Raw genomic sequence first — 57671 nt, forward strand, 5'->3', positions numbered from 1 at the left:
CGCTACTCTTATTTAAGCTTCCGACTCGCCGAGAAGATAGAAAATATCCCCGATGGGTTAAACCTAAACCATCCAAGTATCCCCATAAAAAGAAAAATGCCAGTCAGCTTAACTGACTGGCATTGGGCATTTAAGCCCCATTTATTACTTGTTTAATGAATTAGCTTATTAAGCTTTAAGCTTTCTTCTTGATATGCCTAAAGTAACCAAACCTAAAGCAAGTAAGGTAAAAGGCGTTGGCTCTGGAATATTCACGGAACTAGAGTCGCGATAAACAATTGTTTCAGCCCAATATTGAGAGTCAGCAATATCTGCAAAAGACCACAGCCCTGCAATACCATCATTTACATCAATGTGTGAATAATCATTTGAAAACCAACCAGCGGCTTTGGCGTAATTCTTCCCGTTATAGAACTTTGTATTTGAAGAAGAATAATCCACAATGAATGTCGATGCATTGATGCCTAGAGAAGAAAATAAGCTCGACGTTATTACCTTCCAACCGTAGCCTGATTGCTCAGTTAAGTCTATGTTAGAACATGAGCTTTCTAAAAGGCCATCACTACAAGGAGATGCCCAAGCTAAATCATACCCCCCAACGGTCACAAAAGCATCTTCTGCCACTTCACCTGTCATTAAAGTCGCATTAGCAGTAAGGTTCATTAAGCTACAAAGTAATAGTAATCCAATTTTTTTCATAATTTATTCCATATTTATAATTTTAAACAACATTAAGCAAAAAAAGAACCACAATTTAACATGTTGATTTAAATTGATTTTATTTCATTTTTGAATATAAGTGTAAAATTATCGGACATTATCACAGAAGCTTAATAATTCATTTATAAATATTAAAACGATACACAAAATAGTATTCAGCTGTTTGTACTATATCAACGACAAGTAGTGTCGCACACTATCTGTTTTAATATTAATACCTTATCCGACAATAGTTGTCGGTAGCAACGACATAATATTCTGGTTAACTATAAGAGCAGCATTCATATAATAATTCTGCCATTAAATTAGCTTTGTCGGATTACTTATCGTTAAATAAGCTAAGGCTAATATATCAAAGTGAATGTTAGGTGGACTGATTCTCATTTGTTAACACCATTCCCCTTATTTATGGCACCTTCACACATAAAGGAGCTCTAAATTGGTAAAAACATAACAATTTTAGAGTAAAAACATTAATTAAATATTTACATTTTTTTAGTTTATTTTCCCGCCGGCATATTTTATGGTCAAGGGTAGCTAGTTTTAACCTAACCTATAACCAACAGCGAGCACGTAGAGATGGATTTTAAAACATGAGTAACCGTTTAGCGTCGCTGTTAAACTCATGGTATGAGCATAAAGATAGCTGCCAATGGGTATTGGCTACCATTATTGAGACTCAACGCTCTTCATATAGAAAATCCGGCGCCATGATGCTAATTAATAGCCTAGGCAAAAGCTATGGGTTATTAAGCGGTGGTTGTTTAGAAGCTGATTTAATGCGTCAAGCGCAAAAGTGTTGGTTTAAAAATGAAAGTATAACTATATGTTACGACATGCAGGATGAAAGCGATATTGCATGGCAGCTAGGTATTGGCTGTGGCGGTATGGTCAAAGTACTATTACAGCCTATTAATATCGAGAATAATTACCACGATTTACTCACCTTAAAAACTCATATAGATAATCGCCAGCTTTGCTACTATCAACTCAGTATTGATAACCCCCCTAACCTGAATAAAGTAATAAACAAGCAGCCCGTACAAGTTGAACATCAGAGCTCGCTAATTATTACAGTAAAACCTGCTCCCGCATTGATTATTTTTGGTGGTGGTCTTGATGCTCAACCATTGATTGCAATGGCACACACATTAGGTTGGTATAGCTGCTTAATTGACTGTAGAACTAGCTACGCCCGTCCGGCTTATTTCAAGCAAGCCGATCAAATTATCAATAGTAATTACGCAACGTTAAACACCACCTCAAACAAGCAGAAACTCCCCAAAGCTGATGCAATTGTTATAATGCATCACAACATTGAGTTAGATGCTAAAGCATTGGATTTAATTAAAAGCAATCCACAGTTAAGCTCTGCGCATTACATAGGCTTACTTGGACCACAACATCGCACTAAACGTGTTTTTGACGCCACTCAATTATCAACAAAGCAGTTACCCGTAGCGCTGGCTAATCCTATTGGGTTAGATTTAGGTGGTGAATTACCTGAAAGTATTGCACTTGCTATTCTGGCTCAGGCGCACGCTGCCGTAGAATGTAAAAGCGCACAAGCCTTAGGCGTTTACCAAGATACGTCCACAGCACTGCATCAGCCGATTGAATTAGCAATAAACATCAAAACTCACTTAGCAGGTGATATTGCCAATGCCAGTTAATATTATTTTACTCGCGGCAGGAGCAGGAAAACGTTTTGCTGGCAGCAAAAACTCAAAGGGCGATATAAAACAGTTAGCAAAGTTTCAAGGAGCAACGCTTATTGAGCATACGATAGAGCAACTTAACCCTGCTCTTGCACAACTCAATAAACTTAATCAAACGACTGTGCATAACGATGATAATGCTAATCATACAAGTGACAACAATGAAAAAAGTCAGCTCTATATCAGCTTAGGCGCTCACCAAGATAAAATATCGCCGCTATTACCTAAAAATACCCCTCTATTAACCAGTCGTCATTGGCAAAAAGGGATCGGACACTCTTTAGCTGATGCCGTAAAGCAAGTGGCACCTTTTAGCTCACATTTGTTAATTGCTTTAGTTGATCAACCGTTAGTAACACAGCAGCATTATCAAACACTCGTTAATACGTCTTTACTACACCCTGACAAAATTATTGCCACACGCAGTGATGATTTATTGTTACCGCCTGTTATTTTTCCTAAAGATTTTTTCCCAGAATTAGTACAACTTCAAGGCGATATCGGTGCAGCGAAACTTTTAAAGCGTCATAAAAACCGTGTAATTTCACTGCAGTGTGACATGGCGAAGCTTGATGTTGATACCCCAGAGCAATTAGCTGAAATGAACAATATCGCAACAGAAAAAATAACAGCAACAAGAGAGCACTTAGTTATTAGTACTTAGCTATTAGCTAACAATAACTTAAATAAAACTTAGCATATTTACCATCACTGTCTAAACCTGGAGTCAGTATGATTAACGTAACAATAAACAAAAAAGCCATTGAACTTGATGTCGACCCACAAATGCCGCTGCTATATGCTTTGCGCGATGAATTACAACTTACTGGCACCAAGTTTGGTTGCGGTGCAGGGCAATGTGGCGCTTGTACCGTACACTTAAATGGTCAAGCAATTCGTTCATGTATTACCCCAATATCTGCTGTTGCCAACCAAAAAATTACCACAATTGAAGGGTTAGATGAGCATAATAACAACAAAGTACAGATTGCTTGGCGTGAATACAAAGTCCCTCAGTGTGGTTATTGTCAAAGCGGACAAATAATGAGTGCCAGCGCATTATTGGCGAAAACAGCAAACCCAAGCGATAAACAAATTGATGACTTTATGCAAGGCAATATTTGTCGCTGCGGTACTTATAAGCGCATTAAAGCAGCGATAAAATCTGCGGCAAATAGTGAACCTTCTGCAAATGAGAATTTAGTTAAGGAGAATCGCTAATGACTGCTATTGAAAACGTCAGTCGACGCAACTTTATTAAAGCGGCAGGCATCACCAGTGGTGGTTTTATTTTAGGTATTAACTTACCCTTATCCGCTAAAACACTAGACCCAGCCAAAGCAGCAGCTAGTACCTTGAACTTCTTTGTTAGTATCGCGAACGATGGCATTGTTTCTATTGTTTGTCACCGCAGTGAAATGGGCCAAGGAATTCGCACCAGCGTGCCACAAATTATTGCCGATGAATTAGGTGCCAATTGGGACAAAGTAAATGTAGTGCAAGCAAAGGCCGATGCTAAATATGGCTCTCAAGGCACTGCAGGCTCAGCTTCTATTCGCAGTCATTTCACTACCATTCGTCAAATGGGTGCAATTGCCCGCGATATGTTAGAGCAAGCCGCAGCTTCAATTTGGCAAGTCGATAAATCAGCAGTCAAAGCAGGCAATCATGTCGTTACGCACAGTGCAACAGGCCAGCAAATATCTTTTGCTGAATTAGCGCCCCATGCTGCTAAATTAACGCCACTCGATGCCAAAAACGTAACCTTAAAAAACACCACAGATTTCTCCTTAATTGGTAAAGATGTTAGTTTGACAGATCTTAATGAAATAGTGGCAGGGCAAGCGACATACGCGCAAGATATTCAATTACCAAATATGCTAATAGCCACTATTGTGCGCCCTCCTGTTGTTGGTGGAAAAGTACTGTCGTTTGATGCAAGCCAAGCTAAAAAAATTAAAGGCGTTGTTGATGTTATCGCCTTAAAGCCGCGCTCTATCCCCGTGGCAACCAATCCGTTATCTGGCGTTGCGGTATTAGCAACTAACACTTGGGCAGCGCTTGAAGGTAGAAAAAAACTCACTGTTGAGTGGGACTTAGGTGCTAACAGCACACACAGTAGCGAAAGCCACAAACAGGCGTTAGTTAAAAAAGTTAATCAACAAGGTAGTGTTGCCGCCCATAAAGGTGATATTTACACCCATCAATATCAAAGCGAAAACACTCTAGAAGCCACATATACTGTGCCTTACAATAATCACTCACCCATGGAAACTCCGGCGGCAACGGCAATAGTTACCGATGAAAAATGTACTATTTGGGCGGGTACTCAAAACCCACAATGGGCACAAGGTATTGTCGCTACAGAGCTAGGCTATAGCCAAGAAGAGCATCATAAAATAGAATTAAACATTACTTTAATGGGTGGTGCATTTGGCCGAAAATCAAAAGCCGACTTTATTGTTGAGGCGGTTGAGTTAGCTAAGGCAACTAAACGACCTGTTAAAGTTATTTGGAGTCGCGAAGACGATATTCAACATGGTTACTATCAGTCTATTGCCGCCAATTATCATAAAGCAGAATTAACCGCTAACGGCAGCGCCGATTTTTGGATAAGCCGAGTAGCTTACCCTCCTATTGGCTGGCTATGGAATGCCGACTTAAAAAGCCCACAACCTAATGATTTAGCACTAGGCTTTGGCGATATTCCTTTCGCACTTAATAACCTTAGCCTTGAAACACAAGAGTCAGAATCTTACGTTAGACCTGGCTGGTTACGCTCTGTTGCCTGTATTAATAATGGTTTTGCTTTGGGTTCTTTTGTTGATGAACTTGCTGTCAAAGCTAACTTATCAACACGACAAATGTGGCTTAATTTACTTGGCGATGACCGTCATGTTAACCCCTCTGAAAATAACTATGAGTACAACAATTACAATTTAGCGATGACCGAACACCCGCTTGATACTAAGCGCATGAAAAGCCTTATTAATTTAATTTGTGATAAAGCTGAAGTAGAGAAACCATTACCTAAAAACCAAGGTTGGGGTATTAGCTTTTTACGTAGCTTCGGCTCTTTTGTGGCAGCAGCCACTAAGGTGGAGGTGACTAACAATAAAGTAACAGTATTAGCCATGCATACTGCGATTGACTGCGGCATTGTCGTAACCCCTGATCGCGTTACTGCACAAATGGAAGGTGCCATGATCATGGGCTTATCAATTGCTTTAATGGGAGAAATTTCTGTTAAAGATGGCGTGGTAGAACAAAGTAATTTTCATGATGCTCCTGTTACTCGTATACACCAAGTACCTGAATTATATGTACACATTGTGCAATCTGACGCTCCTCCAGGTGGAGTTGGCGAGCCAGGAGTACCGCCTATTATACCGAGTATTACTAACGCTATTTACCACGCCAGTAATATTCGTATTAGAGACTTACCAGTAAACAAAGTATTGACGGTTTAAACGTCACGTTACTGATTTCCTACCTGAAAGAGCAGCGCTGGCTTGTTGTGTATAACACTAAGCCAGCGCGATCCAGCTAAATATAAACATTGCCACTTATCTCTGAGCATTGTCTAAAGCACTCTTTTCATTTACCCCAAGTCACTTCAACTAAGCTCGCTTACCTTAAACTCTCTGACCTTAAACTAAAAATATTGCAAATGATAATGGTTAGCATTACAATTCGTGACGTTTATTTATATCCACATATCTATTGGCGAATAATTTTAGAACTCCACTCACAAGCTAACGCTTGAAGGTTAGAAATATCATCATGAGAAAGTACATTAGTGAAATAATAAGTGTGTTAATCGCACTTGTGTTGTTTGCATTCCTTGCCAGCAATAACGCATTTGCCACAACCAATAAAGTAAAACAAACCGACAAGCTCATTCAACAATGGCTAGCAATAGAGCAACAACGCAATGCCATACTTAATGATTGGCACCAGCAAAAGCCTTTGTTAGAGCAACGCTTATTACTATTAAAGCAAGAGCAAAAACAACTTGAACAAAACCTCACTTCCGCTAATGAAAGCGATAATGAAGTAGAAAAAAAACGTGCTCAGTTGCTTGAGTCGCAAAACACCATGGAAGCTATGCAGGCTGAATTAGACAAATCTTTAATCAGCTATTATCAAATTGTTGCTCAGGTTCACCCTCAACTACCACCACCGCTTTATCAAGCATGGCATAACAAACTCACCTCAACTGAACTGCTTGAGGCCGATACCACCACAAAACTGAACACTTTATTGGAGTTACTTGAGCAGCTGAATGACTTTGAACAACGTATTAGTCATGCTCAATCCGCTTTAACACTAAGCAATGCCCAAGGCGAAAAAGAAGTAATGGTACACCAACTTTATATTGGCCTATCACAAGCCTGGTATGTGTCGCTAGACGGCTCCTTTGTTGGCCGTGGTGTACCTGAAAAGTCAGGATGGCGCTGGATTGCAGATGACCAGGTAAATGCTGAAACCGTACTTAACGCCATTGCCATGATAGAACGACGCAGTGAAGCTAAATTTTTACAATTACCTATTAGCTTATCAACACAAAATACAACTGCCGCGGTGAGTAACTAATGACTAAAAAAATAATTTTAACCACTATGTTAATGGCACTCTCAATTTCTGCTTTTGCTGCTACTGAAGATAATAGCAAAGTCATCAACGATTTATTAAGCGATATAAAATCAGCACAAAGTAAACTAGAAAGCAGCCAAAAAAAACTTACTAAATCACGAGAAAAACTGGCGGTTCAAGTACGAGAGCAAGAGCAATTGGTTGCCAAACTGCGTGAAAAGTCAGCAGTATCTCAACGTCTGCAAGATGAAAAAACCTTAAGCTTGCAACAATTACAAAACCGTTTAAAAACATGGACAGAGCAAAAACAATATCAGCAAAATATCCTGAGCCGCTTTAACCACAATATGGCACAGCAGCCCTTTAGCACCCAAGCTGCTCCAGAAGAAAAGCTTGCTTGGCTTACTGAGCATTTAAATGGCATTGATAACCGTATTAACCCAACATGGCAAAGTAAAAAAGTGGTGATGCCAAATGGCGAGTTAAATACTGCAAAGGTGCTCGCTTTAGGGCCAGTTAAAGTATTTGCCAATGAAGCAAGCAATACCGCGGGTTTTGTTAGCATGATCGACAGCGACAATGTTAGCGAACCTAACAGCGCACTATTAAAAGCAGAGTTAGTATTAGCAACAGATGAAAGCGCAGGCTTATTCGCCCTAATGAATACCGGCAGTGGCACTATTTCATTTGATCCGACCTTAACCCGCGCTTTTAAAATTAATAGTCAAAAAGAAACCATTATTGACCATATAGGTAAAGGCGGCATATGGATTTTCCCTATTGTAGCCTTTGGTGTTTTCGCCTTAATTATTGCCCTATTAAAAGCCATACAGTTTGTTCGATTACCAAGCTTAATTCCTGCCTTTAATGAACGTTTTGCGCAACTCGAAAAAATTACTAATGCGGAAGATAAAATAGCAGCACAACAAAGTTTATTCGCCCAAGCACAAGGTATGCAAGCAAAGTTGATTGAGATTGCTCTCAACACTGAAATTGGTCAAAAGCGTGATGACCGACTGTTTTCTAATTTACTTGGCAGTAAACACAAACTGGAATATTGGTTAGGTGCCATAGCCATTACCGCTGCGGTTTCACCTTTACTCGGTTTACTCGGTACGGTTAGTGGCATGATTGAAACATTCAAGCTCATGACCCTATTTGGTGCTGGCGATCCGGCGGCAGTATCAGGTGGTATTTCACAAGCACTAGTTACCACCGAGCTTGGTTTAGTGGTTGCTATTCCAGCATTATTATTGCACGCCTTGCTTTCTCGACGCGTTAAAACCTATTACGGCGCACTAGAGTCTTGTGGCGTTAATTTAAGCCAGCTCAATAACGATAAATAAGCGAGAAAAATCATGTCATTTAATTCGTTTGATCACCCAGTAGTATGGAGCATTTTAGCTTTAGGTTTTGTTTGTTATCAGCTCTTAACCTATTACATTATTCGTGTTTATTCTGGTAATTATCAACTGAAAAACGCTTCGTGGATTTCCTCCGCTGAAATTTTTATTGGTGCCTTACCGTTACTAGGTTTGCTAGGCACCATTAGCGGCTTACTTGATACCTTTCATGCCATGTCACAGGGTGAAACTCTTGATCAAGCCGGTGCATTAAGCCAAGGCATCGCCGATGCGTTATGGACCACACAGCTCGGCTTGGTTGTAGCAATACCCGCTTGGTTACTACTAGGGCACATCAAGCATTTAATCGCTAAACAAGGAGTTGCTTATGCGCGCTAATTTGCAACAACGCTTAGAGCAAACACACAACGGTATTGATTTATCACCATTGCTCGATGTGGTTTTTATCTTATTAATATTTTTTATTGTCACCTCAGTTTTTGTGAAAGAAACCGGCGTAGAAGTAGACAAGCCACAAGCGGTATCTGCACAACGTTTAGAAAATACCGTCATTATGTTAGCCATTACCAATAAAGGAGATGTGGTTTATGACAGTACTTCTATTGGCGTGGCAGGTGTGCGTAATACCATTTCTCAATTATTAAAAGTGAGAGAAAGAGCGGTAGTTATTCAAGCCGACAAACAAGTAATGACCGAGTTGTTAGTCGAAGTGATTGATGAAGCGAAACTCGCTGGTGCTAGCACAGTTAACATTGCCACAGCAATTTAAGGCAACATGATGACTTCTGCGCTAAACAGCACAAAAACAGCATTAAAAGCAATAACTCAGCGAAAACCTAATCGTTTTCATATTGTTGCTTTTATTGCCAGCAGTGTCTTAATGATAATGGCATTACTGGGTATTCTAGCCAGTAACTGGTTTGCTAATGAATACGAGCCTAAAGTAATGGTACGCAAAGTTAATCAAGCTTTTACGCCACCACCACCTCCGCCGCCACCTGTTAATAGACAAACCAGTGAAGCCCAGCCCACTATTGATCTAAGTGCCGCAGGTGAAGGGCCGTCGTTGGCCATTGCCGACATTAAAATAAAGCAAAATTTTGATCCTATGTTATCGCCACCTGAGATGAATCACAGTGCTAATGATTTTGAGCTTGATCTAGCCGTTGATTGGCAAGCATTTGGCTTAGGTGAGCTAGACAGCATTCCCGTGCTATTAACCCAAATAAAAACCGCGTTTCCGCGAAGTTTGGCACGCAAAGGTATCAAAAAAGCCAAAGTAGCACTCGATGTTTTTATCGACGAGCAAGGCAGTATCACCTTGGTGGGTATTAAAGAAATGCCTTATGAAGAGTTATCTGACGCTATTAACAAAATTATTCGCGATTCGCGTTTTTCGGTACCAACTAAAAACGGGCAAGCAGTACGTGCTCGCTTTATTTGGCCAGTGGAGTTTAAAAAAACATGAAAACACATTTTTTCCCCTCAATAATTATTTCGGCTTTAGTGTTATGCACTAGCCTTAGCTACAGTAATAGCAGCTTAGCGTTAGTACAACACAGTTCAACGGATAATAAGCCGCTAGTAATCAACAATATTCATATTGAACAACTTGCTCCTGTATGGACCATTCAAACCGGTAATAACCCATTGTTAGAGCGTGATGCCAAGTTGCTTCCAGCTGAACAAAGCCTCGCGTTAACTTTGCGCCCGCTCCTTGATCAAAAAAAATATCAAGCAGCCTTAAATGCCATTGAAACAAGTAGCCATGAAGATTACGAGCCAGAGCCTATTCTTTCGTTAAGCCCTGCACTATTACAGGTTAAAGGACAAATTTACTTATCGTTAAAAGAATATGAACTTGCTAAAAGTACATTTATTGAAGCGGTAACTTTGTTACCTGATTTTATTCGCGCCCATAAAAATCTCGCAGTTATTTATATCAAACAACAAAATTATCAAGCAGCACGTAAGCATTTAATCAAAACGATTGAGTTAGGCGAAGGTGATGCACAGCTCTTTGGCTACTTGGCGTATATTAACTTACAGCTCAATACACCATGGTCTGCCATTGCCGGATATCAACAAGCGCTATTACTTGAGCCAGATAACAGCCAATGGCAGCAAGGGTTGTTATATAGCTTAATTAAAGCAAAAGATAATCACGCTGCCAAAGCAATGCTCAATGAGATGTTACAGGAAACACCAAACGATATGCGTTTGTGGTTACAACGTAGCCGTATATCACTTGATGACAATACACCTCTTGATGCTTTAATGAGTATGGAAATGGCGTTACGTTTAGGTAACACTGACGCGGATAATTTAATTGCCGCAGCACAGCTACATTTGAACCACGGTAGTGTAAGTAGAGCTGCTGAATTAATGTCACAACTACTGCGCCAATGGCAGCAAAAAGGTAGCTATAAAGCCACAGAGAACAGTGAGCACTTTGATGCGATTGAGTCGGTTATTGCCTGGCTAATTTATGAAAAGCATTGGTCTGAGGCTAAACCATTATTAAAACACACAGAGCAATACGCCAATAAAATCACAGGTACACAACAAAGTCAGCTTAAATTGCACCGCGCAAGTATGCCTGGTAATAGTGCAACGCAAACCACGCGTTTATATGAACAAGCGATTAAACTCGACCCAAGCAATGGTCAGGCATTAATTGCCCTAGCAGAACATTATCAGCAGCAAAATGATTACACTCAAGCACAACTACTTTTTGTTAGAGCGGCTAGCATTGAGGGCTTCGCAGAACGTGCTTATATTGGTCATGCTCAAGTATATATTGAACAAAAAAATTACGACCAAGCTGCAGTATTATTACGTAAAGCATTGAAACTCAATCCAACACGCCAAGATTTAGTGCAAAACATTCGTTTACTAGATCGCATGAACACCAACCAAATTTAGGTTGGTAGCTCACCTGAACTCGGTTTAAGAGACTATTAAAATACTGATATATAATAAAAATTATCTTTCTGAATCGCTAGCTTGATAGTTCTTCTTCTTTTCATATGATAAGCAAGGAAAATTTCGCGTCAATCGCTGGCCTATTGCAAGTAAATTTAACGAAGAAGTTAGGGAAAATAGCTGCTAGAGAAACATGTGTTAAGCCGATCTCAGGTTAACTACTGTAGCAAGCCTGTATTACGCAATATAGGCTGGTTATAACGTATATTTATTGACCGTCTAGTTTTTTTACATCTCTTTTACATATTTAGAGTAAAAAAACTAAACAATGCAAAAAATCGTTTTAAAACAAACAAATGAAAATATGGCTTGTTTTGTGCTTAATAGAGCCTGTGTTATATAATTGATTAAATAACACAACCTATTTTACGGTTTGATTGATCACAATGTCACACCGTTTACACTTACAGAATATAATTTAGTTTTAAAGGGAAAATGATGTTAAGAAATTTATTTGCCGCAGTCTTATTACTGACACTAGCCGCAACAGCTAAAGCTACTCCGATTAAATCAGGTATTGACGGTTCATTTGATATTTTCAGTGTTGCAGATATCACATTAAATGCAGATGGTGAAGTTACTCTTATTAATTTTATCTTTGCAAACATTGCTCTTGTTGATCAAGCTGGTGATTATGCACCTTATTTAACTGCAGGTGATGCAGTGGCATTAGATACTAACCCTATCAGCATTAATAACATCATCGGTTTACAGTTATGGAATGTTAACGGCTTTAGCTTCATCGCTACAGCAATTGGTGCAAATGAAACTCTTGGCGCTACTACAGGTTTATACATCATTGGTGATGTAGTACACGATGATTTCGTCACAACATCAACGGAGTTTTTCCTTTCTAGTCAAAACTTAACGGTTGACGGAACAAAACAATCTGCACTTTCAGCATCAATTACTTCTCCTGCTCCAGTAGCAGTATCTGAGCCAGGTTCTTTAGCTATTTTAGCTTTAGGCTTAATTGGTTTCGCTGCTAGTCGCAAGAAAAAATCTGCTTAATTTTCTGATTAAGTCAATTTATTAAGCACGCAAGCGTGCTTAATAATAAAAAAGCACCTTATATAAGGTGCTTTTTTATTGCCTACGGTTTTAACTTAAGCAAGCTTCTCATTCAAAACCGTACCGATATCTGCGTGCCTTGTTCGCTCTTCAAGCTTAACTGCCAACCTTGGTGTTCGCACAAGCGCTTCACTATCGATAAACCAAAACCGTAACCAGTACTCTGACTACCTTTAACCATAAGTTCAGTGACTTTATCCACAATACTTGCCTCTATGCCTGAGCCTGTGTCTGCAATAACAAGCTGATTATTTTCATAACTAATCAGCACTTCACCAGCATTGGTATATTGAAAGGCGTTACTGATCAAATTATCAAGTAACACTTTTAACATGCCTGGTTGCAGTGTTAGATTCACATTAGTATTGTCACTGACTAGCACTTCAACTAAGTTACCATTAGTCTTATTTGCCAGCAAATAGCTGTGATCAATCACCGCCTGCTCGACTAGCGCCAATAAATTCACCGACGATTTAGCAACCGAGGTGTGTTCGTTACGCGCTAGTGATAATAAGGTGGTCACCGTTTGCTCCATTTGTACACTAGCATCACTGATACGTTTTATCAGTGCATCGGTAGCTTGTTGTTTTAGTTGCTGTTGGAGTAATTGTTGCTGCGGTAGTTCAGGGTCTAAGGTATGACTGGTTTGATACACTTCAACGGCATTTTTAATAATTGCGACGGGGGTTCGAAGCTCATGGCTAACATCGCGGGTAAAGTGTTTTTCGCGGATTAACGCTAATTTAATTTGTCCTAGCGTATTTTCAAGGGTTTGTGCCAATAGACCAATTTCATTGTTTGGGAAGCGTTGTGCGAACTTATCCGGAATATTTTCAGGCGCAACGCCATCAACCAAGTCAGCCAGCCGCTGTAAGGGTCTTGCTGTACTGCGCCCTAACAGCCACGCAATAGTACAGGCAATAATAATTAAGACTAAACACACAACCAACATCGCTTTAAGTAAAAAGCCGCTAATAGGCCTAACGAGTAACATTTCACTCACTTCTGCTAATAAATAAGCTTGCTCGGCATCACTTTGTTTTTCAGGCGCTACCTTAGGAAGTGCATATAAATGATAGTGCTTTCCTTGTTCGCCAAAGAACTCACCTGCATTAGACTCAGTTAATAACTGCACTTTAATGAGCTCTGGTAAGCTTTCCTTTGATAGATAGAGCTTCATATAGTGATGGCGAGGTATCGGCCATTGTTGGTGCTGCTGATAGCCTTCCTGCATTAACTGAGCTTCTTGTGCCATGGTTGTGTATATAAAGCTATCTTCTAATGCGTACATAGCTAAAAACACAAAGGCACTATAAAAACATGATAAGACTAAGGTAAATACACAAAACTGCGCGACAATACGTCGGCTCAAACTATGGTATTTATTGGTGCTATTTTCATTAGCTGAACTTTTATTTATTATTTTGCTTTTCATCATTCACTACCCTGCTCACGTTTACCGTTAGCAACTTCTAAGGCAAAGCCAACTCCGTGGCGAGTTTTCAACATCGCATAACTAAATGGCTTATCTAACACACTACGTAATTGATAAATGTGCGATCGTAATGCATCAGACTCGGTTGGCTCATCGCCCCATAGCTTTTGTGCTAATTGAGAACGACTGACCACCTGTGGATACTCCTCAGCTAATAGCGTTAAAATGCGATAACCCATAGTGTGTAAATTAAGTGGTACTCCTTTGCGCTGTACAGTTTTACGTTTACGGTCTATTTGCAACTCACCAAGGGTAACAACATCATCGGTTTGCAATAAATGTCTTCTCGATAATGCCAAACAGCGAACTTCAAGCTCTTGCAATGAAAACGGCTTAGTTAGGTAGTCATCGGCGCCAGCAGTAAAACCGCTGACTTTATCGTCAATAGTGTCGCGAGCGGTTAACATCAAAATAGGAATATGGCGTGATGATTTAAGTCGTAATTGCTCACATACCGTTAACCCATCCATCACAGGTAAATTTAAGTCGAGAATGATAAGGTCATAAGACTCACTTAACGCCAACGCTAGCCCCTGCTGACCTTGCATGGCAAAGTCAAACACATGTCCTTTGGCCTCCATATACTCAGCGACATTGCGCGCAATATTAAGTTGATCTTCCACTAATAATATATGTAATGAGGTATTAGTACTGACCATAAAAAACTCCATTGAAAGCGACTTGGCGCTATTAATTCACTATTTAAGCGTAAACGTTAAAAGCTTAAGGAGGTAATAACAAGTTATTGCCCCCTTAAGCCTGAATTATTTAGTTGTTATAGCCTTACTATAATGTTGCCAATAGCTCTAGCGCTGGTTGATATTCAGGCTTAATCTTTAATAACTGTCGTAGTGTGGTTTTTGCTAGCAAATTCTTACCTAATTTTTGCTGTGCTTTTGCAATGGCGACATCAAGTACAGGGTTGTTTAGCTCTGCTTGAGCTATTGTCATTAAATCTAGTGCTTGTTCAATTTCTGATTCTTTTTCTGCTACTTTAAAAAAATAAAAACCATACATACCAAAGAAACTAAGCTGCTTTGATTTTTCCTCACTCGCCTCACGCTGAGAAACTTGTGCTAAAACCGCACGTTCACCAGCTAAAAAATCAGCGATTAACGCAAGCGTGTGATCATCGTTGTATCGCGCGTTAGTCACCGCATCAATGCCTAAGCTCGTCACTAACGCGGTTGCTACTCCCACCGTAGAACTTGGATTTTGGCCAGTGATCAAACGATCATCAACTGCAACATGACTTAACATAATATCACTACTTTGAAATATAGCGCCGCGCTCTACTAGCTTATCTTCGAGCATAAAATCAAACGTTGGAGACCATTTCTTACCGAACAATTGCTCTTCTTCATTCGTAAAAGCATTTACATGTTTATTGGCAATTAAATAAGTACCATCCGCTAACTTTACGTCTACTAGTGCTGCGGGGCCGTGACAAACTGCTGCCACTGCGCCCTGTTGTTGGTATACGTCACTGATTAGCGTTTGCAGTGCTTTATCTTTTGGTAAGTCAAACATTGCGCCTTTCCCCCCAACAATAAACACGCCGTCATAACTAGCTGCGTTAATATCTGCGGTGGCGAAAGTATTTGCTAACTTGTCCATTACCTTTTTATCCGCGAGAACTTGCGCATTGTAGCGTGTCGCTGGATCATATTTATCGGCGACCACATTACCGCCTTTAGGGCTAGCGACATCAACGTCAATACCATTTGCTTGAAACACTAAATAGGCTTTTGAAAATTCGCCAAACTCATAGCCAGGCGCTTTTTCCCCTTGCTCCTCGCCATGACCACTGACAACCATCAGTACTTTTTTCTTAAGATCTGTTTGAGTAACTTGCTTATCAAGCGTAGCTTTTACCGGCAAAGTAACGACGACTAAACAAATCATTGTAACTATTTTTTGAGTAATGCTTTTCATCATGTCTCTCTTAATCGTTTTTTATATTAGGTGGTTAGGTTAGGTTAGGTTAGATAGTTCGAGTATAAAACTGCTCAGGGGACAGCATCGCAGTGAGTCTGTGAAACTGATGTGAAACCGAGGTAAAACATCTGATATAAAAGCTTCTCACTGCGCGTTTTTTACAAATTTACAAGGTTAGTCCGTCATTAATTGCTTAACAGAACTATTTAAACTGTGCTTATTAGCGAAAATACCTAGGGAAGTAACACTCGCTAAAATAATAAACAAGGTTCCCAATAGCCAAATAAAGTCAGGTTGATAGGGTAGGGAAAACTGTGATTGATAGATGAGTAATCCAGCAAGGTAAGTACCTACTATTGACCCAGTTGCTGCAATCAATGCCGTGATAAGCCACTCAATAATATTAAGCTGAAAACATGTGCGTTTAGAAAAACCAAAGCTCATGATAATGCTGTTCTTTTTCCTTTCCTTCGCTTCTGCTGCATTAATTGACGCGAGAATAACAATAATCGCAAGTAAGATAATCACCACTGAAAATCCTGTGATTACTGTCGTTATCATTGCAAGCGTGGAGTCAAATCGTGCGGTCATCTCTTTTAAAGAGACCATGCGCAATGTCGGATATTTTTGCCATAAGTTACCCAATAAAGACTGTTGTTGATCGCTCACTTCGATACTTGCCATATGGTAATGCGTTGCTTGAATGTGGGCGATCGCAGTGCTAGGCATTTGTATCCAAAACGTGATTGAGCCATTGCCAGACTTAAATGCGTGACTAGCAGCAACGATAAAGTTATAGCGTTTACCTGCAATCATAAAACTCACCTCATCACCTAAGGCCAACCCGATATCCGTCATCACCTCCTCTTCTATTGAGACTTGCTGCCAATTCTCACTTGCGTTTTGCCACCATTGACCAGATACAATACGGTTATTACTTGGTAGCTCGTTAGCCCAGTGCATTCTTATGTCTCTTGAAAAGCGCGCTAAACTGTCACTAGGTTTCCCCGCAAATTCTTTAAGCGGTTGTTGGTTCACTTCTATGAGCTTGGCATGCATATAAGCTTTATTTTGGCGAATGCTAATATCGTTATCCAACGCCCACTGATGAAGGTAATCCATTTGATCCGTAGTCGCTTGCGATACCATTAAATTTCCATCGTGAGTTCGCTGATAAACCGACATTGTTTTGCCCAAGTCGTGCATTAACATGAGGGTAAATAACAGTAGAAATGCTGATAAGCCTACCCCTAATATTTGGGTACTTTTGCTCACTAAGCGCTGCTTCATCATAAAAAACACAAAAGGTAACAACCCTGACAGGTTTTGTGTGAGTTTTTCACCCAAGGTCAATGTCAACCAGCTAAGCGCTAAAATGAGTGCAATAGTAACCCCCATGGCAATAAGCATCATGGTCGTTAATAGGCCATTATCTGAATAAGCAAACACCACAATGATTAAGACCATTAGCGCCGCTATTTTTTGCCCTAATTGTTTCGTTTCACTCGTTGCAGTCGTAAAGAGTGACGCAATAGTGCTATTGGCTAACGAATACCACACGGGTAGATAAAATAAAGCAAACAATAAACTTACAAAGCCTAAGGTGCTAAAGGATAAACCAAGGTGCCATTGCCACGTTAAATTGACAAAGCTTTCTGCTAAATGACTGATGATAAGCCAATGTGTTGCTGCGGCTAAAATAAAGGCAATGGGCAATAGTAGTAGCAATGAATAGCACCATTTAATGATAGACACCACGATACCCGTTTGATGGCTAGCACCTAAACTCATACACACCGCGGCAAAATACTGCTCTTTACTTTTATGCTTGATGGAAAGCTGCTCAATAGCAACAGCTGCCATAAAAAACAATAAGATAGAGGTTAAGCCTAAAAAGTTTTCTGTTCGCTGCCAAAATAATGCTAACGGATGATTGCCTTTTTTATGCATAAATTCGGCGGCAGGTATTTGCTGTTTTTGCCATGCTTGTAGTGTCGTTATGTTGTCTTCATCAAGGGCAAGTAAATAACGATACTGTATTAAATTTTCGCTAAAGTTTAGCTGCTTCATATCAGCAATGTTGATCATTGCACGCATATTGACATTATGTCCTTCCATCAAGCGATCAGGCTCATGAGCTAGCAATTTTGTTACGGTAAAAGTTTGTGAGGCAATATTTACCACATCACCCAGCTTCAGGCTAAATCGCGACAATAAACGACTGTCGAACCATATTTCACCTACTTTCGGGCCAGTCGAGTTCGCGTATGTAACCCCATCAAGGGAGTTAGCAGTTAATAGCTCTCCCTGCAGAGGGTAATTATCATCAACGCCTTTTAGGCTAATATATTGCCAGCTATTATCATGACTAAAATTAATGCTAATTTGCTGAGTTTGCGCGACGTCATCAACCTGTTTAGCTAAGCTTGCTAATTGTGTTGCTGCTAAGGGTTGATGCTGGCTAATAAGAGCATCAGCGCCAAGCAACCCTTGTAGGTTTTTAGTCAAATATTGTTGAACGCTTTCACTTGACTGACTTAACGCCAGCATAAAAATTAAGAGTATTGCTTGCGTCCAACGAAGCAGGCGTTGATGAGGTAAATGATATTCTTGACGATAGCATTGCCATGCCAGTGAAAAATTAAGCCTCGCTTGCATGATAAAGCCCGCAAATGACCTTGGCACTGCGCCACCTTGTGTTTTAGTTAACATATGCCGCCTCCAAAACCTTACTTTCCCTGTTATGACTACTATCCTGTATGAGTCGCCCTTGGTTCAAACGATATATATGGTCAGCACGCTGCGCTAACCTTTCGCTATGGGTTACCATAACCAAACCCGCGTTATTCTCTTTACAGCAAGAAAATAACGTATTCGCGATATCTCCAGCACTCTTTTCATCGAGATTACCAGTCGGCTCATCGGCAAAAATAAATCGCGGTTGGAAAACTAAGGCTCGTGCAATGGCAACTCGTTGTTGCTCGCCACCACTGAGCTCACTGGGACTATGGTTCATGCGATCTGACAAACCGACTTTAGTGAGCATGGCTGTCGCTTTATTCACTGCAGTTTTATCTCCGCGTAGCTTCAACGGCAGGGCAACATTATTTAATGCGCTTAATTCAGGTAACAAATGAAACTGTTGAAAGATAAAACCAATGTCTGTACGCAAGCTTTCGAGGCTAGTTGCTTGGTTGCCCGTTAAATAAAGCCCTTCGCCCGATGTCGGCTTTTCCAAACCTGACATCAACATCAACAAACTTGATTTACCAGCCCCAGATGGACCAGTAATCGCGTAAGACTGCCCTTGTTTAATGGTTAAGTTAAGCTGTTCAAATAAAGTAACTTTCGCTTCATTTAGTGTGAAGGACTGGCTAATATTTTTTAATTGAATTGAGCTGAGTTGGATCGCGTTGGGTTGAATCGAATTAGGTTGAGTAACAATAGACATATCTGACGGCCTTTTAATAACATAATTGCCGATAAGCTTATTCGAGTGAATGTGAAAGGTATGTGAAAGGTATCAGTAAAGTTATGCTGTATTCAGGTAAGAAATCCATCTCGTAAGCTGCTCTTATCTTGCCTGGGCTTATGCCAGCCTGATTATTGCGATGCTATAAGTCAGCTTGGGTGCTTGGCTTGCAAATAGCAATCGCTTTACTAATCGTACGCCAAGCACTGTATCAATGAAACTGCTCAGAAAACGGTGATTAATACACCGCTGTTGAGCCTTCAGAAATCAAATCTAAGCCAACAGAGTTATTTTGCATTAGTTCTACTAGCACTGAAATAGGCTCTAAATATAAGGCATAGGTACTATGGTGAATAGGTAATACTTTAGTAACTTCTAGGGAGTTAACCAATTTTATAACCTCTTTCGCGCCCATACTTATTTGACCTAATGGGCCAGTAGTGCCGACTCTTCCCATGTTCGGTATCAAAATATCTATAGGCCCTAAGGCTCTAACAAAGTTAATTACTCTTTCACTCGGCATTGAATCTCCTGTCCAATAAAGACTACGGCGCCAATCTCCTTGTTGAAACACGATATAAAACCCTAAGCCATGACCCAGTAATGGCTCTAACGCTTTATTCAATGTATGGTCTGCGGGTACCGCTGTAATCGTTACCTTACCTCTAGGGGTTTTAAATTCTCGTGAATCACCCGGGGCCAATGCATCAATATTGGTAAAACCCAACTTAGCTATTTTTTCTTGATCATCTTTAGGCATCATCATCAAAATATCTTTTTGCAATCGTTTATGTGCTTCTTGATCAAAATGATCTTCGTGAGCATGACTTAATAAGATTAAATCAGTTTGTGTTAAATCGATATTTGGTAACTTGGTAACACGTTTGTGATGACGAACATTAGGCCCAAGTTTCAAATCAAACATTTCGTTTGGATCAGCCATTAAAAATGCCTGCTCTCCTTCACCAAACATCGGGTCGGTCATAATACTCAGCCCATCAAAATGCAGCTCCATGCTTGGACCACCAAGCCAACGCACTTCAACTTCTGGTTCTTGTGCATATAATTGAGTACTTAATAAGAGGCTGATACTGAGGGAAATTAATTTACGTAATTGCATTTTTTTATCTCTGTTGACTAAAGTTTCACGAGAATAACAACTTGCTATTGAGTGAACTAGATGTCTAATATTGAACAAACTGAACAATAAATTCATACAATGAGTGATTTAATTCAAATTCAAACGTTTGTCGAGGTCGCAAAAAGCAATAGCTTTACACAAGCGGGTAATAATCTTGCTTTACCCAGATCAACTGTCAGCGCCCGTATTAAAGCGTTAGAAGTGCGATTAAATACTCGCTTATTCAATAGGAATACTCGAAATGTTAGTTTAACTAATGAAGGGGTAGACTATTTGCAAGTATGCCAAAAAGCCCTAGGTATGCTGATTTCTGCTGAAGAATCGTTAATTCAAAATGATGCACTTTCAGGCAGACTAAAAATTTCTGTTCCTGTTGCGATGCCAAAAATGCCCTTAGCTCGACTTATTTCGTCATTTCAACAATGCTATCCTAACTTAAGTGTTGAGATCATGGTTACCGATACACCACAGGATATTGTTGCTGAAAATATAGATGTTGCGATTCGAGGTCGTGATGCTGGCGATTTAGATCTTATCGCGAGAGAGCTTGGAAAAGCTAAGCTAGGTTACTTCGCCTCCCCATCAGTAGTTAAACAGCTAGGAAAAGAAGCATGTAAAGAGAGCTTATCAACTCAACTTATCTTTGCACCATTGAACAAATCACAGCGCTTTAAGTTGGTTACACATGACTTTTCATTGGCACATGATTTAGCTTGCACTCATCAAGGCGTCGTTATATTGCCTATCAATTTATGTCAAGCATCCGTAGAGGCTGGCTTACTTTTACAATTTAGTTGTACACCACAACCAGCTGAATTACCTGTATATTTAGTTTATCCAAACAGGAGTTATTTAGCCAAACGAGTGAGGGTACTCATTGACTTCATAATCGCTAATCATCAAAAATTCACACTCATTTAATGCGTAAACCGTGAGTTAAGCAGCATTATTCTCGCGACTTAATTATAAATAGGCCACCATAATTTTAACAAAGAGAGTTACTTAAGTAGATATAGTCACCTGAGCATCCAAAAAAGCTAAAAAACTGTACATTAACTACACAATCAAGACGAAAAAAGAGTGCTGATGAAAATAAAAAAGCACCTTATATAAGGTGCTTTTGTTTATCTAATCAACCGATAACCAAAGCTAACGGAAAAATTTTATGATAATTAATTTAAAAATATAAAGTTTCTAGTGTTTCACCTGCAACTTTAATATCACATTTGTCACCTGATTGTGAATTTGATGACTGAATAGCACCAGCCACCGCCCCAAACACACCACCTTGACGGTTTAAAACTGAGCTAAAGTAACAATGGCTAGACACTTCAACATCTTGATAGTTGGTTGTTAAGTTTAATGTTGGAGTATACGGAGGAAAACGTCCTTTCATTACAGGATCACCATTTACCGTAAGCTCTACTTCTTTGCGTTTCTCGTCGTACTGACCACCGAAGACATAAACCTTACCTTGATAAGCTATCGTTTTTTCTTGCGCTTGAATTGGTGGCGTTGAGCCACAGCCAGCTAATGTTATTAGTGCAACACTAGCAATTAGTAAAGATTTCTTTAACATAACTAATTCCATATAAAAAAGTGAGTATAAAATATAACCTAATAGCTATTAGCTTTCAATCAGCTAAATCATTAAATTTATGAATATAAACAATAGGTAATAATCACATTAACTAAAAATGGCATAGATAGCTCTATACCGTTTTTATACCTCTCAAATAAGGTCTTACTTTGCTTAAGGAGTAACGGTTGGTGCTTTAATCACTTTCCAAGGATCTCCTGCTCCTGGAATATTGCCTTGGCTGTACCATTTAGCTTCGTAAATCCCTGTTTGGTAAGATACTTGGTCTCCTCGTAAGTAAACTTTGCTATCAACCCATGCAGCAACACCATCGACAGGAGGCTCAACAACCGGTGTATCGAGCTGATCTACGACACGAATTTGCGGCCAACCGGCGTGAGAGTTATGAAAGTTAGTAACACATTTTTCATAATCGCCAGGCACTAACGCTGAGTATGCGGTTTGATAAGCAACTAACTTACATTCAAATGACTGACCTTCTGGGCGATCTGCATAATAGGTCCAGTCACCTTCCCAGTTGGTGTAAAGTACATCCGTAGCACCTTCAAGGTTAATACTGCCAAATGGCGTTTGTTGGTAACAAGTATTTAATTCATCCGACTGAATATCAATATTGTAATAAGCCGATAAACCTTCCCAGTAACGAATACGATTAACGGGTTGACCCTTAGTTTCATTTTGAGCGCCACATTCAATACCACCATTAATGACATTTATTGTGGTACCAAATCCATAACCAATACCCGCATTGGTTTCACGCTGCGATGGCACCCAAGTACGATCGATAACATGTAACATTGCTGGTTTTGGTGCTTGTGGCGTTAAGAAAAACCAAATAGCAGACGCCATATTCAACCATGAGTCAGCAACTAAACCAGGGTTATTTAATAATACCGAGGCATCACCATCAAACATCACTTCAGAAAAAGCACCGTAGTTAAAGTGATAAGATAATTGCTTAGCACCACGGCCAAAGTAACCCTTACCTGCGACACATGGCCAACGTGATGTTTGCCAATTCTGCTCATTACAGCCAACCGTATAGCCTGCATCACCTTCTGACCAGCTCATTTCACGCACGTGTACCAATGCCTGTTGCCACTCTTCAAGCTGTTGAGGGTTATCTGAAATGTTATCCTTACTAATATGACCGCCAGTTTCTTGAGCAAAATGGGCAAACGCCGTCACTATTGATTTTTTACAAATGGCGTCAGCATCTTTTGCGACATCAATATAGTCACCACAAAACGCAGGAAATTTGCCAATGGCACGTAAAAAGCGCGTATAGGTATATTCTGGTGCTGCCATTTTGGTTAAAAAATCCCACTCAGCTTCGGGGAAAATACGCTCGGCGCGCTTAACATTATCAGGATTAGTCGGTAAATTAGGATAAATTGCCTCAACCACTGCATTACTGCTTGTTTCTAAAGCTTTTGCCCAAATAGCGTACATAGGGTCTGCAGTTTTAGCATCACGCGAGGCATTGAGTTCAACACGAGAAACAACATAGCCATTTGGGTTTTCAGGGTCAACTTGTGGATTAATCGCGAGACTGCTGGTGCTTATACCACCGCAAATTAACACAGAAAGTACTTTGAGCTTGTTCATAAACACTTACCTTTTATTGTTTAGCGCTTTTTCATGCGCATTTATTATTTCTCTTGATGAGCTGACTTATCGAAAGATTGTAAACTATGTTGCAACAAAAAATTAACAAAAACATTACGTGTATCAGTTTCTTATGTCAAGGTTAAAAAATAAACAGGTGGTGTTGTTCTTCAGCAGATAAACATTGGGAGCTTTCATAACAAAAAGACTTATTTAGCCCTAAAAACTATCAAGGTCTCAAGTTCGGCGTTGTAAAGGCGCACTTATCTTTTCATACTTAATTTGTTATGCTGCCCAAAACCACGATATATCGTGTATTGATAAAGAGTGAATAGTTTTCATATGAAAGACAACCATAACAAAGATATTAACCACAGTATTAAAGCCTACTTAGCTGATTCAAATTTACTTCTCAATGCCATGGGTGAAGGCATTTATGGTTTTGATATTGAAGGGAATGCGGTATTTATTAACCCAGCCGCAGAACGTATGACTGGTTGGAAGTCTGAAGAATTGCTGGGTAAAAATATTCATCAATATCATCATCATAGCCATGCGAATGGCGATCATTACCCTAGTGAAGAATGTAATATTTATAACTCAATGCGCGATGGTGTCGAACGTAAAATTACCGATGAAGTATTTTGGCGTAAAGACGGCACTTCATTTCCCGTAGAATACACCTCAACCCCTGTATATAAAGACAATGTGATTGTTGGTGCGGTTGCAGTTTTTAGAGATGTTAGTCAACAGCGGCTTGCCGACAATAACCTACGCGACGCGTTAAAAAAAGTACAAGAGCTGACCGAACAGCTACAAGCAGAAAACACTTACCTACAAAGTGAAATTAATGAAGCATGGCAAGGCTCTGGGTTAGAAGGTAATAGCACTAAATTTACCGCCATGCTAGCGCAAATAAAGTTAGTGGCACAAACCGACAGCACGGTTTTAATTTTAGGTGAAAATGGTACGGGTAAAGAAGTCGTAGCGCGCAACTTACACCAGCTAAGTGCCCGTAGCAACAAGCCATTGGTGAAAGTGAATTGTGCTGCATTTACTGCTAATTTACTCGAGTCTGAGCTCTTTGGTCACGAAAAAGGCGCCTTTACCGGTGCCATAGAGCGTCGTAAGGGGCGTTTTGAACTGGCCGATAAAGGCACACTTTTTTTAGATGAAATTGGAGAGTTATCACTCGAGGCACAAAGTCGATTATTACGGGTATTACAAGAGCGCGAATTTGAGCGCGTTGGTGGCAGTAAAACCATTGCCGTTGATCTTCGTATCATAGTCGCGACTAATCGTGATTTATTCGCTATGGTTGAGCAAGGCCAATTTCGCATGGACTTATATTATCGCTTAAATGTTTTCCCTATTAACATTCCAGCGTTAAGAGATCGCATTGAAGATATCCCACTATTATGTAGCAGTATACTCAAACAACTGAATGCCAAACTTAACAAAAGCATTACCCATATTAATAAGCGTAGTTTAGCAAAACTAACCCAGTATCACTGGCCTGGAAACATCCGAGAGCTACAAAACATTCTTGAGCGTGAAGTTATTCTAGCCCAATCAAGCACCCTCAATATTCAGCAAAAATTTACTAAAAGTCATGCGGCAATCCCCTCAATAAATAAGCCACTAGCAGAAATCGAAAAAGCTTATATCACCGAAGTTTTAACGGATTGCCAATGGATTATTGGTGGCAATAGGGGCGCAGCAAAAGTGCTGGGGTTACCTGACAGCACACTAAGATCTCGCATGAAAAAGCTTAACATCTCTCGATAACTGCCAATAGTAATTAACCCTTGCTCACCACAACAGACACAAAATCCACGCTATATCGCGCATGCACGACATATCGTGCCTCAAAGCTCCTGACCACCAAATAAAATCCTTAAAATACAAATAGATAATAAAAATTAGTTTTGGCGTAAATCTTGATATTGATCAGGGTAATTACTCAATTATGACCCTGTAAATAATTATGAAATTTGATATCAAAGAAGAGCACCTCATCATTAAACCTTATAAGTCTAATGAATCTATTTATGTAAGAGAGCAAAAAGGATTTTATCAAAGAATACGACGCTACCTAGGTTGGTTATTAATGCTCACCTTTATCGCCATTCCCTTTATTCAATTTAATGGTGAACAAGCGGTATTACTCGATGTTGCTAAACAAGAATTTCGTTTATTTTCAGTAACATTCTGGCCACAAGATTTTGTACTGTTAGCAGGCATATTTATGGTTGCCGCATTCGCACTATTTTTTATTACCACATGGCTTGGTCGTGTTTGGTGTGGCTATACTTGCCCGCAAACTATATGGACACTTGCTTTTATTTGGGTAGAACATCGTATAGAAGGTAAGCGAAATCAACGTAAAGCGTTAGACAAAGCCCCATGGAGTATTAATAAATTACAAAAAAGAGTCGCTAAACACAGTATATGGCTAGTCATGTCGTTATTTACGGCCACTACCTTTATGTCTTATTTTATTCCAGCCTCTGATCTATACAGTGAAATGATCGCTTTTGAATGGTCAGGCTTAATTACGTTTTGGGTAGTGTTTTTTACTTTCTGTACTTATGGAAATGCCGGTTGGATGAGAGAGCAAGTGTGTATTTACTTATGCCCTTACTCTCGCTTTCAATCAGCCATGTTTGATAAAAACACCTTTTTAGTCGCCTATGACACTAAGCGCGGCGAAAGCAGAGGCCCACGTAAGCGTAAAGCCGATCATAAAAGCTTAGGTTTAGGCGACTGTGTTGACTGTAACTTATGCGTGGAAGTTTGCCCTGTTGGTATTGATATTAGAAACGGCATGCAATATGAGTGCATTAACTGTGGGTTATGTGTTGATGCTTGCGACGAAACAATGAGCCGCTTTAATTACCCTACAGGGTTAATTAGCTACACTAGCGAGCAACGACTGTTAAGTAAAAAGCCACAGCCATTTAACCTTAAATTAGCCGCTTATGGCAGCTTATGTATTATGCTCGTTGCTGCATTAGGTTTATGGATTAATGAACGTATACCGTTAGAAGCCTCAGTATTACGTGATAGAAACGCGTTATATCGAGTTAATTATGAAGGCATGGTAGAAAATACCTACACCTTAAAAATTCTCAATAAAAGCCAGCAAAGTGCCAACTACCGTATTTATGTGGAAGATATTGAACTAGATAAAATAATACAAGGTGAGCCAATAAAAACGGTACAAGTCGCTGCAGGAAAAATGCAAGAAGTACCACTAACTCTAAGTGTTGACAGTTATAACTTACAGCAGAAGATGACCAATATTAGTTTTATTATTCAATCAGTTAATCAACCAACGACGGTTGTCAAAAAAGAAACCGTATTTTTTAGTGATTAAAGAAAGCAGAGCGTAAAAAAAACCTGGGCTCATTAGCCCAGGTTAATTTAACAGTTTTTCAATTTAGCAGTCTTGCTTTTCAGCGCCTGCCAATTCTTTCGCTTTTTCACACGCATCTTCAACGGCGTTTTTGCTGTCGCTAACTACTTCATCTACTTTTTCACCGGCATCTTCTGCTGGTCCATCAGAACAGCCAAACATAGTTAACACAGCAGTAAGTGCAAATACTTTGCTCATCATTAATAACTTATTCATATCATTCTCCAATTAATTTCTATTTAACTTTTATTTAGCTTTTAGGTGTTTTTATCGCAGGAATAACAAATGATAAAACCAGCAACACTACAAAAATCCAAAATAAAAACTTAGCAACTCCTGTTGCTGCTCCTGCAATACCGCCAAATCCTAGGGCGGCTGCAACAAGCGCGAAGAGGAAAAATATAAGAGCCCAACGTAACATAGAACCTCCTAAGACTTAGCAGTTAAATTATGCCGTAACTAATTTCAGTTGCTTCATATGATTATGACAATGCTGCATACGTACTTGAATTTGTAACAATGTACTTTGACATTCTGCTGGTAGTTTTTTCATCAAGGCAGCCTCAATTTTTTCTAATACTTTATCTTCAATTTCTTCTAATTGAGATACATAAGTATGCTCTGCATCAGCGCTAATAACGGCAAGTACTTTAGTGTAAGCTTCACGTAACTCTACAGAAAATGCTGAGTCTTGCTCTATTTTACCTTCATCAATTAAAACGAACGTTTGTAGTTCCGCAATAGTGCGTGCTTTTTCATTAATATTATTTTCAAAAACATGCATAAGATGAGGGTTAGAGACTTTATCCATCGCTGAGCGATAAAACTCAATGCCACCATTTAGCACTCTCACTAACTCTTTAATTGGACCCATTTCATAATTTGAATTAGACATATTAATCTCCTTTTTATATTTACTGTTTTAAATTAAAAAGCGAATTTCGCTGGTAAAGAATTTTTAATTAACAACAACAAGATATGTGCAGGAGTCATACCAAAACATTAAAAATATAAAAAACAATTACTTATAATAAACCAAGAAATAGAAAACCCCTTTTATTGTAATAATTACACGCTCCATGTAATTGCTTCATATAAGATATACAGGTAGAGAAACTGCTTTTGTAACAAAGTCATTGAATAGAGATATCAAAGAAGGGTATGCGGAGCTTTAAAGGTTGATATTTTATAAGTAGATAAGGGGCTATTGATTCAAACCTAGCTCTTTTTGTTTCTTTTTTGTTAAACCAAGAGAGACTAATCGATATGATTCCTTTAAATAGTACAATAAGTCATCATTACTGTCGGCAACATTTTCAAATTGCTGGATCCACTTCATCCCTCTATTAGCAAAATAAGGCGCAGGTTTATACCCTACCGACTCTTTTAGAAAGCCAAAATTGGTATCAGAGGTTTTAAATATAAAAGCGGGCTTTTTATCATCACCCCAACCACCAATAGCAAATACTTTGCCCCCTACCTTCCAAACATGGGAGCCGCCCCATTGCATAACATAGGTAGTACAAGGTAAAGATCTGCAAAAGTCATTAAACTCGTTGTAATTCATTTCAACTCCATAATAAAAAGCATACCACCATTCAAATAGGCAACCTGAACTCAGGTTAAGTAGTACGTATATTTTTCCTGAAAAAGTTACATTGTTAACGTGAAAACCTTACAAAACAATCAACAATCAAGTAATGAGCAAAACAATAAAATACAGTAACACAATGAAATAAAAGGATTTATACAGATTGGTATGTTGTCTGCATTAGTTAGATTGTTACATTAGTTAATTCGTTACAACAACTTGTCGTTACAACTTAAATCTTAAAATGGAGAATGATTATGAAACGCACATTAATTTCACTAGCTATGGTATCTGCTTTAACGATTACATCAGTACAAGCAAAAGATAACTCTTGGGAGAAAGAAGCTAGCGATGCTTGGATAGACGGTAAAGCTGAAGCAACATTATTATTTAATACTAACTTAAATTCTTTTGATATCAATACTGATGTTGATAGTGGCATTGTTTACCTTACAGGTAAAGTTGACCACAGCGTAGATAAAAAGCTCGCTAAAGAGTTAGTGCAAGGAATAGATGGCGTTAAAGGTGTTAAAAACCAAATAACAGTTATTGAAGGTATTGATAACAAAGAATTAGAACAACAACGCGGTATGGACGAGTCGCAATTTGTTGATATGAAAATCGCAACAGTGATTAAAACTCGTCTACTACTCGATACTGATATTAGCGGAACGAGCATTGATGTAGATGTAAAAGGCAATAACGTTACCCTAAGCGGAGAGGTAGACTCTGAAGCAGAAAAAGACTTAGTTATTAACATTGCAAACAATACTGACGATGTTAATAAAGTTACCGAAAACTTACACGTAACTAAATAGTTTTGCCTTTATGGCGCTCATTGAGCGCCTCCTAATACCCTTTCATTACCCTAATATTAACTTATGCAATTTACCAAGGAGCTATTATGCCTAATAAAAACACAGAAAAATCAAATGGTGCTATGAAAAAGCCTGTTCACCCTGTTGCCGATCAATTTGCCGATTCACTGCACTCTACAGTTGACTCAATTCATGGTACGGCGGCAAGTACTGAAGAAACACTTCGAGCTAAAAGTACGCAATCAAGTGAAGCTATGAAAGCACAAACTCGTTTATTGCGCTCGAAATGGAATCAATCGCCAGTGAAAAAATATGCCCATGAAAACCCAGTAAAAACAGCAGGCATAGCGTTTACGGCTGGTATGTTACTAACAATGTTTTTAAGGAAAAAATAGCATGACTTCGCCTCAGGATGCAGAGAAAAATACTCAGCAGTCCATAGATATGGGAGCGCAACTTAATGCGCTCCCTGAGCTAGGCAGCCGTTTACTATTGGGTTATCAACAATCATTTTCAGCATTTTTTTCATTATTACAAGCCAAAGCTAAGGCAAATATAAAAATGTTGATTGCAATTATGGCATTAGTCACTAGTGCTGTATTTCTGCTATGTGCTGTTTGGATAAGCATACAAGCAATGATTGTTTATGGCCTTATCCACCTAGGATTACCAACGTTAATGGCCGCAATTATGGTACTAACACTAAACTTATTCGTTATTTATTATCTATTAACTACCGCAATATCTTTATTTGATATTACCTATGATGAGTTTATTCACGGCTTTTTTACTGATAAGTAGAGGGGGTTTCATGACACGCCTTAGCACAGCTATTTACCGAAAAATAAACCAAGACGTCATGGTTAAAAAGGCAAAATACCAAGCAATTACTTATAACAATAACCAACAAAAATCAGCATTAATTGCTCATTGTAAAGCCATAGCCGAGTCACCTGCTTTTTTAGGTATTACCGCGCTAACTTCTCTACTTGCTTTACGTTATGGAAAATTTGCCACATTGCGACGCTTAGTAATGTTGAAACGAGTGACTGATAGCTTGATGACAAGCAGCCTCAACAATAGCAACAATAACGCACCATTTAGTTAGTTAACGGATGCTACTAAAGAATAAGGCCGCTAAAAGCACTAAATATAGAGCGCCTTTTATTCCAAAACAATTATTCGATTAGCTTCTGCAAATCAGGTAACGATACAGGCTTCAATAATACATGGTTAATACCTAATGCAACTAATGATTCAGGCTCAGGCTCCGAACCACTAATAATTGCAAGCTGCTGTGTAGCATTAATGTTCTTTATCGCTTGCGCTGCATCAAAGCCAGAGCCATCAGGTAGGTTCAAATCTAAAATAACCAAATCAAACCGCTGTTCTTGCTGATAAACTCTTAAACTTTCTTGAATGTTTTGTGCACTAAAAACTTCTATTCCTAAAGATTTTAATAATAACCCCATAAGCTCTCTAGCGTCTTTGTCATCTTCAAGCAATAAAACTTTCTTTGTTTGAGTAGTAATGGGTTGTTCACTCTCTAACGCATCTCTCTCATTGGAGGCGGCACTTAAATGATGTGTTAAGCATTCGTGTAATTGTTGAGTATCAATAGGCTTGGTTAATACTTGGTCAAAGCCCAATGCTTGTAAAGTTTCCTCGCTCCCCTTTAACGCTGCTGCTGTTAACGCCACTATTGGCGTAGTTATTTGTTGACTTCTCGCAGCAACCACAACTTCTCGCCCACCCATAATAGGCATATGTAAATCGAGAAAAACTAAATCAAAATGTTGCTGTTCGTCGCTCAGTAACGTTAACGCTTTCTGACCATTATCAACACTTGTGACTTTAGCGCCGGTAGCAGAAATGATATTAGTTAATAACAAACGAATATTGCTAACATCTTCAACAATAAGTACATTTCCCTGTAAAGTATCGTTTGTGGTTAGCGCTTTATGCTGCAGTGCTACCGGTTGTTGTAAGTTGAGGTTAACTAAGTTTTCTGATGAGACACCAGTATCAATTAAAAAAGTGAATGTACTCCCTTGACCCAACACAGAATCAACTTGGAAGTTACCCCCTAACAATTTAATCAGTGATGCACTAATTGCCAACCCTAATCCTGCCCCTTCTTCTGTTCTAGTAGTTGTGTCTTGCACCTGCTCAAATGGGTTAAATATTCGTTTCAATTTTTCTTGAGGAATGCCTATCCCCGTATCCCTAATAGAGAAATTCAAAACCGATTGATTATGCTTTTGCTCAAAGGTTAGTAATACGCGTATTTCACCAGACTGAGTGAACTTAATCGCATTATAAATAATATTTATTAACACTTGCTTAAGGCGAGTCGCGTCAGAACAAATAAACTCAGGAACAGGCGTATCAGCCTCAATGGTAAATAACAGGCCTTTTTTCTGTGCTGCGATTCCAAATAAGTTTTGTAAGTCAGCAAGAAAAGGTGACAATGCAAAATTACTTTTATTAAGGGATAAAGTATTTTCTCGGATTTTAGATAAATCGAGCACATCATTTAACAGAGCAAGTAAGTGCTGACTATTACTATGCACTATAGATAATTCGGGTTTAATACTGTCTAACTCAGCGCGGCTAAGTAGTAGGTCAGTGTAACCAATAATTGACGTTAAAGGGGTCCGTAATTCGTGACTTAAATGTGCAAGAAAGCGGTCTTTAGCGCGACTGTCTGATTCAATTTTCAAACGCTCTAAGCGCTCGATGGCTATATCTTTTCGAGCCAACGCATAGCGAATTGCTCGAATAAACTGCACACTATTGATTTCAGACTTAACTAAAAAATCTTCTGCGCCCAGCGTTAACGCCTGCGCGTCTAATACCCCATCAGATTGCCCTGTCAGCATTATAAAAGGGGTAGCACAGCCCATATTTTTGGCAGCTTCTAATACAGAAAGCCCTGTATGAGCTCCTAGCTGATAATCGAGCAAACATAAATCAAACGGTTCATCTTGTAACGCCTGCATAATTAAGTCGTAATCGCTAAGCCATTTAACATTAAACTCAAAGTCAGGTATTTCTTGTAAATAGTCTAATGCCAGAATGTAATCGTCTTCGTCATCTTCAACGAGTAACAAATTAATTAAGCGCTTATCCATTATATGTCCTTGGCTCATACAAGCTGCTAAAGCTGCCAATAAAGCACCTTAAGGTAGCTCTACTATTTCAATCCAATATTTCCCTAGGTTTTTCATTAGCTCAACTAACCCTTCAAAGTTAACCGGCTTGGCAATATAAGAGGCGGCGCCAGAGTCGTAACCACGTAATTTATCCTCTTCCTCTTTTGATGTGGTTAGTATTACAACAGGAATAGAGCGTAACTTAGCATCAGCTTTAATAATTTTAAGTGCTTCACGACCGTCCATTCTAGGCATATTAAGGTCGAGCAATATTAAATTAGGTCTTTGATAACGCTCTTTGTCACTATAGCCACCTTCGTTACGCAAATATTCAATCAATTCAACACCGTCATTCACGAAATTAATCGTGTTCAACACTCTACTTTCATCAAGAGCATCCTGTGTTAATAATCTGTCATCTTCATCATCATCCGCCATTAAGATATTAATGGCTTGGGGTTTTGAGTAATTCAACTTTTCCATCCTCAACTGTAAAAAGGTTAGCGTCAATCGGGAGTAACAGGGTAAAAATGGCACCTTCTCCTTCAGGGCTGTCCGCCGAAATATAACCACTATGCCGCTCAACAATTCGTCGACATACTGCTAGGCCAATTCCCGTACCTGCATAGTCTTTTTGACTGTGCAAACGTTGAAAAGGCGTAAATATTTTCTCATTGTACTGTTCAGAAAACCCAATGCCATTATCGAGTATTTCTATTTTAATCCACTGCGTATCCGTTGCTACTACGCAGTATTCTGGGGAGCTAACAAGTTCGCCACGAATAACTATATGAGGCTGTTGCCCTGGTTTACGGAACTTTATTGCATTAGAAATTAAATTCAAAAATAGCTGACCGAGTTGACTACCATCGGCTTGAATTTTAGGTAGATCTGACAACTCTATGTTAGCGCCACTTTCTTGCGTAGCAATTTCTAAATCATCTAATACTCTTAGTAATAACTCATTTAAGTCAACCTCTTGGAAAGGCTTGCCCTTGGTGGTTACCCGTGACAGTTCTAATAAGTCACTAATGAGTACCGACATCCGTTTCGCTGCTGCATTCATCCTAGCTAAATAATCAGCACCCTTATCACCTAATTCAGCTGAGAAGTTACTGGTGAGCCTATCGCCAAAAGCTCTGATTTTTCTTAACGGCTCCTGTAAGTCATGAGAGGCAACAAATGCAAAGTCCTCAAGCTCCCTATTACTACGGTTTAATTCCTCGGTATACACCTCAAGTGCATGAGTCCGTTCTATAACACGAGCTTCTAAGGTGGCATTGTATTGTTCTAACTTCTCTTTAGTGCTGCGAATACTATGAATGTGCTTCATCAGCAAAATCATCATAGTCGCGCACATAAATACACTTAACGCGGTAAACCAGATCACATTACTACCAGCTTTGGTTCTTGTTTCGTCTAATCGCTTAAGTAAGTTTTCTCTTGTTTGAGTTTCAGCCTGAATAATAGTGCTGTACAAATGACGAAAATTAATTTGTTCTTCGTCAATTTCTTTAAGTTGCTGCTGGGCAATATTAGCCCCAAAACCGACAGCAACATCAATGCTCGCTTTGAGTTTTTTTAACTTGGCTTGTGCTAATAGCGTAAACGCATCTATTCGGCCTTGCTGAGCCTCACTTTGTGAGCGTGACTGTTGAACATTTTCTAAACTCAAAGCAAACTTATCTAATGCTTTAACATAAGGTGCTAAATGGCTTTCATCTCGAAATAACAAATAGCCTCGCTGCCCGGTTTCAGCATTAAGTATGTCGATATGCAAACTGTCAATAACCAGCATAACCTCGCCAGTATTTTGCAAGTTACTTTGTATTTCAGCTAGTTTTTTAATGTTTTTCAGCCCTATTGAGGCATTTACAACAATAGCTAACACTAACAGCATTGCCCCTAACCAGGCTAAGCGAGTAATGTTTAAGTTATTTAAATAACCTGAAATAACGATAATTAATTTTTTCATTGATGTAGCCATTTACTTCACTAAGGTTTGCATAATGGCGCTACATTCTTTTGAAGCACTAATTATTTGGTCGGCTAATTGCTTAATATCTGCAGGACTTGCAGATTGCTCAACCATTAGCTTTAACAACTCTGCTTGCATAGAAATGTGATTAAGAGGTTTACGTGCGTCATGAATCACCATTTCTAATTGCTGTTGTTCAGGCATATTCGTTACTCCTTTTAATAATCAATATTCACTTAGTATTCACGATTAATCACACTAACTATAAGCATTAAGGCGGTTATAAAGTGTTTTAGTACTAATACCTAAAATTTTAGCGGCGGTTGTTTTATTACCATCAACCGACTCAAGTGTTTTAAAGATCAGCTCTTTTTCTAAATTCTCTATAGTTTGACCGACAATAACAGGCTGATTCACATTAGTAGCAGGTGCTATTAATGACGTATCAGTTTGCTCATTCATTTGTTCACTAATCGTTTGGCTTTGAATAGAGTTTTGCAGCTTAGCCTGAGAAAAAGGTGATTCAAATGTTGATGGAAAAACCAAATAACCTGACGTCATATCCGCCATGATAAATGCACGATAAATAGCGTGCTTCAACTCACGAATATTACCTCGCCACTCGTAATTAACGAGTCGAGTTAAATCGTCATCACTGAGCTTAAAATCACTTTCGTGCTCTTTATTAAGTTGATTGAGAAAGTGCTCAGCAAGTAATGGTATATCTTCTTTACGCTCTCTTAACGGCGGAATGTTAATTGGAAAAACCGCTAAACGAAAATAAATATCTTCACGTAAAACATTATTTTGCGCGATATCTTCAACAGAGCGATTAGTTGCTGAGACAACTCGACAATTAACCGGGATACTCTTACTTCCGCCGACACGAGTCACTGTTTGCGTTTCAAGTACGCGCAGTAAATTAGGCTGCATATCAATAGGCATTTCGGTCAATTCATCTAAAAACAAAGTGCCATCTTTTGCTAATTCAAATACGCCAGATTTTTGTGCATTAGCACCAGTAAAAGCTCCCTTTTCATGACCAAAAAGTTCACTACCAATAAGATCTTTGGGAATAGCACCACAGTTAACCGATATCCGCTCACCCTGACATTGACTAGCGCTATGAATAGCTTGAGCTACCATCTCTTTACCTACGCCGCTCTCGCCCATTAACATAACATTGGCTTGTGTTTTTACTACTCGCTCAATCATAGCGTACATCGCTTTCATCGGTGCGGATTCACCAATTAAGCAGCCAAAGTACAAAGCGTTTTTATTTTTTCGTTTTTTGGTCTTTGATGCTGCCTGGCTAGAAAACAACACACCTTTAAGATCATCGGCTTCTATCGGCTTAGTTAAATAGCCAATATCATCATGGCACATCGCAGATATCGCGGTTTTAACCGAGGGATGACCCGTAATCATAGTTATTTTTGCGCTAATATTGTTAGCTTTAGCGTAATCAATTAAGTGCAAACCACTGCCATCTGGCAACATAAAATCCAGTAGGATATGATCAAATTTTTGCTCACTTAGCCATTGCTGTGCTTCTGCTAATGTAGATGCAGAATAAACTTCACAATCAAGATACTCAATAATACGACAAGCGATATTTGTAAACTCAAGATCATCGTCAACTAATAAAACTGTTTTCACACATGTAATCCCTTTATCAAGTAATTACACTAGCTTACTCTATTCTGTAATTAATTTATATTAAGTGCTTGCAAACTTTATTGTTAATTAACAAATAATTGTTAAGCTTGCAGGCATAATCTCTACCATTAGTTGCTCGGCTGACTCTGTTTCACCATCAATGCTGTACTCAAAGCCCTCACTGCTTTGTAATAAGATCTTTTTGGCATGGTAATGAGAGACACTTGAGTTTGAGCTATTATCACCAGAGATAGTATTACTTACTAATTCAGCTAAACTTAATAGCCGATGAGCCGAGCTTGAATCATGCTCAATAAGGGTTACATCTAATAAACCGTCTCGCCAATTTGGCTCCCCAGCACCTTGAGCGAGTAATGTGGTAATTGGTGCTGCGTTAGCAATAGTTAAGCTACTATTAGATAACTGTTGCACGGGTTCATCATCTATCGTTAACTTTATTTGCTGTGATTTATTTTCAATAAAAGCGTTAATAAACCCCTGAATATAAGCGAGTTGACCTAGCTCATTTTTTTGAAGACGGTTGGCCTGATTTATCATTTGCTCACCAAAACCAATAGCGATCACTAACAATACCGTTTTTTTATTACATACCATGGTATCCATTTGTTTTGTTTCTGCACGGAACAATATTTCGCATGCTTGGTTAATAGGCGATATTTTACTTTCTACTCCAAACATTACATGCGCTAGTGCGTTGGCAGTACCTAAGGGAAGTACACCTAATTGATGTGATGTATTTTTCACCGCCGCAGCTACTTCAGCGACAGTACCATCACCACCACACGCGACAAAAACCATACTTTCATCGTGGGTCTGTAACGACTTAGTAAGTTGATAAACATCAGTATCTTTTTTAGTAAAATGAAAGTTAAGCACATATTGTCGTGTTAACATGCCAACAATGTCATTGGTATATAACAGCCACTTTCCCGCTCCAGATACCGGGTTAATAATCATATTAAGCTCAGGTTGCGGCTTCTTAGCAAAGTTTTGACTCAACTCCACTAACACCTTGAGCTGTTTAGTGTTTAACCTTGCCGTAGATCTAACACTTTGTACTGTGCTAATGGCGTCGCGTACGCTTAAGTCTGGCTCAGACATTAATAGATAAGCACAAGTCATAAAGAAAGATCTGCCTCGGCCTAACGCACAATGAACAACAACCTTTTGATTTAAGTCGTGCATTGCCGTGATCCATCTTAAAGCATGTTCTAATTGAGCTTCTGTTGGAGAAAAGTGGTCTAATATCGGTATATTTAAATAATAGAATCCTTCCTGTTGAGCTGACCAATTGAAGCCATCAAACTCAGCAGTAACATCTAATATTGCGGTAACTTTTTGCGACTTTAGCGTTTCTACGTCACTGGGGAAAAGCCGACAAGCAAGAAATAAATTAGGAGTAATTTCTTGGATTGCAGGTACAGAATCATTGTTGCGCATTATGCCATTATATAATTGCACGCAAACAAGGTAAGGCAACAAAAGTATTTTAATCCACCAGGGTATTTCGCCTGCTGCAGACTTTCTAAATAAGCTAGGTCGATTAGTACTATAAGCAAAAAGAACACAACTTAGTGAAATAGTAAGCCATAAGCTAGGTACTAGCATGTAGCTATTATTGAAGCTAAGCCATACAAAGAAAACAGAAACAGTTAGTAACAACACATAGTATTTGATCATTTTCATTAAAAAACCCTCATAGTTAACTTATTTAGTTCAACTTTTATGCCAAACCAACAAAAAATAACACACTGTTTTTTAAGGTGTTTCCATTTAAAGTTTTTATATGTAAGCGTACTAGTCTGTAATATTTACAAAATAATGAGCGATACAGTAATACTTACCTACCTTGAACTCGCATTATTTTAACTGGTTAAATATTTGGCTAGCATCGCAAAACACATTACCACCACCAAGTAGCGTAAATACTTAACCGGAATTTTAAACAAGCAATGCGAGCCTAACCATGCACCAATGAACTGCCCTGCCATCATAATTATACCCACCAACCACACAACATGGCCTGCAAAAATAAAAACAATCAATGAGGCTAAATTAGTTGAGAAATTCAAGGTTTTAGCAACCGCTGTCGCCTGTAAAAAGGGTTGTGCGCGTAATGAGCGACCAGCTAAAGCAAAAAAGGAGCCGGTACCAGGGCCAAATAGTCCGTCATAACAGCCAATAGTCGGCGTTACCACATACTTATAAACGTTAGGTGAAACACGAGGTTTTTTAGTATTGTCATCAATTACAGGGGTTACTAAAAAATAAATACCGATCGCTGCAATAACGATAGGTATTACAATCGTCAATGCTTCGGTATTCATAATTTGTACGATTAGCGTGCCCAAAGCAGAGCCAATGAATGCCGCGAGCATTAGGTACTTAACATCTCGCCAACGAACGCGCTTATTTCTTAGCATCATTACCGTTGCGGTTGCTACCCCAGCTGTAGACTGTAATTTATTGGTCGCTAACGCTGCTAATGGCGGCATGCCACTCATCATTAAAGCAGGTAACGTTAATAAACCACCACCGCCAGCTAGGGTATCTAAAAACCCAGCGACGATAGCAATAACGAATAAAAAGGCCAGAATTTCAAACGACAGATTAATTAATTCCACTCAAGTACTCTATTTAAAATAATTCACTAAAAAAGCATGAGGATTGCAATTAATCGCTCAGCTTTGCTTACTCACGCGTTTTCTTCGAATGCGACTATACCAAAGGTAAAAGCCACTTGCCCCTAAAATAAGCGGACTCAACCCCATTACACACCAGATTATTTTGCTCCACAAACCAGCAAAGTTACCGTAATGTAATGTTCTAAAACTATCAAAAACCTGGGTGCTAGTGTTACTGGTTCTAATGTCGTAATGACTGAGATATTTCCCTGTCATGGCATTAAAGCTAACGGTAGAGCCATAAGCACTGGCAAATGGGTTGTTAGTGTCAATAGAGCCAAATACTGTCCACGCCATCTTAGGTTCAAACGGAAATAGTAAATACTGAGGTGTAAAACTTGTTATTTTTTCTGTACTGGTTGTTAAGAGTTGCTGAAAATCAAGCTCGGCATTATATAAGCGATCCGTCATAATATGATGCGCTTCTTCGCCATGCTCAAAAGTTTCATGCCAGTACTCAATAAAGTTAAAGTAGCCACCCGTAATACCTAAAATAAGAATAATAGGTGAACACCAAATACCCACTAATTTATGTAAATCACTCATCATCGCCGCCAGTTTTGCATCCCAGCGAAACTTGAAAAATCGACGCCAAAATTTTCGGTAAATAATTAAGCCCGAAATACCCAAGAAAGTCATAATAATACTAGCGATTAAGCCAATAATAGTGCCTAGTTGCGGACTAATAAACCCAAGATCATTTAATAAAAAAGTAAAGTGCAATTGCACTAGCCAATCGGTTAAATCATGATGAATAGGCACTGGTGTCGAAAGTACTTCACCGCTGTAAGGATTAAGATGAATTTTAAACCAGCTTTCACTGTAGCGTTTAAGTAAGTAAACACGATCAGCTTGGTACTTATCATCAAAAAGCTCCCAGCTACCAATCTCATAGTCACTAAACTGCTGATTTATTTGGGTGACTAACTCGTTAATATTAAGCCTTGTTAACGTCGTATTTTCCTGTTGCTCAACAGGTAGACTAATGCTGGCCACCTCAGGTAATAATAAAGTATCAAGTTCAAACTTGAATACTAATAAACTGCCAGTTACGGCAATAATAATTAAGGGGATCAAACTAGCAAGCGCAAAGTACGCGTGTAATTTATGGAGTTTTTTTCGCATTATTTCAGGACCGTATTTTTTGACATTAAGCAAAAAAGCTAAGATATTGAACATATCTTAGCTGTATTTATTCACTCTATTTATAATAATTACGCGTTAAAACGAGAATTTAACACCTGCTTCCATGGTGCGCTCTGCTCCCATCCAGCAACCATTGGCATCATAACAAGCGCCCACATAACGCTCATCGGTTAGGTTATTTACACTAATGGTTAACTGCGTTAAGTCATTAATTTCGTAACGAGCGGCGATATCATAAAGAGTGTAACTGGGTAACGTATCTGAATTCGCAGCATCAAGGTAACTTTCACCGGTATAACGCACGCCAGCACTTAACATAAGTCCTGAGATTGTTGCGTTATCAATATGATAATTTGCCCATAATGATGCGGTTTGATCTGCAACCCACACAGGACGATTACCAATTAAGCTGACATTTAATGGGTTTTTCGTTATTTCCATGTCTAAATATGTGTAATTAGCGGTAATGTCGAGTTGTGTTGTGGGTTGAGCATTTAGCTCGACTTCAATGCCTCGTGAAACAATTTCACCGGTTTGCGTCTTTTTAGCAAAATCTGCGGTATTAACGACAACATTTTCTTTAGCTAAATCAAAATAAGCCGCGGTAATCATCATATTTTGATGCGTATTTTGATATTTAACACCCACTTCTATTTGCTCAGCAGTTGTTGGCTTAAATGCTTCATTAGTTTCGCTATCAAAACCAGGCGTTGGTTCAAACGATGTTGAGTAGTTAAGGTAAGGCGCTAAACCAAAATCAAAACTATATATTGCGGCTAACCTGCCAGTAAAGGCGTCTTCATCAATGGTAGTAGTGTCGCCATACTCTGTTCCCGCATAACTCTTATCAGCAATATCTTGTGTATAAAAGTTATCGTAACGACCACCCACAATGAATGTGAGCTGGTCGATTTCTATTTCATCTTGTAAATAAAAGCCGCGATTATATTGAGCAATGTCATGCTGCTCGGTGTAAAAATCAACGGGTAATGTCTCTGGATTAAGTAACTGGTAATCCGGTGCTGCTAAATTTAAGGCTGGGGTGTCGTTACCTAAAGTGTCGCCATAAGAAACATCTGACGATAGCGTTTGAAAATCAAAACCGAATAAAATATTGTGCTGCGTTTGACCTAACATTAACGAAGCGGCAAGTTGGTTATCAACCACAAAGCCTTGCTGAGATTCATTGGTAAAATACGCGCTACGTAATAAATGACTATTGTCGGCCATTAAACCTTGGTTATAGGTATTATGCTGTAAAGCTTTGGCGTCGGTATATCTGAAATTTTGTAAAAACGATAAATTTTCATTAAATTCATGGTTTATTTTATAACCAAGCATAGTAACCGTGCGATCAAATCGAGCCCAGTTTTCATCCCCCGCGTAACCGTCTGAGTCGAGTTTACCGTATGGCGCAGTATATAAAGTGCCCATTGCTGGTAAAGGAGTAGAGGGTGTGATCTCTGGATCATCTTGATAGTAAGCAGAAAACGTTAAGTGTGTTTTTGCTGCAACTTGCCAAGTAATAGTAGGTGCTATGGTATAACGCTCTTCTTCTGTGGTTTGCTGCTGACCATCTTTTTGGCGTGCTAAGGCAATGAAACGGTAATCAATTTCACCATTACCGCCAGAAGTATCTAACGACAATTCGCGCAAGCTCTGATTACCTAACCGTAAACCAATCGTTGTTTGTTCGCCTTGAGGTGATTTAGCTATTTGATTAACCATACCTCCTGGAGGCGCCGAGCCGTATAAAACAGACGTTGGTCCTTTTAACACCTCAATACTTTCTGTCGCAAAAGCATCAACCTGTGGATAAAGATTCCATAAGTTGTTAGTTTGCAATGGTAAACCGTCGTAATAGTTACGATAAGATTCAAAACCACGAATTGTATATTGGTCAAAAATAGTCACAGTGCTGCGACTTTCTGGGGTAATACCCGAGACATAACGCAGTGCACGGTTTACTGAGTCTGCCTGCCTTAACTGCAAAGTACCTTGGTCTATTGAAGTAAAACTCATTGGCGATTCAATGGGTAATAACGTTGATTTAGTTCCGGTACTGCGATACGCCGGACTATGAACACTGATGCGCTCTAATGCTTCTTTTTCTGCTTCGCTGATGTCTTCTGTCGCCGAAATAGCACAACTAACACTGACAGCTAAAGTCGCAAGAAAAAATTTAGGGGTAGCATACATAAAATTAGTTAACCTATATGATGTTAAGTGATGTGGTAATAATGTTAAAAACCTAATTGATAATAATTCCTATTATATATTAGGGTATTTAATCTTTTTGTCTGTGCGTGCACTTTGGTGTGAAAAGTAACAACAATGTAAACGAGTATTTAACCTAAAATCAGACTAAGAGCTTTACTAATACATTACATTCAACAGAGTCATAGGAGTTGCGCGTCAATAGTTAACCTATTGCAAGTAAATTCAACGCAGTGAGCATGTGTTTGAGATACTTTGATTATCTCAAAGTCAGATTATTTACAATCGAGACAATAAGGCACTAGGCGTTAAGGCAAATGTTCGCTTAAATAGTCGAGAGAAATGTGCCTGGCTCTTAAAGCCAGAGTGAATGGCAATATCGAGAATTGATAAGTGTTGGTTATTTTGTGTAACCATCAACTGAAAACCATGAATCAAGCGTGTTTGATAGATAAAATCATTAGCGTGATAAGGCGTCATCGCAAAAAGTTTATGTAAATAGCGTTTTGATATTTGAGCGTTATCGCACAATGCTTCAATGGTAAAGTTATCATCTGCACTGGCATTAAAAATAAGCTGCTGAATACTGCATAGCTTTTTATAGCTCACACTGGCCTCTCGCTTTTGCTGATAAACACTAACACAATCAATAAGAGGAGCTAATAGAGCTTGTTCTAAAAAGCGAGCAGTCAATTCTTCTGAATGAACACCAGCTCTCACTTGTGCTAAAACGGATGTTAATGCCAAGCGCAACACCTGACTTTCCTCATGGATCAGGTCAAAAGCAAAGCCTTGCGTTGGTAAACGTGGTAATAAATATTCAGGAAAATTAAAGCTTACTACTTGATAGCGGCTCGAAAAATGAAAGGTAAACTCACTCGCAGCATTAAAAAAAAGTAACTGCCCTGGCGCTAAATGCTGAAAGCCCTTTGAATTAAACCAAGTACCATTACCTGAAATAATATAGACAACTGACATATAGGCATTAGGGATTTTTTTAGCAATAGCGGAAGTTCGTACTGATGTTAATGGCGCAAGCTCCGCATAAGTTAAGCTACATTGATGCAACGGGTATTCTATATACGTTGCATCACTAGGTAGCGTTAAATGGTACTGCTGCTCTTGTAATGATTGGTATATTTGAATAACTTCGCTTTCAGGACGAGTAAACATCATTAGCTAGCCTAAATTAACCCAAACCACTCAGCCTACTCACTTAGCCAAAATAAAACTTGTTATTGCTACCACAGGTAAAATAACAGCAAATATCGGTATCAATCGAGCCTGATAGGTTAACAATAAAATAAGTGGTAATAATGCCGCCGTTAACGCGCCAAAAAATAGTGCTGGACCAATAGACCACCCATATAACACCACGCTAGTATAAGCCGTCAATGTGAGTAGCAGCCAAGCCATTGGTCTAAAAAAACGTGGTAACAGCCCTGACATTTCAATAGAAAATACTTGTTCGCGATGCTTTTCCATCGCTAAACAAAATAACACCATGGTAGTAAAGCTTAAACAAACCAACAATAACATTACACAGTATCTCCGCCAGTTTTAGTTAATACCAAATCTGGCTGGGGCGTATTTTCAAGAGGACTTTTTCGGTTAGTTGATCGTTCAATGCTACTTTTAGTCGGCTTTCTTCGCGCGTTATTACTTTGCTGTATCACTTTCATCTTATAACGTGCAAAAGCAAAGCTAATACCCACTGCAATTAGCGTTAAATCAAAACCGGCTAAGTTCCAATCACCATGAGGCAAAGTAACACCTAAGTGTTTGTCGGTGGTCAAAGCATTTACCACCGGCAATAAAATAAACACAATACTGGCAAGCTGCAGCTGCTCTAACCATGCTTTTCCTGCTGGGCGTATTGCAGGATAGAGTAATAATAATGCCCAAGTAATAAACATAATATGCACTTCCCACTCGCCGCGATTTTCCATCGTAACAGGCAACAACCTATTCGCGTAAAAATAAGCGGCAATGGCAATAGGTAAACCGACAATGGTACCAATATTTAATTGCTCAACTAAACGATAACCAAAGTCTGGCCCGTTTAATTTTTTCATTTGCTGAGGTTTACGTTTAGTTGTCCATAACACTAACCCAGAAGCGATCATCGCCGTACCAATTAACCCCGTGATAAAGTAAACCCAACGCGCCAAAGTGCCTGCAAATTGCCCCTCATGTAACGAATAAAAACCATTATGTATCATACCACTAACGGTATAGTCTTTGTGATTACCCGAAATAAGCTCACCGCTAATTCCGTTAACAACCACTTCATCACCTTGGTTGTAAGTAATATCAGTTTCATTACGCACAAAAGCTATTTGCGCATTAATATCGTTTGGTGCATGTACCGTTACATAGCGTAAATTATCGGTTTGCCATTGCTGTTGGGCGATATCATATAATGAGGAGAATGAGCGCATTTCTGCCGGTATTCCTGCGGGCTCAACATGAGCACTACGTGGGAATATTTCTTTGCGCATTTCTTTAAATTCATCGTCATTAGTTTGAAAGTTACTACTAACGCCCATGTACATAAATAAGAAAAAGAGTAAGCCGCTGTAGGTGATCATAAAATGAAATGGCAACGCAATAACGCTTAAGGCGTTATGACTATCAAGCCAACCGGGCAAGCCTTTTTTAGCTCTAAAAGTAAAGAAGTCTGAGAATATTTTTTTATGAATGACAACACCAGTAATCACCGCTAGCAACATTAACATCGTACAAAATCCTACTAGCCAATAACTAATACTAGTATCCATATAGTGTAGGCGATAATGCATGCGATAAAGTGTTCTTCCTCCACCGGTTTCACGCGTGGCAACGTTTTCAGCGCTTTCAATGTCAACAACAGTTTGCTTATATCTACCGCGTTTTTTGCCGGGTTCAGGCGCATGTCGCCAGCCCAGCCTTAAATTTTGGTCACGGCTACTTGGCAAGAGAATATCGTATTCATCAACACCTTTGGCGTGAATTTCGGCAAACTGCTGAGCACGATCAAGTAATGCCTCGGTAGAAACTTCATGCACTATCAATGGTCGCTCAGGTTGCATCCAACGTGTTATTTCTTGATAAAAATAACCTAGAGTGCCAGTTAAAAACATAAAAAATAATACCCAACCGACCACAAGGCCAACCCAAGTATGAAGCCACTTCATTGATTGACGAAAAGTATCTTTCATTAGCTATTTACCTGCATCAACGCCCATGTAAGCAGCAAGAAAATAACATTTAGTTTAACTAGCCCTAGCCAAGCTCGTGTTGCAGTAGTCACCGAAAAAGCCCACATAACTGCCCCCGTATAAACCAAGAAGCCCAACATTAAGCCAATATGAATACCTTGATACTTTCCAACCAGACTCATTAATAATTGCGTGATCAATAGTGAGCTTGATGTAGCTAAAGCATAACCACCTAAAGCAGCCGCCAGTATACGTGAGAATACAGACCAGCGAGGGTTCGCTAGTTGTAATTTATTTAGCAGATATGACACGTTTTTTTCCAAGTACCTAAGACGTTTTAATGAGTTGAAGAGTAATGTTATACACCGACCCATCTTAATGAAAATAATTTGTATTTACAATTATTTTATACCTCACGGGAAATAAATAGCGTATTGTTAACTCAATTGATCTGAGGTTCGTTTTACCCGTATTGACATTGGTAACAAACTAACCGTTATGTATTATTACTTAGCGAAAAATCGCAAAGAGGGAGTTTATGGCTAAGCATTTGTATGGTGATTACTCAACACCAGAGAAGTTTCTCGAAAGTTTCATGGCTGGTTTAGAAAAGCGTAATCCAGGTGAGCTAGAGTTCCATCAAGCCGTTAAAGAAGTAGCGGAAAGTGTAGTGCCTTATATGTTTAATCATAAGAAATATTTTGACGCACTAATACTTGAGCGCATGACTGAACCTGATAGAACCATAACTTTTAGGGTATGTTGGGAAGATGATCTTGGTAATGTTCACGTTAATCGTGGCTATCGCGTACAATTTAATAATGCCATTGGCCCTTATAAAGGTGGGCTAAGGTTTGATCCAAGTGTGAACTTAAGTATTTTAAAATTTTTAGGCTTTGAGCAACAATTCAAAAATAGCCTAACAACATTACCAATGGGCGCGGGCAAAGGCGGTAGTGATTTCAACCCTAAAGGCAAATCCGATAGAGAAATTATGCGCTTTTGCCAAGCATATATGACCGAGCTATCAAAACATATTGGTGAAAACCTAGATGTACCTGCTGGCGATATTGGCGTAGGTGCGCGTGAAATTAGCTATATGTTTGGCCAGTATAAACGCCTTAATGATAACTTTGTTGGCGTGTTAACAGGTAAGGGCATTTCATTTGGCGGTAGCTTAATAAGAACTGAAGCTACAGGCTATGGCGTGGTTTATTTTACTGAAAATATGCTAAATCATATTGGCGATAGCGTTAAAGGTAAGCGTTGCGTTATTTCTGGCTCAGGTAATGTTGCTTTATATGCCGCTAAAAAAATTATTGAATTAGGCGGACAAGTGCTCGCGATGAGTGATTCTGGCGGCTATATCTACGATGAAGCCGGTATAGATAACCAAAAACTTGAATACTTAATTGATCTAAAAACCACACGTCGCGGTAGAATTGAAGAATATTGTGCCGAATATGACGCCAAGTTTGTTGCCAATAAACGCCCATGGGCAGTGCCTTGTGATTTAGCCTTTCCATGTGCAACACAAAACGAATTATCATTCGATGATGCAACTGACTTAGTCAATAATGGTGTTATGCTCGTAGCCGAGGGCGCCAATATGCCTTCAACCATTGAGGCGGTACACCATTTTAAAGCGAACAATATTTTATTTGCCCCCGCAAAAGCGGCTAACGCTGGTGGCGTCGCTATTTCAGGGTTAGAAATGACGCAAAATAGTATGCGTATATCGTGGACAAGTGAAGAAGTTGATCAAAAACTTCAAGATATTATGCGTTCTATTCATGCACAATGCGTAAAACATGGCCAAAATGGCAAAAACATTGATTACCTTAAAGGTGCCAATATTGCCGGCTTTATTAAAGTTGCCGACGCCATGCTTGCTTACGGAGTCATATAAGCCTTAAGAATAACACGCGGCAACAGCAACATATTAGCGAAAAATATTAGCGAAGAAAAACAAATAAAAGGGCTCACTAATCAACGTTGAGTTAGCCCTTTTATCTTCATTTAGCTTTTGTTGTTACCTTTGCTTTTATCGCTAATTTCTTGATCACTTTCATCATGATGACCAGTAAGTGCGATTGTATGTTTAGCAACAGATACTTTAGCCGCTAAATAATGGTTATTGTGTTGATTAGCAAAAATCCCCGTAGGTACCGTTTTTTGAATTTTAATACCCGCTTGAGTGAGCGCTGATACTTTTTCAGGGTTATTGGTTAATAAATCAATTTCACTAATATTCAGTGCGTTTAGCATTTGGGTAGCTACCGTGAAATCCCGCAAGTCGTGATCAAAGCCTAAGGCTTTATTTGCCTCAAAAGTATTCATACCGGTATCTTGTAAACTATAGGCATCTAGCTTGTTGTATAAGCCAATACCACGACCTTCTTGACGTAAGTACAGAATAATACCGCCGCTTTTCGCCATGGTTTCTACGGCTTCATCAAGCTGCTGGCCACAATCACAACGTGCCGAATGAAAAATATCACCGGTTAAACATTCTGAGTGCACCCTCACTAGCGGAACCTTGGCAGTGTCTGCGCCTTTAAATACTAACGCAACATGCTCTTTATCATCTTTCAAATGACTAAAGCTAACAAACTCAGCCTTATGTGCATTGTGCTTACCAATGGGGATAATTACTTTATTACGAACTTCAGCCATGTTGGCTCCTGCAGGGTAACTCAATGGGTTGCCAAATCCATTTAACCTAAATAATAGATTTAATAGGGTATTCTAAAGCTTGTCAGTAACCCAGTAAACAGCGGAAATGCGCTTTCCATGGGTGATTAGCATATTTTATTACGATTAATTTAATTATGCCTCATTAGTTTTTTGTTTAGATTTAAGGGCATTAACATTGTAAACGCAAATGATAATCTATATCATTAAACTTATATGAAATTTAATAGCACCTAAAGCAAATGTTTTAGTACATGCGGTCAATAAGTACTGCTTCTATTACCTGCTTTTTGCGTACATCATTAGAAATATCACGAGGAAAATAATGAAAAAATTTATTTGTTTAGCTGCGGTCTTAACATTAACTGCCTGCAATGAAAGTTCTGAAAATACCGACGTTTCAGTACAAAACTCTACTAATAAAGTCCAACCTAGCGCACATGCTTCTACAGAGCTCTTCATTCAATACAAGCAAAGTGCTCAAGAGTTAGTAACACTTATTGATCAACAAGCATCTAATGAAGATCTTGAGAACTCTTCCAAAGCATTAGTAGCTTTATCGCAGCCTATTATTCAAGCCTTTAAAGTGAAATTCCCGCAGTGTAATGACTATTTAAATGCGGTCAGTGCTGCCGCTGATATTATTCCGTCACTGCCTTTAACCGAAATAGAGTCGGGTTATCATGCCGACGGTAAACTTCCTGCCATTACGGATGTAAATTGCTACCATGCGAAGGATTTATTAGTACACCCTGCAACGGTACAGGCAATGGCAGCAATTGGTATTGAAAATGATAGCCAACGCCAACAGGCTAAAGATGAAGTGGTTGAAGTTATTGAACATTTCGCACAAGTAGAAAGCGCATACCAAGGCTAAAATAACGTTTTTTTTGAATGAAGAGCTAACCTTATATAAAGTTAGCTCCTTACTAAGCTCAGTAATGAGTGGCAGTGATAAAAGCGTCGCTATAAAATAATTTTGAGCTTTTGCTCAAGCTTTAAAAAGCCATCACTCGGCAAATTATTCCAACGTACAATATCATGCACTTTCACTTTATATTTACGGCTAATATCCCATAAAGTATCACCACGTTTCACCTTATGGGTGACTTGTGAGCCATTTAATTTAGCTAGCGCTAATGGATACGCTTTATAGTCGGTGACTGGAACCGCTAACTCTTGCCCAATGCGAATCATATCTGACGATAAGTCATTAAGCTTTTTAAGTGCTGCGACATCAATATTATGTAAAGCACCTATTTTACCTAAACTGTCACCCGCCTTAACCTGATAACGCTGCCAACGTAACCAATCCTTCTTATCAGTACGAGACAAGTTTTCTTTAAAGGTATTAGTAGCAGCAACAGGTAGCAACAACTGATAATTACTATCAGGCGCAGTGGCCCAACGATTTAAGCCAGGGTTAAGTTGATAAATCTCAGCCAATTCTACGTTAGCCCATTCAGCTGCTAATGATAAATCTAATTGCTCTTCAAGCTCAAAAATAGCCAACGCGGGCTTATTTTCAATCGGGGTAAAACTATAATTTAATGCTTCAGCATTTTTTAAAATGTCAGCAATAGCCAATAACTTGGGAACAAAGTGTGTGGTTTCTTCCGGTAAATTCAAAGACCAAAAGTCCGTTGCTAAGTTGGCGCGTTCATTTTTTCTAATGGCGCGACCAACACGGCCTTCTCCGGAGTTAAATGCGGCCACAGCATTTAGCCAATCTTCATCAAAGGTATCATGAAAAAACTCAAAGTAGTCAAGTGCTCCGCGAGTTGACTCAACAATATCGCGTCGGCCGTCATACCACCAGTTTTGCTCAATATTAAAGCGCTTAGCTGACACTGGCATAAATTGCCATAAACCCGCAGCACTCATACTTGAAACGCCATACGGCAAATAAGCACTTTCAACAATTGGTAACAAAGCTAGCTCCAGCGGCATATTACGCTTTTCTATTTCTTCCACAATGTAGTAAAGAAAAGGCTCTGCTCGCTGCGAGATTGTCACCATAAAATTAGGGTGACTTAAATAGTATTCACGCCACTTAGCTACCGCTTCATTGTCTGGCACTTCAATAGTTAACTGACTACGAATGCGCTGCCATACATCAGCATAATCTTCTGGTCGCTTTATGCTTTCAGGAATGTTTACTTCTGGCTCTACGTGTGGCTTTGTTAAAGCGGCATTTACTGCTTGTGCTTGATTAGTTGTTTCAGTGTTAGCGGTGGTATTAGGTGTTTGCTGACAGGCAGTTAACAAAAGTATAAAGGATAGCGATAATATTTTTTTCATCAAAAAGTCTTCTGTGAGCAGTAGGTTACGGCGGCTAAATTGATAAAGCGTTAACAAAAAAACAGCATAAGCGGCACATTGTGCGAGATTGCCCTGATACATTCAAGCACTAAGCTAACTTTCTTGTAACAAAAAAAGGCCACATTTTCATGTGGCCAAAAGAGAAAAACAATAATATAAAATAATAAACACTAATTAATGGTCGTGCTCTTCCTCTGCGGCAACGCCTAACCAAGCAGCTTTACTTGGAGTAAAGTCTAAATCAAAGTGACCAACAACTTCACCATCATGTAAGTCAATGGTTGTTACTTCTTGACCATTAATGACATAAATTAATTCATGGGCTTTTGAGGCAATAATAAATGGTGCAGCATCTTCAGCTAAATTTTCAAATACAGGAATACGTTTTTCAAGAGTCCAGTTATTTTCAGCAGCAAACAAGTTAAGTTGGCCAGTGTTATCTAAAATAAGCATATGTTCATTGTGGCCATCAAAACCATAAGTAACCGAAGTAAGCGTTTCCTCACCTTGCCAGTTAAACGGTGTGATTTGCTCAGCTGTTAAATCAACTAAGAAGAAACCTGCACGTGAACCACCAATCATTACATTACTTTCTGCACTACCCATTAATGAACCAATGCGTACGCCTTCAGGCATATCAACTGGGTTAGCAAGTTTATGTGTTGTAAATACTTCACCTTGTTGTTCAATAGCTAATACACCATCGCCACAAGCAAATGCTGTGTATGTTTCATTTTGAAAACTGCCGTGTAACGCTGGACATTTTGTTTCAAAAACTTGTTCTTCATGAAAATGGTCACCGTGCACTTCAAGTAAAACGATATCTTCTGGTAAACTGCTTTCTAAGTTAACGTCACGTAATGTCGTTAAAACAAACTCACCACGAATTTCAGCAGTACCGTGCATGTAAGTATCAAAATGATGTTCGGCAATAATTTTTTCTTCGGCGATACTTTCGTCACTTAATAGGCTCAAGCTCGCGTTAGCACCAGTTTCTTTATTACCATCAAAAAATACCGCCGCTTTATCACCGCGTGGCACATAGTGAGTTGGTTTAACATCATGCAAAGTAAAGTGAGTTAATGATGGAGCATCTGCATGTTGATCATAATGATCACCGTGTAGCTCTTGCCAAACACCGCCATCAATAAATTCAACATGGTCAACCGAGCGCTGAACTGCAACAGCATAGCGATTCTCAGGACTGGCATATAAATACTCTGCTTTATGCTCTAAGCTAATTGAGTCAACCAAGCTGTTATCTTCTAAATCAAAAATATGAACGAGTGCGTGTTCCGCATCAGCAATTGCTAAACGCCCTTTACCTAGTTCATCATCATGTCCATGACCATTATCAATGGGTGGCTGTGTTGGTTCTAATTCAGTGATATTGGTTTCACTATCGCCACAACCAACTAATGCTGTTGCTGCGCATGCTAGTAGTAAGCTTTTTAAAGAGATAATTTTCATGTTTTTCCTTAAAATAAATGGTTCTGCCTATGTTTTACAGGCGAAGTTTTAGATTGAACTCAATGAAAATGAGTTCAATACCTTGAATTTAATTATTAAATTTATTTTTTATATTTACTTTTAACGTTACGTACTTACGTTAGAATTCTCCGCGAATTCCTATCGCAAGAGAGCGCCCTGCCAATGGCGTTAACTCTTTTAAGAATGAAGTATGCACTTGAGCATATTCATCGGTTAAATTAATACCTTTTAGGTAAAGCGATAAGTCATGCTGCCCTAGTGAAAAATGGTAATTCACATTGGCATCAACCATGACGTAGCTACCTGTTGAGCTTTCCAATGGTGCAGTATGTGTTTGCTCAAAGTAGTGACTCACAAGTAGGTCAGCTGAGATAGTGTCACCTTGGTAACTAAACTCGGTAGAAACACGCGCAGGTGGTGTACGTGGTAACTCAGTACCCTCACCCTCTAAGCGAGCACGAATAATGTCACCTTGAACGCGCCATGCAAATTCGTCTGTCACTTGCCATACGGCTTGGGCTTCAAAACCATGTAACGTGACATCTTGCGCGGTAAAAACATAAAGCGGTAAGTTGCTTTCATCTTCGTGTTCATCATGAGCACCGTGATCGTGATCGCCATGATCATGGTCATGTCCGTCACTTGCAGCTAAGCCAGTAGCACGTTCATAGTAATAGTCATCAATTTGGTTATAAAAGGCATTAAAGATAAAACCAAAATCGCCTTTAAATTTACGTAAACTTAAATCAATATTGCTTGATGTTTCCATCACAATATCGCTCTCAGTTAAACCGAAATGAGGCGCTTCACCGTGATCGTCATGTAGTTCAAATAATGCACCAACTTCATAAGATCCTGTACCAATATGTGGCCCAAAAGATAATAACTCAGCCGATGATGGAGCGCGTTGTGAGTGTGACAATGACAAACCTAAGTTATAACCGTCCATGAAATCCCAAACAATACCAGCAGAAAGACTAACGGGTGTAAATACATGCTCTACAGCAAAATTACGTGTTGCTCCATCTACGTGCTCATTATGGTGAGCATGGTCTGAGTGGTCATCGTGATGATCATCATGCTCTTGCTCTACAAGCTCAATATCAGGTAAGCGTACGTTATCTGCAGTAATTTCAGTACGTTCAATACGGGCACCAAGTTGCACTAAAAAATCACCAAAATGACGTTCTTCTATCCAAGCTAGTGCAATAGAGTTTGTTTCAGATGGCGGAGTAAAAGCTTCAGCGCCTACGGCAGTAAAGTCACTTTGTTTATAATGAACACTTAAACCACCGCGCCATTCAAAAAAGTCTTGATGTAGTAATTCAAAGCGCGCCTCTAACGATTCATTATCAAAGGTTGTACCAACCACGCCAAGTTCGATTTCACTGTGGCGATAATCGGTGTAAGCCACTTTAGTGTTAAGTGATTTTATCACGCTGTTATCAAAGTTTAATTCACTGAGTAATTGATAACGGTTTTGGGTTAAGTCAGCAAAAACTTCGATATTCTCATCGCCATGACTATGACCTGGAATTCCATATTCTTGCTCAAGATTTTGATAAGAAACACCAACAAAGCCATTATCGAGTATATAACTACTACCTAAAGTGAAACCACTTGACTCAGCAGCTGAGTTTTCAACTTCATCAACACCATTTCTTTCGGGTATGGTGTAATTTTCACTGTCACGATAAAAACCATCAACATGTACAGCCACATTACCAACACCGCTGGTAAATGAACCCGAGACAAGTTCTTGATCATTATTAGTATTATGCTCTGCTAACCACTCACCTTTAGTATCAGTACTGCTAGGAATGCGCTCATCAACAACATTAACCACGCCGCCAATAGCACCACTACCGTAAAATAAAGTTGCTGGACCACGTAATACTTCGATGCTTTCACTGGTTGAGGTTTCAGATGAAACTGCATGGTCTGGGCCAACACGTGACGCATCACCAGCATCTAGACCATTTTGAGTAACTAAAACACGTGGGCCATCTAAGCCTCGAATAATAGGGGTACTTGCAACACCACCATGAAAGTTACTGTGTACACCCACTTCATTTTTTAAGGTATCGCCTAAGGTATTTGCTTGACGCATACGTAATTTTTCACCGTGTAATACGGTGATAGGTAACGCCGATTCAATATTAGAGCTATGAAAAGGGGTGGCGTTAACATCAATAATTTCAATTGCAGACTTATCAAGTGATACTTGCAGTTGTGCATTAATATTTGCTTGTACATTGACTTCAACATTTTCATGAACAAAGTTTTTTGCGACAACATGTAATTCATAACGGCCTGGGTTTACTTCTAATGTAAATACGCCTTGTTCGTTAGTTTTTGCTACTTTATTTGTACCCGCAATTTCCACTGTTGCACCAACAACCGCCTTACCGTCATGATTCGTAACGGTGCCCTGTACTTGCTCTGCGTACAGTTGACCACTTGCGGTTACCGCAAGTAATGCGCTCATAATTCGAGATAATTTTTTCATGGTGCCTCTTAACAACGGAAGAATAGAAAAGGTTATAATATAACAACGGCCGCAGATGTTATGTTATAACATTACCATTTGCAAGTTATCGCAACAATTTTTTTACAAGAAAATGAAACTTTACGTAAATAAAGTTATCTTAGCGCGCTAATTTTAAGGGTTAGATTTTAGAGGGGGGTTAGCAAGAGTTATTTATTGCTTTCTTTCAGGTACTGCTCAATACAGGTATTACAAATACAGCTTTTATTTTTAACTGGTGCTGGCACGCGGTCAATTAGCGCTTGAGGAACCTTAACCTGCATACACCAGCAACCAGCCATAGCAGCAACATTACAGCTGTTTTGTTGTTGGCATAACGGGCAAATTTTGTCATCTACATTCATTATTCGGTCATCATTATTAGCCACTATTCAAGCTCAGTAGCCTGAATTTATGTAAGTATACGCGCTTCATTATAAAAGAGTAAACAAACCGCAACCTTAGCAAAACATGACGAGCACCGTTAAAAATGCTACATTATCGCCACTTAATATAGTCTTACTGCAGTAGAGAATATTCGTGACTTTAAAAGATAAAAGCGTTTTATTATTTGATTTGGATGGCACTTTAGTTGATAGCGTTCCCGATCTAGCATTAGCCGTTAATCAAACCTTACAGCAATTAGAGCGCGACACTTTTGATGAAGCCACCATTCGAAACTGGGTTGGCAATGGCGCTTTATGCTTAATTTCTCGAGCGTTAAGCGCCAGCAAAAACATTGATAACACCTTACCTGAAGCCCTAGTAACTAAAGCATTGTCATTATTTCTGAGCTTTTACCAAGACTGTGTTTGTGTTGATTCGGCCTTATATAGTGGTGTTAAAGAGACCTTAACCGCACTAAAAGAAAGAGGCTATCGGTTAGCGATTATTACTAATAAGCCTGAAACCTTTATTGAGCCTATACTACAAGGTTTAGCATTAACCAATTTATTTGAATTACAACTTGGCGGCGACTCATTACCCGAGCGTAAACCACATCCACTGCCACTATTTACGGCTTGTCAGCAACTTAAAGTGAGTACTGAGCAATGTGTAATGATAGGCGACTCTAAAAACGATATATTGGCCGCGAAAGCAGCAAATATAGATAGCATAGGATTATCCTACGGCTATAATTATGACGAAGATTTAGCGGTTCACCAGCCTAATTATTTATTTGATAACTTTAATGAATTACTCACAGTATTAGACGGTGTTGGTGAGCTTGCATAACATGCATAACTGCTACCGTTAACAGCCAATAGGAAATTATTATGCCGCATTGTATTATTGAATATTCAGCGCCACTGCATGCTGTACTTAAACCATCACAATTAATTTCTGCGGTTTATAATGGGGCATTTAATTCCGAGCTGTTTGAAAATAGTGAAATTAAAACCCGCGTAATTCCTTTTGATAACTACCAGTCAGGCTCTGTAAAAGTAAACTTTATTCATGTGGTAACTAAAATTCTCTCGGGAAGAACGTTAGCGCAACGTAAATTGTTATCTCAAACGATATTAGCTGAATTAAAAATGCTCAATCTTTCAAAAACATCATTAACGGTTGAGATAGTAGAAATGGAACGTGACTCCTACGCTAAAGTCATCACTTAACGGTGACTAAAATTGAGCTATTGTTAATAACCCCTTTAAAGCAAGCTTAAAAGATATTGGCCAAGGCTATTGGGTAATTTCGCTCTTGTGCTAATTGCTCCGCACGCGCTGTAACTTCATCCGCTTGGCATTGCAGGCTTACAGGAAAATAATGTTCATTCAGATAACGCTTACTTAACGCTGACGTCACTAAGCCGCTCTCAAGTAAATCTTCTAAAATAGCATCTGCTGCTGCTAACGCTGATGACGCTTTCACTATTTCAGCGCGAGCATAGCCACTTTCATGAAATGATACATCAGCAGCTCGTAAATCGGGATCATCGCCGGGTATTTGCTGTGCACCAAACAACGGCTTTGCTGCAGTAATCGCTTGCGTAAAATCAGGAATAAATTGAGCAATATGAGCAATATTACCAATAGTACGATCATTAACTAATTGCTCAGGCCAATGATGATCTATTTTTTTAATAAAACGCGCAGGTAATTTAGGTTGGGCGCTTTGCTCACAACTAGCAACTAAGCCATCTTCAAATAATGTGATAGCTTGCGTCATGCCGTGCAGTTGAAAATAACCATCTGGATAAGGGGTTAATTGCGCCATACCTTGAGGTGTGCCTCGGTCGCCATAAAAAACCACCTCAGGCCATAAACCTTGGCATTGCGGCCAATGAGCAACATACGCGGCTTTAAACTCAACCATACGCTGACGCTTAGCTTTTAGCATGTCGTCTAGCTCACCACTTTTAAAACCACAGGCGTTAATCACATAATCATAATGTGCGGTATTTACTCGGTCATCATTATTAACCGCAGTAGTAACTTGCCATCCTGCACCATTTTCTTTAGCACTAATGTCAATTACACGGCTATTGGTTTGCAAAGTACAGGCAGGTAAACGCTCAATCGCTAAGCTAACAATGGCAGCAAAGCGAAAGGCCGATAGGCCATATTCTTGCACCAACACTAACGGAAATTTTAATTTATCAAAGTTTACTTGTTTGGCGAATGCCACTAACCAGTCTTCATCGCATAACGCTTTTTTAGGTAATTCCCTTTGCGCAATTCGCTCAAGATCTGCGCGTTCAAACAAACGAAAATAATGTTGAGGGTCACCTAACACTTCATTGCTAGGATTTTGTTGTACAAGCGCTTTATATTTGTCTCGTAACATTTCTAAACGCGGCAATAAGTCTTGTGGCTCGCCTTTATCAGTTAATGGTAAAGCCACCACGGTAGGGCGTACATTGACACACTGCGGGTAAACTTTCACTGTATCAATGGATTGTTGCAGCAACGTTAGGCATTGCTGGTCAGAAATTTCACGATACAAATTGCCACCTGCATGCAAATGGCAAATAGGCGGCCCGTTAACTAAGCTAGGTCCTTTTTCAATTAACGTAGTGTTAATACCAAGCTCAGCAAA

54 protein-coding genes (1 of these 54 running past the window's edge) are annotated in these 57671 nt (G+C 39.2%); 22 read left to right on the forward strand and 32 right to left on the reverse strand.

The window, feature by feature from the left end:
• Nucleotides 1-168 precede the first annotated feature (168 nt).
• Nucleotides 169-699 (reverse strand): PEP-CTERM sorting domain-containing protein, encoded by a 531-nt coding sequence (locus ABD005_RS09370; RefSeq protein ID WP_343817195.1) that lies wholly within the window; start codon nt 697-699, stop codon nt 169-171.
• A gap of 614 nt (nt 700-1313) precedes the next feature.
• On the opposite strand from ABD005_RS09370, the gene ABD005_RS09375 reads away from it, so the two are divergent.
• The 11 genes from ABD005_RS09375 to ABD005_RS09425 all read left to right on the forward strand — a co-directional run bounded on the left by ABD005_RS09375 (nt 1314) and on the right by ABD005_RS09425 (nt 12394).
• Nucleotides 1314-2393, forward strand: coding sequence for an XdhC family protein (locus ABD005_RS09375; protein ID WP_343817197.1), 1080 nt, complete (start codon nt 1314-1316; stop codon nt 2391-2393).
• Nucleotides 2383-3102: a nucleotidyltransferase family protein gene (locus ABD005_RS09380; RefSeq protein ID WP_343817198.1), complete on the forward strand. Its 720-nt coding sequence runs from the start codon at nt 2383-2385 to the stop codon at nt 3100-3102. Before ABD005_RS09375 ends, ABD005_RS09380 begins: the two co-directional genes overlap by 11 nt.
• A gap of 68 nt (nt 3103-3170) precedes the next feature.
• Nucleotides 3171-3659, forward strand: coding sequence for a (2Fe-2S)-binding protein (locus ABD005_RS09385; RefSeq protein ID WP_343817200.1), 489 nt, complete (start codon nt 3171-3173; stop codon nt 3657-3659).
• The gene (locus tag ABD005_RS09390) at nt 3659-5908 is read left to right on the forward strand and encodes a xanthine dehydrogenase family protein molybdopterin-binding subunit (protein WP_343817202.1); all 2250 of its coding nucleotides are present in this window, start codon (nt 3659-3661) and stop codon (nt 5906-5908) included. The genes ABD005_RS09385 and ABD005_RS09390 overlap by 1 nt, the downstream gene beginning before the upstream one ends.
• A gap of 313 nt (nt 5909-6221) precedes the next feature.
• Nucleotides 6222-7034 (forward strand): DUF3450 family protein, encoded by an 813-nt coding sequence (locus ABD005_RS09395; RefSeq protein ID WP_343817204.1) that lies wholly within the window; start codon nt 6222-6224, stop codon nt 7032-7034.
• On the forward strand, nt 7034-8380 hold the full coding sequence (locus tag ABD005_RS09400; RefSeq protein WP_343817206.1) for a MotA/TolQ/ExbB proton channel family protein: 1347 nt from the start codon (nt 7034-7036) through the stop codon (nt 8378-8380). Before ABD005_RS09395 ends, ABD005_RS09400 begins: the two co-directional genes overlap by 1 nt.
• 12 nt (nt 8381-8392) lie before the next feature.
• The gene (locus ABD005_RS09405) at nt 8393-8776 is read left to right on the forward strand and encodes a MotA/TolQ/ExbB proton channel family protein (protein ID WP_343817208.1); all 384 of its coding nucleotides are present in this window, start codon (nt 8393-8395) and stop codon (nt 8774-8776) included.
• Nucleotides 8766-9167 carry an ExbD/TolR family protein gene (locus tag ABD005_RS09410; RefSeq protein ID WP_215981642.1) on the forward strand — a complete coding sequence of 134 codons (402 nt, stop codon included), beginning with the start codon at nt 8766-8768 and terminating at the stop codon, nt 9165-9167. Before ABD005_RS09405 ends, ABD005_RS09410 begins: the two co-directional genes overlap by 11 nt.
• A gap of 6 nt (nt 9168-9173) precedes the next feature.
• A complete protein-coding gene (locus tag ABD005_RS09415) occupies nt 9174-9866 on the forward strand; it encodes an energy transducer TonB (protein WP_343817209.1) in 693 nt (230 codons plus the stop codon).
• Nucleotides 9863-11323 (forward strand): tetratricopeptide repeat protein, encoded by a 1461-nt coding sequence (locus tag ABD005_RS09420; protein ID WP_343817210.1) that lies wholly within the window; start codon nt 9863-9865, stop codon nt 11321-11323. The genes ABD005_RS09415 and ABD005_RS09420 overlap by 4 nt, the downstream gene beginning before the upstream one ends.
• A gap of 495 nt (nt 11324-11818) precedes the next feature.
• Nucleotides 11819-12394, forward strand: coding sequence for a PEP-CTERM sorting domain-containing protein (locus ABD005_RS09425; RefSeq protein ID WP_343817211.1), 576 nt, complete (start codon nt 11819-11821; stop codon nt 12392-12394).
• A 112-nt stretch (nt 12395-12506) separates the two neighbouring features.
• Here ABD005_RS09425 and ABD005_RS09430 read toward each other — a convergent pair whose 3' ends face one another.
• The 6 genes from ABD005_RS09430 to ABD005_RS09455 form a co-directional block, all read right to left on the reverse strand.
• Nucleotides 12507-13892 carry an ATP-binding protein gene (locus tag ABD005_RS09430; RefSeq protein ID WP_343817212.1) on the reverse strand — a complete coding sequence of 462 codons (1386 nt, stop codon included), beginning with the start codon at nt 13890-13892 and terminating at the stop codon, nt 12507-12509.
• Nucleotides 13889-14608, reverse strand: a complete 720-nt coding sequence (locus tag ABD005_RS09435) for a response regulator transcription factor (RefSeq protein ID WP_343817213.1) — start codon at nt 14606-14608, stop codon at nt 13889-13891. Before ABD005_RS09435 ends, ABD005_RS09430 begins: the two co-directional genes overlap by 4 nt.
• Nucleotides 14609-14735: 127 nt before the next feature.
• Complete coding sequence (locus ABD005_RS09440) at nt 14736-15887, reverse strand: type 1 glutamine amidotransferase domain-containing protein (protein ID WP_343817214.1); 1152 nt, start codon at nt 15885-15887, stop codon at nt 14736-14738.
• A 174-nt stretch (nt 15888-16061) separates the two neighbouring features.
• Nucleotides 16062-18599, reverse strand: coding sequence for an ABC transporter permease (locus tag ABD005_RS09445; RefSeq protein WP_343817215.1), 2538 nt, complete (start codon nt 18597-18599; stop codon nt 16062-16064).
• The gene (locus tag ABD005_RS09450; RefSeq protein WP_343817216.1) at nt 18589-19338 is read right to left on the reverse strand and encodes an ABC transporter ATP-binding protein; all 750 of its coding nucleotides are present in this window, start codon (nt 19336-19338) and stop codon (nt 18589-18591) included. Before ABD005_RS09450 ends, ABD005_RS09445 begins: the two co-directional genes overlap by 11 nt.
• A gap of 259 nt (nt 19339-19597) precedes the next feature.
• Nucleotides 19598-20479: an MBL fold metallo-hydrolase gene (locus ABD005_RS09455; protein ID WP_343817217.1), complete on the reverse strand. Its 882-nt coding sequence runs from the start codon at nt 20477-20479 to the stop codon at nt 19598-19600.
• Between the two features lie 99 nt (nt 20480-20578).
• On the opposite strand from ABD005_RS09455, the gene ABD005_RS09460 reads away from it, so the two are divergent.
• Nucleotides 20579-21421 carry a LysR family transcriptional regulator gene (locus ABD005_RS09460; protein ID WP_343817218.1) on the forward strand — a complete coding sequence of 281 codons (843 nt, stop codon included), beginning with the start codon at nt 20579-20581 and terminating at the stop codon, nt 21419-21421.
• Between the two features lie 256 nt (nt 21422-21677).
• Here the strand turns inward: ABD005_RS09460 and ABD005_RS09465 are convergent, their stop codons facing one another.
• Nucleotides 21678-22079, reverse strand: a complete 402-nt coding sequence (locus ABD005_RS09465; RefSeq protein WP_343817219.1) for a hypothetical protein — start codon at nt 22077-22079, stop codon at nt 21678-21680.
• Between the two features lie 174 nt (nt 22080-22253).
• On the reverse strand, nt 22254-23708 hold the full coding sequence (locus ABD005_RS09470) for a chitinase (protein ID WP_215981650.1): 1455 nt from the start codon (nt 23706-23708) through the stop codon (nt 22254-22256).
• A gap of 342 nt (nt 23709-24050) precedes the next feature.
• Between ABD005_RS09470 and ABD005_RS09475 the strand changes: the two genes are divergently transcribed.
• Both ABD005_RS09475 and ccoG read left to right on the forward strand, forming a co-directional pair.
• Nucleotides 24051-25496: a sigma-54 interaction domain-containing protein gene (locus ABD005_RS09475; RefSeq protein WP_343817220.1), complete on the forward strand. Its 1446-nt coding sequence runs from the start codon at nt 24051-24053 to the stop codon at nt 25494-25496.
• A 199-nt stretch (nt 25497-25695) separates the two neighbouring features.
• Nucleotides 25696-27087 (forward strand): cytochrome c oxidase accessory protein CcoG, encoded by a 1392-nt coding sequence (gene ccoG / locus ABD005_RS09480; RefSeq protein WP_215981652.1) that lies wholly within the window; start codon nt 25696-25698, stop codon nt 27085-27087.
• 63 nt (nt 27088-27150) lie between these two features.
• Here ccoG and ABD005_RS09485 read toward each other — a convergent pair whose 3' ends face one another.
• The 4 genes from ABD005_RS09485 to ABD005_RS09500 all read right to left on the reverse strand — a co-directional run bounded on the left by ABD005_RS09485 (nt 27151) and on the right by ABD005_RS09500 (nt 28693).
• Complete coding sequence (locus ABD005_RS09485; RefSeq protein WP_215978910.1) at nt 27151-27342, reverse strand: hypothetical protein; 192 nt, start codon at nt 27340-27342, stop codon at nt 27151-27153.
• 34 nt (nt 27343-27376) lie between these two features.
• The gene (locus ABD005_RS09490; RefSeq protein WP_215978911.1) at nt 27377-27547 is read right to left on the reverse strand and encodes a DUF1328 domain-containing protein; all 171 of its coding nucleotides are present in this window, start codon (nt 27545-27547) and stop codon (nt 27377-27379) included.
• Between the two features lie 27 nt (nt 27548-27574).
• Nucleotides 27575-28021 (reverse strand): PA2169 family four-helix-bundle protein, encoded by a 447-nt coding sequence (locus tag ABD005_RS09495; RefSeq protein WP_215978912.1) that lies wholly within the window; start codon nt 28019-28021, stop codon nt 27575-27577.
• Nucleotides 28022-28330: 309 nt separating this feature from the next.
• Complete coding sequence (locus tag ABD005_RS09500; protein ID WP_215978913.1) at nt 28331-28693, reverse strand: MmcQ/YjbR family DNA-binding protein; 363 nt, start codon at nt 28691-28693, stop codon at nt 28331-28333.
• 281 nt (nt 28694-28974) lie between these two features.
• On the opposite strand from ABD005_RS09500, the gene ABD005_RS09505 reads away from it, so the two are divergent.
• The 4 genes from ABD005_RS09505 (at nt 28975) to ABD005_RS09520 (ending at nt 30643) form a co-directional block, all read left to right on the forward strand.
• On the forward strand, nt 28975-29535 hold the full coding sequence (locus ABD005_RS09505; RefSeq protein WP_215978914.1) for a BON domain-containing protein: 561 nt from the start codon (nt 28975-28977) through the stop codon (nt 29533-29535).
• 86 nt (nt 29536-29621) lie between these two features.
• Complete coding sequence (locus tag ABD005_RS09510; RefSeq protein WP_215978915.1) at nt 29622-29930, forward strand: DUF883 C-terminal domain-containing protein; 309 nt, start codon at nt 29622-29624, stop codon at nt 29928-29930.
• A 1-nt stretch (nt 29931) separates the two neighbouring features.
• Nucleotides 29932-30336, forward strand: a complete 405-nt coding sequence (locus ABD005_RS09515; protein WP_343817221.1) for a hypothetical protein — start codon at nt 29932-29934, stop codon at nt 30334-30336.
• A gap of 10 nt (nt 30337-30346) precedes the next feature.
• The gene (locus tag ABD005_RS09520; RefSeq protein WP_215978917.1) at nt 30347-30643 is read left to right on the forward strand and encodes a hypothetical protein; all 297 of its coding nucleotides are present in this window, start codon (nt 30347-30349) and stop codon (nt 30641-30643) included.
• 70 nt (nt 30644-30713) lie between these two features.
• Here the strand turns inward: ABD005_RS09520 and ABD005_RS09525 are convergent, their stop codons facing one another.
• The 13 genes from ABD005_RS09525 to ABD005_RS09585 form a co-directional block, all read right to left on the reverse strand.
• On the reverse strand, nt 30714-32708 hold the full coding sequence (locus tag ABD005_RS09525; protein ID WP_343817222.1) for a response regulator: 1995 nt from the start codon (nt 32706-32708) through the stop codon (nt 30714-30716).
• Between the two features lie 9 nt (nt 32709-32717).
• Entirely contained in the window at nt 32718-33164 is a 447-nt protein-coding gene (locus tag ABD005_RS09530; protein WP_215978918.1) for a response regulator, read from the reverse strand.
• Nucleotides 33136-34665 (reverse strand): sensor histidine kinase, encoded by a 1530-nt coding sequence (locus ABD005_RS09535; RefSeq protein ID WP_343817223.1) that lies wholly within the window; start codon nt 34663-34665, stop codon nt 33136-33138. Before ABD005_RS09535 ends, ABD005_RS09530 begins: the two co-directional genes overlap by 29 nt.
• A 12-nt stretch (nt 34666-34677) precedes the next feature.
• The gene (locus tag ABD005_RS09540; protein ID WP_215978920.1) at nt 34678-34872 is read right to left on the reverse strand and encodes a histidine kinase; all 195 of its coding nucleotides are present in this window, start codon (nt 34870-34872) and stop codon (nt 34678-34680) included.
• Nucleotides 34873-34926: 54 nt separating this feature from the next.
• Nucleotides 34927-36327 carry a sigma-54-dependent transcriptional regulator gene (locus ABD005_RS09545; RefSeq protein WP_343817224.1) on the reverse strand — a complete coding sequence of 467 codons (1401 nt, stop codon included), beginning with the start codon at nt 36325-36327 and terminating at the stop codon, nt 34927-34929.
• Between the two features lie 87 nt (nt 36328-36414).
• Nucleotides 36415-38034 (reverse strand): diacylglycerol kinase family protein, encoded by a 1620-nt coding sequence (locus ABD005_RS09550; RefSeq protein WP_343817225.1) that lies wholly within the window; start codon nt 38032-38034, stop codon nt 36415-36417.
• 179 nt (nt 38035-38213) lie between these two features.
• Nucleotides 38214-38972, reverse strand: a complete 759-nt coding sequence (locus tag ABD005_RS09555) for a TSUP family transporter (protein ID WP_343817226.1) — start codon at nt 38970-38972, stop codon at nt 38214-38216.
• Between the two features lie 57 nt (nt 38973-39029).
• Nucleotides 39030-40157, reverse strand: a complete 1128-nt coding sequence (locus ABD005_RS09560; RefSeq protein ID WP_343817227.1) for a PepSY-associated TM helix domain-containing protein — start codon at nt 40155-40157, stop codon at nt 39030-39032.
• Between the two features lie 96 nt (nt 40158-40253).
• The gene (locus ABD005_RS09565) at nt 40254-42377 is read right to left on the reverse strand and encodes a TonB-dependent siderophore receptor (protein WP_343817228.1); all 2124 of its coding nucleotides are present in this window, start codon (nt 42375-42377) and stop codon (nt 40254-40256) included.
• Nucleotides 42378-42674: 297 nt separating this feature from the next.
• The gene (locus ABD005_RS09570) at nt 42675-43571 is read right to left on the reverse strand and encodes a helix-turn-helix transcriptional regulator (protein ID WP_343817229.1); all 897 of its coding nucleotides are present in this window, start codon (nt 43569-43571) and stop codon (nt 42675-42677) included.
• Nucleotides 43572-43607: 36 nt separating this feature from the next.
• Complete coding sequence (locus ABD005_RS09575) at nt 43608-43934, reverse strand: DUF3325 domain-containing protein (RefSeq protein WP_343817230.1); 327 nt, start codon at nt 43932-43934, stop codon at nt 43608-43610.
• Nucleotides 43934-45595, reverse strand: a complete 1662-nt coding sequence (locus ABD005_RS09580; protein ID WP_343817231.1) for a PepSY-associated TM helix domain-containing protein — start codon at nt 45593-45595, stop codon at nt 43934-43936. Before ABD005_RS09580 ends, ABD005_RS09575 begins: the two co-directional genes overlap by 1 nt.
• Nucleotides 45595-45906: a DUF3649 domain-containing protein gene (locus ABD005_RS09585; RefSeq protein ID WP_215978928.1), complete on the reverse strand. Its 312-nt coding sequence runs from the start codon at nt 45904-45906 to the stop codon at nt 45595-45597. Before ABD005_RS09585 ends, ABD005_RS09580 begins: the two co-directional genes overlap by 1 nt.
• A 227-nt stretch (nt 45907-46133) precedes the next feature.
• On the opposite strand from ABD005_RS09585, the gene gdhA reads away from it, so the two are divergent.
• Complete coding sequence (gene gdhA, locus ABD005_RS09590; RefSeq protein WP_343817232.1) at nt 46134-47504, forward strand: NADP-specific glutamate dehydrogenase; 1371 nt, start codon at nt 46134-46136, stop codon at nt 47502-47504.
• Nucleotides 47505-47614: 110 nt separating this feature from the next.
• On the opposite strand, the gene ribA is transcribed toward gdhA, so the two are convergent.
• Nucleotides 47615-48271, reverse strand: coding sequence for a GTP cyclohydrolase II (gene ribA / locus ABD005_RS09595; protein ID WP_215978930.1), 657 nt, complete (start codon nt 48269-48271; stop codon nt 47615-47617).
• A gap of 343 nt (nt 48272-48614) precedes the next feature.
• Here ribA and ABD005_RS09600 point away from each other — a divergent pair, with 343 nt between their 5' ends.
• Nucleotides 48615-49166 (forward strand): hypothetical protein, encoded by a 552-nt coding sequence (locus ABD005_RS09600; RefSeq protein WP_343817233.1) that lies wholly within the window; start codon nt 48615-48617, stop codon nt 49164-49166.
• 89 nt (nt 49167-49255) lie between these two features.
• Here the strand turns inward: ABD005_RS09600 and ABD005_RS09605 are convergent, their stop codons facing one another.
• The 4 genes from ABD005_RS09605 to ABD005_RS09620 all read right to left on the reverse strand — a co-directional run bounded on the left by ABD005_RS09605 (nt 49256) and on the right by ABD005_RS09620 (nt 55018).
• Nucleotides 49256-50692, reverse strand: coding sequence for a LysM peptidoglycan-binding domain-containing protein (locus ABD005_RS09605; RefSeq protein WP_215978931.1), 1437 nt, complete (start codon nt 50690-50692; stop codon nt 49256-49258).
• Nucleotides 50693-50785: 93 nt separating this feature from the next.
• Complete coding sequence (locus ABD005_RS09610; RefSeq protein ID WP_343817234.1) at nt 50786-52081, reverse strand: hypothetical protein; 1296 nt, start codon at nt 52079-52081, stop codon at nt 50786-50788.
• Nucleotides 52082-52220: 139 nt separating this feature from the next.
• The gene (locus ABD005_RS09615) at nt 52221-54611 is read right to left on the reverse strand and encodes a TonB-dependent receptor (protein WP_343817235.1); all 2391 of its coding nucleotides are present in this window, start codon (nt 54609-54611) and stop codon (nt 52221-52223) included.
• A 188-nt stretch (nt 54612-54799) separates the two neighbouring features.
• Nucleotides 54800-55018: a cysteine-rich CWC family protein gene (locus ABD005_RS09620; RefSeq protein WP_343817236.1), complete on the reverse strand. Its 219-nt coding sequence runs from the start codon at nt 55016-55018 to the stop codon at nt 54800-54802.
• Nucleotides 55019-55169: 151 nt separating this feature from the next.
• Here ABD005_RS09620 and ABD005_RS09625 point away from each other — a divergent pair, with 151 nt between their 5' ends.
• Nucleotides 55170-55865, forward strand: coding sequence for a phosphoglycolate phosphatase (locus ABD005_RS09625; protein WP_215978934.1), 696 nt, complete (start codon nt 55170-55172; stop codon nt 55863-55865).
• Nucleotides 55866-55906: 41 nt separating this feature from the next.
• Complete coding sequence (locus ABD005_RS09630) at nt 55907-56248, forward strand: 5-carboxymethyl-2-hydroxymuconate Delta-isomerase (protein ID WP_215978935.1); 342 nt, start codon at nt 55907-55909, stop codon at nt 56246-56248.
• 46 nt (nt 56249-56294) lie between these two features.
• Here the strand turns inward: ABD005_RS09630 and ABD005_RS09635 are convergent, their stop codons facing one another.
• Nucleotides 56295-57671 carry the 3' portion of an FAD-dependent oxidoreductase gene (locus tag ABD005_RS09635; protein ID WP_343817237.1) on the reverse strand. The gene runs 99 nt beyond the window's last position, so only the last 1377 of its 1476 coding nucleotides appear in the window; its start codon lies beyond the right edge, outside the window; it ends in the stop codon at nt 56295-56297.

The sequence above is a fragment of the Colwellia asteriadis genome (assembly GCF_039523295.1).
GTDB classification, from domain to species: Bacteria; Pseudomonadota; Gammaproteobacteria; order Enterobacterales; family Alteromonadaceae; genus Colwellia; species Colwellia asteriadis.

Excerpts from the sequence above, each read along its gene's own strand:
- ABD005_RS09390 (WP_343817202.1), top strand. The coding sequence starts at position 3,659 with ATGACTGCTATTGAAAACGTCAGTCGACGCAACTTTATTAAAGCGGCA.
- ABD005_RS09495 (WP_215978912.1), bottom strand. The coding sequence starts at position 28,021 with ATGTCTAATTCAAATTATGAAATGGGTCCAATTAAAGAGTTAGTGAGA.
- ABD005_RS09510 (WP_215978915.1), top strand. The coding sequence starts at position 29,622 with ATGCCTAATAAAAACACAGAAAAATCAAATGGTGCTATGAAAAAGCCT.
- ABD005_RS09410 (WP_215981642.1), top strand. The coding sequence starts at position 8,766 with ATGCGCGCTAATTTGCAACAACGCTTAGAGCAAACACACAACGGTATT.
- ABD005_RS09415 (WP_343817209.1), top strand. The coding sequence starts at position 9,174 with ATGATGACTTCTGCGCTAAACAGCACAAAAACAGCATTAAAAGCAATA.
- ABD005_RS09380 (WP_343817198.1), top strand. The coding sequence starts at position 2,383 with ATGCCAGTTAATATTATTTTACTCGCGGCAGGAGCAGGAAAACGTTTT.
- ABD005_RS09455 (WP_343817217.1), bottom strand. The coding sequence starts at position 20,479 with ATGCAATTACGTAAATTAATTTCCCTCAGTATCAGCCTCTTATTAAGT.
- ABD005_RS09435 (WP_343817213.1), bottom strand. The coding sequence starts at position 14,608 with ATGGTCAGTACTAATACCTCATTACATATATTATTAGTGGAAGATCAA.
- ABD005_RS09470 (WP_215981650.1), bottom strand. The coding sequence starts at position 23,708 with ATGAACAAGCTCAAAGTACTTTCTGTGTTAATTTGCGGTGGTATAAGC.
- ABD005_RS09475 (WP_343817220.1), top strand. The coding sequence starts at position 24,051 with ATGAAAGACAACCATAACAAAGATATTAACCACAGTATTAAAGCCTAC.
- ABD005_RS09485 (WP_215978910.1), bottom strand. The coding sequence starts at position 27,342 with ATGAATAAGTTATTAATGATGAGCAAAGTATTTGCACTTACTGCTGTG.
- ABD005_RS09440 (WP_343817214.1), bottom strand. The coding sequence starts at position 15,887 with ATGATGAAAAGCATTACTCAAAAAATAGTTACAATGATTTGTTTAGTC.
- ABD005_RS09550 (WP_343817225.1), bottom strand. The coding sequence starts at position 38,034 with ATGAAAATGATCAAATACTATGTGTTGTTACTAACTGTTTCTGTTTTC.
- ABD005_RS09385 (WP_343817200.1), top strand. The coding sequence starts at position 3,171 with ATGATTAACGTAACAATAAACAAAAAAGCCATTGAACTTGATGTCGAC.
- ABD005_RS09600 (WP_343817233.1), top strand. The coding sequence starts at position 48,615 with ATGAAAAAATTTATTTGTTTAGCTGCGGTCTTAACATTAACTGCCTGC.
- ribA (WP_215978930.1), bottom strand. The coding sequence starts at position 48,271 with ATGGCTGAAGTTCGTAATAAAGTAATTATCCCCATTGGTAAGCACAAT.
- ABD005_RS09565 (WP_343817228.1), bottom strand. The coding sequence starts at position 42,377 with ATGTATGCTACCCCTAAATTTTTTCTTGCGACTTTAGCTGTCAGTGTT.
- ABD005_RS09425 (WP_343817211.1), top strand. The coding sequence starts at position 11,819 with ATGATGTTAAGAAATTTATTTGCCGCAGTCTTATTACTGACACTAGCC.
- ABD005_RS09420 (WP_343817210.1), top strand. The coding sequence starts at position 9,863 with ATGAAAACACATTTTTTCCCCTCAATAATTATTTCGGCTTTAGTGTTA.
- ABD005_RS09445 (WP_343817215.1), bottom strand. The coding sequence starts at position 18,599 with ATGTTAACTAAAACACAAGGTGGCGCAGTGCCAAGGTCATTTGCGGGC.
- ABD005_RS09500 (WP_215978913.1), bottom strand. The coding sequence starts at position 28,693 with ATGAATTACAACGAGTTTAATGACTTTTGCAGATCTTTACCTTGTACT.
- ABD005_RS09580 (WP_343817231.1), bottom strand. The coding sequence starts at position 45,595 with ATGAAAGATACTTTTCGTCAATCAATGAAGTGGCTTCATACTTGGGTT.
- ABD005_RS09450 (WP_343817216.1), bottom strand. The coding sequence starts at position 19,338 with ATGTCTATTGTTACTCAACCTAATTCGATTCAACCCAACGCGATCCAA.
- ABD005_RS09605 (WP_215978931.1), bottom strand. The coding sequence starts at position 50,692 with ATGTATCAGGGCAATCTCGCACAATGTGCCGCTTATGCTGTTTTTTTG.
- ABD005_RS09610 (WP_343817234.1), bottom strand. The coding sequence starts at position 52,081 with ATGAAAATTATCTCTTTAAAAAGCTTACTACTAGCATGCGCAGCAACA.
- ABD005_RS09630 (WP_215978935.1), top strand. The coding sequence starts at position 55,907 with ATGCCGCATTGTATTATTGAATATTCAGCGCCACTGCATGCTGTACTT.
- ABD005_RS09575 (WP_343817230.1), bottom strand. The coding sequence starts at position 43,934 with ATGTTATTGTTGGTTTGTTTAAGCTTTACTACCATGGTGTTATTTTGT.
- gdhA (WP_343817232.1), top strand. The coding sequence starts at position 46,134 with ATGGCTAAGCATTTGTATGGTGATTACTCAACACCAGAGAAGTTTCTC.
- ABD005_RS09370 (WP_343817195.1), bottom strand. The coding sequence starts at position 699 with ATGAAAAAAATTGGATTACTATTACTTTGTAGCTTAATGAACCTTACT.
- ccoG (WP_215981652.1), top strand. The coding sequence starts at position 25,696 with ATGAAATTTGATATCAAAGAAGAGCACCTCATCATTAAACCTTATAAG.
- ABD005_RS09515 (WP_343817221.1), top strand. The coding sequence starts at position 29,932 with ATGACTTCGCCTCAGGATGCAGAGAAAAATACTCAGCAGTCCATAGAT.
- ABD005_RS09615 (WP_343817235.1), bottom strand. The coding sequence starts at position 54,611 with ATGAAAAAATTATCTCGAATTATGAGCGCATTACTTGCGGTAACCGCA.
- ABD005_RS09460 (WP_343817218.1), top strand. The coding sequence starts at position 20,579 with ATGAGTGATTTAATTCAAATTCAAACGTTTGTCGAGGTCGCAAAAAGC.
- ABD005_RS09375 (WP_343817197.1), top strand. The coding sequence starts at position 1,314 with ATGAGTAACCGTTTAGCGTCGCTGTTAAACTCATGGTATGAGCATAAA.
- ABD005_RS09430 (WP_343817212.1), bottom strand. The coding sequence starts at position 13,892 with ATGATGAAAAGCAAAATAATAAATAAAAGTTCAGCTAATGAAAATAGC.
- ABD005_RS09505 (WP_215978914.1), top strand. The coding sequence starts at position 28,975 with ATGAAACGCACATTAATTTCACTAGCTATGGTATCTGCTTTAACGATT.
- ABD005_RS09490 (WP_215978911.1), bottom strand. The coding sequence starts at position 27,547 with ATGTTACGTTGGGCTCTTATATTTTTCCTCTTCGCGCTTGTTGCAGCC.
- ABD005_RS09405 (WP_343817208.1), top strand. The coding sequence starts at position 8,393 with ATGTCATTTAATTCGTTTGATCACCCAGTAGTATGGAGCATTTTAGCT.
- ABD005_RS09465 (WP_343817219.1), bottom strand. The coding sequence starts at position 22,079 with ATGTTAAAGAAATCTTTACTAATTGCTAGTGTTGCACTAATAACATTA.
- ABD005_RS09570 (WP_343817229.1), bottom strand. The coding sequence starts at position 43,571 with ATGATGTTTACTCGTCCTGAAAGCGAAGTTATTCAAATATACCAATCA.
- ABD005_RS09535 (WP_343817223.1), bottom strand. The coding sequence starts at position 34,665 with ATGAAAAAATTAATTATCGTTATTTCAGGTTATTTAAATAACTTAAAC.
- ABD005_RS09395 (WP_343817204.1), top strand. The coding sequence starts at position 6,222 with ATGAGAAAGTACATTAGTGAAATAATAAGTGTGTTAATCGCACTTGTG.
- ABD005_RS09560 (WP_343817227.1), bottom strand. The coding sequence starts at position 40,157 with ATGCGAAAAAAACTCCATAAATTACACGCGTACTTTGCGCTTGCTAGT.
- ABD005_RS09400 (WP_343817206.1), top strand. The coding sequence starts at position 7,034 with ATGACTAAAAAAATAATTTTAACCACTATGTTAATGGCACTCTCAATT.
- ABD005_RS09540 (WP_215978920.1), bottom strand. The coding sequence starts at position 34,872 with ATGCCTGAACAACAGCAATTAGAAATGGTGATTCATGACGCACGTAAA.
- ABD005_RS09520 (WP_215978917.1), top strand. The coding sequence starts at position 30,347 with ATGACACGCCTTAGCACAGCTATTTACCGAAAAATAAACCAAGACGTC.